The 57,671-nt window shown below is 32.7% G+C and carries 53 protein-coding genes (1 of these 53 running past the window's edge); 28 read left to right on the top strand and 25 right to left on the bottom strand.

Annotated features, from left to right (window positions below):
- The 6 genes from secA to M2326_RS10620 all read right to left on the bottom strand — a co-directional run.
- Window positions 1–1,914 carry the 5' portion of a preprotein translocase subunit SecA gene (gene secA, locus M2326_RS10645; RefSeq protein ID WP_264619543.1) on the bottom strand. It extends 1,434 nt beyond the left edge of the window, so the window shows 1,914 of its 3,348 coding nt (coding positions 1–1,914); its start codon is at window positions 1,912–1,914; its stop codon lies beyond the left edge, outside the window.
- 89 nt (window positions 1,915–2,003) lie between these two features.
- Window positions 2,004–2,225 carry a DUF2795 domain-containing protein gene (locus M2326_RS10640; protein ID WP_007138072.1) on the bottom strand — a complete coding sequence of 74 codons (222 nt, stop codon included), beginning with the start codon at window positions 2,223–2,225 and terminating at the stop codon, window positions 2,004–2,006.
- A 164-nt stretch (window positions 2,226–2,389) separates the two neighbouring features.
- Window positions 2,390–2,959, bottom strand: coding sequence for a cob(I)yrinic acid a,c-diamide adenosyltransferase (locus M2326_RS10635; protein ID WP_264619542.1), 570 nt, complete (start codon window positions 2,957–2,959; stop codon window positions 2,390–2,392).
- 93 nt (window positions 2,960–3,052) lie between these two features.
- Window positions 3,053–3,742, bottom strand: a complete 690-nt coding sequence (locus tag M2326_RS10630; RefSeq protein WP_264619541.1) for an ABC transporter ATP-binding protein — start codon at window positions 3,740–3,742, stop codon at window positions 3,053–3,055.
- A gap of 109 nt (window positions 3,743–3,851) precedes the next feature.
- Window positions 3,852–4,481: a carbonic anhydrase gene (locus tag M2326_RS10625; RefSeq protein WP_264619540.1), complete on the bottom strand. Its 630-nt coding sequence runs from the start codon at window positions 4,479–4,481 to the stop codon at window positions 3,852–3,854.
- Window positions 4,482–4,496: 15 nt separating this feature from the next.
- On the bottom strand, window positions 4,497–5,276 hold the full coding sequence (locus tag M2326_RS10620; protein WP_264619539.1) for an O-methyltransferase: 780 nt from the start codon (window positions 5,274–5,276) through the stop codon (window positions 4,497–4,499).
- Window positions 5,277–5,722: 446 nt separating this feature from the next.
- Between M2326_RS10620 and M2326_RS10615 the strand changes: the two genes are divergently transcribed.
- The 7 genes from M2326_RS10615 to M2326_RS10585 all read left to right on the top strand — a co-directional run bounded on the left by M2326_RS10615 (window position 5,723) and on the right by M2326_RS10585 (window position 14,214).
- Window positions 5,723–6,676, top strand: coding sequence for a hypothetical protein (locus M2326_RS10615; protein WP_264619538.1), 954 nt, complete (start codon window positions 5,723–5,725; stop codon window positions 6,674–6,676).
- Between the two features lie 45 nt (window positions 6,677–6,721).
- Window positions 6,722–7,456: a hypothetical protein gene (locus M2326_RS10610; protein WP_264619537.1), complete on the top strand. Its 735-nt coding sequence runs from the start codon at window positions 6,722–6,724 to the stop codon at window positions 7,454–7,456.
- A gap of 129 nt (window positions 7,457–7,585) precedes the next feature.
- Window positions 7,586–9,952, top strand: coding sequence for a beta strand repeat-containing protein (locus M2326_RS10605; RefSeq protein WP_264619536.1), 2,367 nt, complete (start codon window positions 7,586–7,588; stop codon window positions 9,950–9,952).
- 85 nt (window positions 9,953–10,037) lie between these two features.
- Entirely contained in the window at window positions 10,038–10,865 is an 828-nt protein-coding gene (locus M2326_RS10600; RefSeq protein ID WP_264619535.1) for a hypothetical protein, read from the top strand.
- A gap of 9 nt (window positions 10,866–10,874) precedes the next feature.
- On the top strand, window positions 10,875–12,026 hold the full coding sequence (locus M2326_RS10595) for a gliding motility-associated C-terminal domain-containing protein (RefSeq protein ID WP_264619534.1): 1,152 nt from the start codon (window positions 10,875–10,877) through the stop codon (window positions 12,024–12,026).
- 244 nt (window positions 12,027–12,270) lie between these two features.
- A complete protein-coding gene (locus M2326_RS10590) occupies window positions 12,271–13,824 on the top strand; it encodes an SDR family oxidoreductase (RefSeq protein ID WP_264619533.1) in 1,554 nt (517 codons plus the stop codon).
- Between the two features lie 162 nt (window positions 13,825–13,986).
- Window positions 13,987–14,214 (top strand): CDGSH iron-sulfur domain-containing protein, encoded by a 228-nt coding sequence (locus tag M2326_RS10585; RefSeq protein ID WP_108740696.1) that lies wholly within the window; start codon window positions 13,987–13,989, stop codon window positions 14,212–14,214.
- A 358-nt stretch (window positions 14,215–14,572) separates the two neighbouring features.
- On the opposite strand, the gene M2326_RS10580 is transcribed toward M2326_RS10585, so the two are convergent.
- On the bottom strand, window positions 14,573–16,435 hold the full coding sequence (locus M2326_RS10580) for an ABC-F family ATP-binding cassette domain-containing protein (RefSeq protein ID WP_264619532.1): 1,863 nt from the start codon (window positions 16,433–16,435) through the stop codon (window positions 14,573–14,575).
- Between the two features lie 125 nt (window positions 16,436–16,560).
- Window positions 16,561–17,520, bottom strand: coding sequence for a T9SS C-terminal target domain-containing protein (locus M2326_RS10575; RefSeq protein ID WP_264619531.1), 960 nt, complete (start codon window positions 17,518–17,520; stop codon window positions 16,561–16,563).
- 72 nt (window positions 17,521–17,592) lie between these two features.
- Here M2326_RS10575 and M2326_RS10570 point away from each other — a divergent pair, with 72 nt between their 5' ends.
- The 11 genes from M2326_RS10570 to M2326_RS10520 all read left to right on the top strand — a co-directional run bounded on the left by M2326_RS10570 (window position 17,593) and on the right by M2326_RS10520 (window position 27,577).
- Window positions 17,593–18,777, top strand: a complete 1,185-nt coding sequence (locus M2326_RS10570) for a glycosyltransferase family 2 protein (RefSeq protein ID WP_264619530.1) — start codon at window positions 17,593–17,595, stop codon at window positions 18,775–18,777.
- A gap of 64 nt (window positions 18,778–18,841) precedes the next feature.
- Window positions 18,842–20,152, top strand: a complete 1,311-nt coding sequence (locus M2326_RS10565) for a dihydrolipoamide acetyltransferase family protein (RefSeq protein WP_264619529.1) — start codon at window positions 18,842–18,844, stop codon at window positions 20,150–20,152.
- Between the two features lie 360 nt (window positions 20,153–20,512).
- Complete coding sequence (locus M2326_RS10560; RefSeq protein WP_264619528.1) at window positions 20,513–21,283, top strand: 3'-5' exonuclease; 771 nt, start codon at window positions 20,513–20,515, stop codon at window positions 21,281–21,283.
- A 229-nt stretch (window positions 21,284–21,512) separates the two neighbouring features.
- Window positions 21,513–22,124: a fumarylacetoacetate hydrolase family protein gene (locus tag M2326_RS10555; protein ID WP_264619527.1), complete on the top strand. Its 612-nt coding sequence runs from the start codon at window positions 21,513–21,515 to the stop codon at window positions 22,122–22,124.
- The gene (locus tag M2326_RS10550) at window positions 22,125–22,472 is read left to right on the top strand and encodes an Hpt domain-containing protein (RefSeq protein WP_264619526.1); all 348 of its coding nucleotides are present in this window, start codon (window positions 22,125–22,127) and stop codon (window positions 22,470–22,472) included.
- A 106-nt stretch (window positions 22,473–22,578) separates the two neighbouring features.
- A complete protein-coding gene (locus tag M2326_RS10545; protein ID WP_264619525.1) occupies window positions 22,579–23,829 on the top strand; it encodes a CinA family nicotinamide mononucleotide deamidase-related protein in 1,251 nt (416 codons plus the stop codon).
- Between the two features lie 75 nt (window positions 23,830–23,904).
- Entirely contained in the window at window positions 23,905–24,141 is a 237-nt protein-coding gene (rpmB, locus tag M2326_RS10540) for a 50S ribosomal protein L28 (RefSeq protein WP_108740706.1), read from the top strand.
- 29 nt (window positions 24,142–24,170) lie between these two features.
- Entirely contained in the window at window positions 24,171–24,353 is a 183-nt protein-coding gene (gene rpmG, locus M2326_RS10535) for a 50S ribosomal protein L33 (protein ID WP_108740707.1), read from the top strand.
- A 76-nt stretch (window positions 24,354–24,429) separates the two neighbouring features.
- Window positions 24,430–24,582, top strand: a complete 153-nt coding sequence (locus M2326_RS10530) for a DUF4295 domain-containing protein (RefSeq protein ID WP_108740708.1) — start codon at window positions 24,430–24,432, stop codon at window positions 24,580–24,582.
- 101 nt (window positions 24,583–24,683) lie between these two features.
- On the top strand, window positions 24,684–25,664 hold the full coding sequence (gene ftsY, locus M2326_RS10525) for a signal recognition particle-docking protein FtsY (RefSeq protein WP_264619524.1): 981 nt from the start codon (window positions 24,684–24,686) through the stop codon (window positions 25,662–25,664).
- Between the two features lie 803 nt (window positions 25,665–26,467).
- Window positions 26,468–27,577: a lactonase family protein gene (locus M2326_RS10520; RefSeq protein WP_264619523.1), complete on the top strand. Its 1,110-nt coding sequence runs from the start codon at window positions 26,468–26,470 to the stop codon at window positions 27,575–27,577.
- A 10-nt stretch (window positions 27,578–27,587) separates the two neighbouring features.
- Here M2326_RS10520 and M2326_RS10515 read toward each other — a convergent pair whose 3' ends face one another.
- Both M2326_RS10515 and msrA read right to left on the bottom strand, forming a co-directional pair.
- Window positions 27,588–27,866: a hypothetical protein gene (locus M2326_RS10515; protein WP_264619522.1), complete on the bottom strand. Its 279-nt coding sequence runs from the start codon at window positions 27,864–27,866 to the stop codon at window positions 27,588–27,590.
- Window positions 27,867–28,071: 205 nt separating this feature from the next.
- On the bottom strand, window positions 28,072–28,620 hold the full coding sequence (msrA, locus tag M2326_RS10510) for a peptide-methionine (S)-S-oxide reductase MsrA (RefSeq protein WP_264619521.1): 549 nt from the start codon (window positions 28,618–28,620) through the stop codon (window positions 28,072–28,074).
- Between the two features lie 193 nt (window positions 28,621–28,813).
- Between msrA and M2326_RS10505 the strand changes: the two genes are divergently transcribed.
- The 5 genes from M2326_RS10505 to M2326_RS10485 all read left to right on the top strand — a co-directional run bounded on the left by M2326_RS10505 (window position 28,814) and on the right by M2326_RS10485 (window position 33,966).
- On the top strand, window positions 28,814–29,476 hold the full coding sequence (locus tag M2326_RS10505; RefSeq protein WP_264619520.1) for an ABC transporter ATP-binding protein: 663 nt from the start codon (window positions 28,814–28,816) through the stop codon (window positions 29,474–29,476).
- A 278-nt stretch (window positions 29,477–29,754) separates the two neighbouring features.
- A complete protein-coding gene (locus tag M2326_RS10500; protein WP_264619519.1) occupies window positions 29,755–30,519 on the top strand; it encodes a TIGR02757 family protein in 765 nt (254 codons plus the stop codon).
- A 265-nt stretch (window positions 30,520–30,784) separates the two neighbouring features.
- Complete coding sequence (locus tag M2326_RS10495; protein WP_264619518.1) at window positions 30,785–31,153, top strand: response regulator; 369 nt, start codon at window positions 30,785–30,787, stop codon at window positions 31,151–31,153.
- A 118-nt stretch (window positions 31,154–31,271) separates the two neighbouring features.
- Complete coding sequence (locus M2326_RS10490) at window positions 31,272–31,757, top strand: hypothetical protein (RefSeq protein WP_264619517.1); 486 nt, start codon at window positions 31,272–31,274, stop codon at window positions 31,755–31,757.
- Between the two features lie 865 nt (window positions 31,758–32,622).
- Window positions 32,623–33,966 (top strand): DEAD/DEAH box helicase, encoded by a 1,344-nt coding sequence (locus M2326_RS10485; protein WP_264619516.1) that lies wholly within the window; start codon window positions 32,623–32,625, stop codon window positions 33,964–33,966.
- A 424-nt stretch (window positions 33,967–34,390) separates the two neighbouring features.
- On the opposite strand, the gene M2326_RS10480 is transcribed toward M2326_RS10485, so the two are convergent.
- The gene (locus M2326_RS10480; protein ID WP_264619515.1) at window positions 34,391–35,266 is read right to left on the bottom strand and encodes a DUF808 domain-containing protein; all 876 of its coding nucleotides are present in this window, start codon (window positions 35,264–35,266) and stop codon (window positions 34,391–34,393) included.
- Window positions 35,267–35,548: 282 nt separating this feature from the next.
- On the opposite strand from M2326_RS10480, the gene M2326_RS10475 reads away from it, so the two are divergent.
- Window positions 35,549–37,339: an alpha-amylase family protein gene (locus M2326_RS10475; protein ID WP_264619514.1), complete on the top strand. Its 1,791-nt coding sequence runs from the start codon at window positions 35,549–35,551 to the stop codon at window positions 37,337–37,339.
- A gap of 53 nt (window positions 37,340–37,392) precedes the next feature.
- Here the strand turns inward: M2326_RS10475 and M2326_RS10470 are convergent, their stop codons facing one another.
- From M2326_RS10470 to rsfS, 7 genes are all read right to left on the bottom strand, one after another.
- The gene (locus M2326_RS10470) at window positions 37,393–38,172 is read right to left on the bottom strand and encodes a superoxide dismutase (RefSeq protein WP_319800839.1); all 780 of its coding nucleotides are present in this window, start codon (window positions 38,170–38,172) and stop codon (window positions 37,393–37,395) included.
- Window positions 38,159–38,452 carry an acyl-CoA-binding protein gene (locus M2326_RS10465; protein WP_264619513.1) on the bottom strand — a complete coding sequence of 98 codons (294 nt, stop codon included), beginning with the start codon at window positions 38,450–38,452 and terminating at the stop codon, window positions 38,159–38,161. The genes M2326_RS10470 and M2326_RS10465 overlap by 14 nt, the downstream gene beginning before the upstream one ends.
- A 2-nt stretch (window positions 38,453–38,454) precedes the next feature.
- On the bottom strand, window positions 38,455–39,105 hold the full coding sequence (locus tag M2326_RS10460) for a phosphatidylserine decarboxylase family protein (RefSeq protein WP_264619512.1): 651 nt from the start codon (window positions 39,103–39,105) through the stop codon (window positions 38,455–38,457).
- Window positions 39,095–39,940, bottom strand: a complete 846-nt coding sequence (locus tag M2326_RS10455) for a phosphatidate cytidylyltransferase (RefSeq protein ID WP_264619511.1) — start codon at window positions 39,938–39,940, stop codon at window positions 39,095–39,097. The genes M2326_RS10460 and M2326_RS10455 overlap by 11 nt, the downstream gene beginning before the upstream one ends.
- 1 nt (window position 39,941) lies before the next feature.
- Window positions 39,942–40,544, bottom strand: a complete 603-nt coding sequence (locus M2326_RS10450; protein WP_264619510.1) for a lactate utilization protein — start codon at window positions 40,542–40,544, stop codon at window positions 39,942–39,944.
- Window positions 40,545–40,848: 304 nt separating this feature from the next.
- Entirely contained in the window at window positions 40,849–42,777 is a 1,929-nt protein-coding gene (gene ftsH / locus M2326_RS10445) for an ATP-dependent zinc metalloprotease FtsH (RefSeq protein ID WP_264619509.1), read from the bottom strand.
- A gap of 15 nt (window positions 42,778–42,792) precedes the next feature.
- The gene (gene rsfS, locus M2326_RS10440) at window positions 42,793–43,164 is read right to left on the bottom strand and encodes a ribosome silencing factor (protein ID WP_264619508.1); all 372 of its coding nucleotides are present in this window, start codon (window positions 43,162–43,164) and stop codon (window positions 42,793–42,795) included.
- Between the two features lie 100 nt (window positions 43,165–43,264).
- On the opposite strand from rsfS, the gene M2326_RS10435 reads away from it, so the two are divergent.
- Window positions 43,265–43,996, top strand: a complete 732-nt coding sequence (locus tag M2326_RS10435) for a biotin--[acetyl-CoA-carboxylase] ligase (protein WP_264619507.1) — start codon at window positions 43,265–43,267, stop codon at window positions 43,994–43,996.
- Window positions 43,997–44,133: 137 nt separating this feature from the next.
- Here M2326_RS10435 and M2326_RS10430 read toward each other — a convergent pair whose 3' ends face one another.
- Window positions 44,134–44,526 carry an SRPBCC family protein gene (locus M2326_RS10430; RefSeq protein ID WP_264619506.1) on the bottom strand — a complete coding sequence of 131 codons (393 nt, stop codon included), beginning with the start codon at window positions 44,524–44,526 and terminating at the stop codon, window positions 44,134–44,136.
- A 6-nt stretch (window positions 44,527–44,532) separates the two neighbouring features.
- Window positions 44,533–45,186 (bottom strand): orotate phosphoribosyltransferase, encoded by a 654-nt coding sequence (gene pyrE / locus M2326_RS10425; protein ID WP_264619505.1) that lies wholly within the window; start codon window positions 45,184–45,186, stop codon window positions 44,533–44,535.
- A gap of 7 nt (window positions 45,187–45,193) precedes the next feature.
- Between pyrE and M2326_RS10420 the strand changes: the two genes are divergently transcribed.
- Window positions 45,194–45,790 carry an NUDIX hydrolase gene (locus tag M2326_RS10420; protein ID WP_264619504.1) on the top strand — a complete coding sequence of 199 codons (597 nt, stop codon included), beginning with the start codon at window positions 45,194–45,196 and terminating at the stop codon, window positions 45,788–45,790.
- Between the two features lie 441 nt (window positions 45,791–46,231).
- Here M2326_RS10420 and M2326_RS10415 read toward each other — a convergent pair whose 3' ends face one another.
- The 3 genes from M2326_RS10415 to M2326_RS10405 form a co-directional block, all read right to left on the bottom strand.
- Window positions 46,232–47,995 carry a sensor histidine kinase gene (locus tag M2326_RS10415; RefSeq protein ID WP_264619503.1) on the bottom strand — a complete coding sequence of 588 codons (1,764 nt, stop codon included), beginning with the start codon at window positions 47,993–47,995 and terminating at the stop codon, window positions 46,232–46,234.
- 489 nt (window positions 47,996–48,484) lie between these two features.
- Window positions 48,485–49,987, bottom strand: a complete 1,503-nt coding sequence (locus M2326_RS10410; RefSeq protein ID WP_264619502.1) for an aldehyde dehydrogenase family protein — start codon at window positions 49,985–49,987, stop codon at window positions 48,485–48,487.
- A gap of 195 nt (window positions 49,988–50,182) precedes the next feature.
- Entirely contained in the window at window positions 50,183–51,022 is an 840-nt protein-coding gene (locus tag M2326_RS10405) for a helix-turn-helix domain-containing protein (protein WP_264619501.1), read from the bottom strand.
- Window positions 51,023–51,611: 589 nt separating this feature from the next.
- Between M2326_RS10405 and M2326_RS10400 the strand changes: the two genes are divergently transcribed.
- The gene (locus M2326_RS10400) at window positions 51,612–52,889 is read left to right on the top strand and encodes a sensor histidine kinase (protein WP_264619500.1); all 1,278 of its coding nucleotides are present in this window, start codon (window positions 51,612–51,614) and stop codon (window positions 52,887–52,889) included.
- 605 nt (window positions 52,890–53,494) lie between these two features.
- Here M2326_RS10400 and M2326_RS17550 read toward each other — a convergent pair.
- Both M2326_RS17550 and M2326_RS10390 read right to left on the bottom strand, forming a co-directional pair.
- Window positions 53,495–53,668: a hypothetical protein gene (locus M2326_RS17550; protein ID WP_319800838.1), complete on the bottom strand. Its 174-nt coding sequence runs from the start codon at window positions 53,666–53,668 to the stop codon at window positions 53,495–53,497.
- Between the two features lie 431 nt (window positions 53,669–54,099).
- On the bottom strand, window positions 54,100–54,675 hold the full coding sequence (locus M2326_RS10390; protein ID WP_264619499.1) for a DJ-1/PfpI family protein: 576 nt from the start codon (window positions 54,673–54,675) through the stop codon (window positions 54,100–54,102).
- Between the two features lie 438 nt (window positions 54,676–55,113).
- Between M2326_RS10390 and M2326_RS10385 the strand changes: the two genes are divergently transcribed.
- On the top strand, window positions 55,114–57,288 hold the full coding sequence (locus M2326_RS10385; protein ID WP_264619498.1) for a tetratricopeptide repeat-containing hybrid sensor histidine kinase/response regulator: 2,175 nt from the start codon (window positions 55,114–55,116) through the stop codon (window positions 57,286–57,288).
- The last annotated feature ends 383 nt before the right edge of the window (window positions 57,289–57,671 follow it).

The following is a 57,671-nucleotide window of genomic DNA, read 5'->3' as shown; positions in this document are numbered from 1 at the left end:
AGAGGTTGTTCCAATTAATACTGGACGACCTGCTTTTGATAATTCGGTTACATCCTCGATAACGGCGTTGAATTTCTCACGTGTCGTTTTGTAGATGAAATCTTCTTTATCGTGTCTTGCCATTGGTCTGTTTGTCGGAATTTCAACAACATCCAATTTATAGATTTCCCAAAGCTCTCCAGCTTCAGTCACCGCTGTTCCAGTCATACCACCTAATTTGTTGTACATTCTGAAATAGTTTTGCAAAGTTACCGTTGCAAAAGTTTGAGTAGCGGCTTCGATTTTTACGTTCTCTTTGGCTTCAATCGCTTGGTGTAATCCGTCAGAATAACGACGACCGTCCATGATACGACCTGTTTGCTCATCGACAATCATGATTTTGTTGTCCATGATTACGTATTCTACATCTTTTTCGAACAAAGAATACGCTTTTAACAATTGTGTTAAGGTATGAATACGCTCACTCTTAATGCTAAAATCTTGGAACAAATGTTCTTTTTCATCTGCTTCAGCATCTTTGTCTAGGTTTTTCTTTTCAATGCGGGCAATCTCTGTTCCAATATCTGGAAGTACAAAGAAATCTGCATCTGTATCTCCAGAAAGGTATTTGATACCGTTGTCTGTCAATTCAACTTGATTGTTTTTTTCTTCGATAACAAAGTACAATGCTTCATCAATCTTATGCATTTCACGGTTGTTGTCCTGCATGTAGCTATTTTCCGTTTTTTGAAGCAATTGTTTGATTCCTTCTTCACTTAAGAATTTAATCAAGGCTTTGTTTCTTGGCAAACTTCTGTAAGCTCTCAACAATAATACACCACCTTCTTTGGTGTTACCCTCTTTGATTAATTTTTTAGCTTCAGACAAAAAACCGTTTGCTAGTTGACGTTGTAAGGTCACTAGGTTTTCGATTTTTGGTTTCAATTCATTAAATTCATGACGGTCTCCTTGAGGAACTGGTCCAGAAATAATCAATGGTGTTCTAGCATCATCAATTAAAACAGAATCGACCTCATCGACAATCGCAAAATTATGTTTGCGTTGAACCAAATCATCTGGTGAATGGGTCATGTTGTCTCTTAGGTAGTCAAAACCAAATTCGTTATTGGTCCCATAAGTAATGTCTGCGTTGTAGGCTGCTTTTCTTCCGTCAGAGCTTGGTTGATGATTGTCAATACAATCCACAGTCATACCGTGAAATTCGAACAATGGTGCTTTCCAAGTACTATCACGTTTTGCCAAGTAATCATTCACAGTTACCAAGTGTACTCCGTTTCCTGTCAAGGCATTCAAGTACATTGGTAGGGTAGCCACTAATGTTTTTCCCTCTCCCGTTTGCATTTCGGCTACTTTACCTTGGTGCAATACCATACCACCAATCAACTGAACGTCGTAGTGAATCATATCCCAAGTGATAGCTTTACCAGCAGCATTCCATTGGTTTTGCCAAACCGATTTATCTCCTTCAATAGAAACGTAAGGTTTCAAGGCAGAGAAAACTCTATCTTGCTCTGTAGCCGTTACTGTAATTTGAGCATTGTCTTTGAAACGTCTTGCTGTTTCTTTTACAACTGCAAAAGCTTCTGGAAGAATTTCAAGCAATGTTTTTTCAGAAATCTCATAAGCTTCTTTTTCAAGCGCATCGATTTTTTCGTAAAGATCTTCTCTTTGATCAATGTCTTCAGTAGCTTCAACTTCTTCTTTTAACGAATTTATTTTATCGTCAATAGCAGTACGTGCTTCTTTGATTTGATTTTTGAAATAATATGTTCGGGCTCTTAAATCATCATGTGATAATGTGATTAAAGTGCTTTCAAACGATTTTATTTTCTTAAGATAAGGCTGTAATGCCTTAACATCTTTCTCGGATTTGTCTCCAACAAAGGCTTTTAGAATGCTGTTTATAAAACTCATAATAGTTTATATTGCTAAATTGTTTTTTTGTTCCTATGTTTAACCAAAAAAAAAGCCTCGGATTGAGACTTTTTTCTTTGCTTTATTTTCTAATATTCGTCCTCATTCCAAAGATAATCTTCGTCAGTTGGGTAATCAGGCCAAATTTCTTCCATTGATTCATATATCTCGCCTTCGTCTTCAATAGACTGAAGGTTTTCTACCACTTCTAACGGTGCTCCTGCACGTATAGCGTAGTCAATAAGTTCGTCTTTGTTAGCAGGCCATGGTGCATCACTTAGGTAGGATGCTAATTCTAATGTCCAATACATCTTTTTATTGATTTAGTTTTTGCAAAAATAAATTTTTTACTGAAAAATACAAGTAAAAAAAGTTTTTTTTATAATAAAATTAAGAACGTCGTTTTTGAGTTTTGAATTATAAGTTATAAATTATTGAAAAATTACACTCAAAACTCCTAATTTATAACTCCTAATTATTTTCTCGGTATCCATTTCACTTCTTCAGCGTTTAAGTCAAAACTCAACTTTCGTGCCAAGACAAAAAGGTAGTCAGAAAGTCGGTTTAGGTAGTGAATCGTCAGTTCTTCAATAGGTTCATCATGGTTTAAATGTACTGCTAGGCGTTCGGCTCTTCGACAAACACAGCGTGCTATATGACAATATGACACTGTAGTATGTCCACCCGGTAACACAAAATGCGTCATAGGAGGTAAAGTAAACTCCATTGTATCAATTTCATTTTCTAATAATTGAAGATCACTTTCAATGATACCAAGATTCTTTAATCGCGGTTGTCCATTTTTTAAAAGTTCCTTTTCGGGAGGAGTAGCCAAAATTGCGCCCACCGTAAAAAGGCGGTCCTGAATTTCGATCAATACTTCCTTATAATGTGTGTCTATATCTTGATCACGAATCAATCCTATATATGAATTTAACTCGTCTACAGTACCATAACTATCTATTCGTATGTGATCTTTAGGAACGCGAGTACCTCCAAAAAGTGCTGTGGTTCCACCGTCACCGGTTTTGGTATATATTTTCATTTTTTAACTATTTAGGATTTTGAAAAGGATTATAATTAGGTCTCACATACTCCAGCTTTTAACTCATAACTCATAAACTCTAATTTATAACTTCTAACTTTTGAGGGTATCGCTTTCGACTAACCCATCTCTTAATCGAATAATTCTATTGGCATGTTCTGCGATATCTTCCTCATGTGTTACTAGTATAACTGTATTACCGTTTGCATGAATTTCGTCAAAAAGCGCCATAATTTCAACAGACGTTTTACTATCAAGATTTCCTGTAGGCTCATCGGCAAGAATAATAGATGGTTTGTTAACCAATGCTCTCGCGATGGCAACTCTTTGCCTTTGCCCACCAGAAAGTTGGTTGGGTTGGTGGTCCATACGATCAGCAAGTCCTACTTGTGTTAATACTTCTTCGGCTCTTTTCTTTCGGTCTGATTTAACAAAACCTGCATAAATCATTGGTAGTGCAACATTGTCGATAGCATCCATGCGAGGTAGTAAGTTGAAGGTTTGAAATACAAAACCAATTTCTTTGTTTCGAATACCTGCCAACTCATCATCTTTCATTTTGCTAACATCTTTTCCATTTAAAACGTAATTCCCAGAGGTGGGTGTATCCAGACAACCCAAAAGATTCATTAAAGTCGATTTTCCTGAACCAGACGGCCCCATCAAAGCAACATATTCACCTTTGTTAATTTCCAAATCAATGCCTTTGAGCACGTAAACGGTTTCTTCACCCAAGGCAAAATTACGTTTGATATTTGATATTTTTATTAATGGGTTTGCCATTGCTGTCATCTGTTAATGAATTTATTTTTCTACTTTTTAAAAGTACAAAAGACTTTTTAATTATACGGAAATTGCTCGGAAATAGATTAGTAGATATAAAATAGAAAAACTAATCTGTAATTTTATAAATCGCCATAATATCCTTTAATATAGCATCAAAATCAATATTGAGGTCTATTAGATTTCCAGTATGAATGTCAAATATCCATCCGTATACTTTTAAACTTCGCTCTGTATTGGCTTTTTGAACCTCGGCAGTTTTTATGATGTTGATGCACTGCTCTTGAACATTTAGCTCTACCAATCTTTTGTATTTATCCTCTTCATTCGTTAAGACATCCAATTCTTTGCGGTGAATTCTGTATACATCACGAATATTTCTTAACCAAGGATTCAAAATTCCTAAATCAGATTGTTGCATGGCTGCATGTACACCACCACAACCATAGTGACCACATACTACAATATGGTTCACCTTGAGATGCATGACTGCGTAATTAATTACCGACATCGAATTGAGATCGGTATTGGGGACCATGTTTGCAATGTTTCGGTGAACGAATACATTTCCGGGTTGTAAACCCATCAATTCCTCAGCAGAAACACGACTATCGGAACAACCAATATATAAAAATTCTGGATTTTGTCCTTTGCCTAGTTCATCAAAATAATGTTCATTAGTTTGAAGTTGCTTGGCAACCCATTTTTTATTGTTTTCGAAAATTTGCTCAATATTCATAATGAAATTTTAAATTTAGGTTCTAATAATAAAATGCTCTTTGGGTTGTTCTCTTCGAAAGAAAACCAATCCCCATTGAAAAGTATCAATAGTAGCAGTTACCTTGGAATGTTGTTTAATAGTATTCCAAGCTTCTTCCATCTCTTTGGACCAATGAATGTCATCAAAAATCCAAACAGTGTCATTGGTAATCGTAGAGAGCAACTGTTCAAAATAGGCTAAAGTAGCTTTTTTTGAATGGTTACCGTCAAAATAAATAAGGTCAAAAGTTTCCTTTTCAATAGATAATTTCTCAAATGAAGCTTCAAACTCACCCACTACAGTTTGGATATTTTTCAAACCAAATTTTGTGAACTGTAATTGTGCTTGTGCGGCTGTTTGCGAACAACCCTCTAGTGTCGTTATAGTCGCTTTTGGATTTCCTATTGCCAAAGCAGAGGTAGCCAACCCTAATGAAGTTCCTAGTTCTAATATGTTTTTTGGTTCGAAATAACTACTAATGCGATATAATAATTCGGCTCTTTTAGATTTTATTCCAGCCGTCTTTGCTATTTGTGCTATAATGCGATGATTGGACTGAAAAACCTTCGAACCAGCTCCGAAATCAACAATTTCGATGCTTTTGGTGTTATCAAGTAGTTTTTTTCGAAATTGTTTTAGAGTGGTGTAATCACTTTTTGTCTTTGTATCATAAAAACATTTTGTAATCAAAGTGAAAACAAAAGGAGAATGAACTGCATGCTCATTTTTGGAATACCAAAAAAACTGGAGGTATGATTTTATTTGGAATAGCATAGCAAATAAGATATTTTTCAAAAAAGTCCGAAGGTAGTGATATTAAGTACAAAAATCAATTGGTAATCAAACCTGATAATTTACCTACTTCTTAAAAGGAAACATTAAAATTAGTATTGAATGTGTAGTTATGCAATATTCTCAAATGGATATTAAATTTAAGAGCAAACAAATTTTTGAAGCAAATTTGTAGTATTTTTTTAAATGAGTTTTAAATAATTAAGGTTTTTTACTATAAGATTTTTTTTATGTTTTTATAGTTTAACAAATTTGTTATGATTCATTATAATTTTACTGTATGTAGCTATTTTACTGTGTGTTTTAATTATTGGGGTTACTCAAATAAGGCAATTTTTACTTTTTTATTTATTTTTATTTTATAAAAAAAATAAAAAATATGCTTTTTGACGATAAATTATTACATTTGATCGATAATTAACTTGTAGATGACTTTAAATAAATCTAATGTTTTACTATTATTAACTCTAATTTCTTCCTGTGTAAGTGCACAAGTTAAGATAGGAGATAATCCATCTGTAATTAATGGTAATTCCTTATTAGAATTAGAAAGTACTAATAAGGTTTTGGTATTAAGTAGATTGACTTCAGCTCAGATGAATGCCATAATTCCTTTGCATGGAGCATTAATATATAATACAGACGAGAAATGTATTTTTATGTTTCAAGAAGTATCTTGGAAAAGTTTATGTGTTAATGGAACAGCTGTTACAACAGCAACGGTAGCTCCAACTATAAACAATATAGGTGATTTCTGGGTTAACAATTCAAAAGCTAGAGATATTATAAGTGTTTGGAATGGTAGTACTTGGATACCAATAAATTCAAATCCTAAAAGTGGCTTGGGAAATCCAAATTCTCAAGTAGATTTAAGTCCTAAAATTGGGGATATTTATATAGATGAAACCAATGGGGATATTTATATTTATAATGGAACAACTTGGGCTAATTATACAGCCAATTCTAAAGTTTCAGTAGCAAACGGTTTAACAATTGATGCGGGCAATACAATTCAACTAGGTGGTACTTTGACCAAAGAAACTACAATAACAACAAATGGCTCAAATACATTAGCGATTACTGGCTTGGAGGATACAATTGATATAGATGCAAATAATATCATTGTTGTTAATAAAGCAACAGGTACCTTAAAAAGAATTGAAGCTTCTGCATTATTAAGAGAAGAAGAAATTGTTATTACTGCAACCAATGGTCAAAGTCAGTTTTCTCCACCTTATCCAATAGCAAATCCAAAACAAATTGACGTGTATCGTAATGGCGTTCGAATTGCTTTTACGGTTGTGAATACTACTACTATAGAGCTAGAAGCAGAAGCAATTTGCTATCAAGGTGATAAAATTAGAATAGTTCAATTTTATTAAAAGAAAATAATAAAACCCAAATATATAAATTTAAATAAATCGAAAATGAAAAAAAGTTTACAAAACAAGTTGAAATTAGGATTGGTAGCAATATGTATGTTATCAGTTGGTGCGGTTAGTGCACAAAAAGTTACAGGGGATGTGACAAAAACAGAAGATGCAAGTAAATCTAAAGTACTTAATGGAACTATTAGAGTTGTTGACAACAAGGGAACTAAAAAGTTCTTGCAAGTTAAAAATGGTTTGACTTTGCTTACAGATGCAACTCCAGACGGAGGTATTGTATCAACTTGGCAACTTGGTGGTACTTTATCTGATAACACTTACATTGATGCAACAGGAAAGATATTTTCATTAGATGGTTTAAAATTAGTAGCACCTACTACAGCCGCTGCCACAGCTGCAACTACGCAATCTATTGGTTCTAATGGAACAACCATATCGGGTACTGGCACAGCTGCTACGGAAACTGGTTGGACAGTTTTGATTAGAGATGAAAAAACAGGTGAGATTCAAAAATTATTAGTTACAGATTTAGTAAAAGGTGGTCATTTAGAAGTAGCTGCAGCCGCTGATGCTACTCAACCAACACTTACAGATATTACTATACCATTGGCTTATGAAAAAGTGTGGGTATATAGAAATGGAGCAAAATTAAGAGCTAATGTAGATTATACAATCGCTACTGGTGGTGTTGTTACTTTAGATACAACTGCTTTAGCTCCAAATGACTGGGCTATTTATAAAGGTGACGTGTTTGAAGTACAATGGATTCAGTAATATAAATTACTTAAAAAAAATTATTTCTTGTTTGAATACATGAAGAGTTGATTATAAAAAATCAACTCTTCAAAACAAGGAAAACTAGATTATCCAATACCTTTTTTAGATTAATAATAATAAGTATAAATGTTTTATAAAAATATCAAGCAGTTTTTATTATTTTCCTTATGTTTGTTTTTTGTGCAAATAGCTATTGCACAAGAAGTTACTGTAATTAATCAAAAAGGAACAAAAATAAATGTTGTCAATAATAAAGTAACAACTTCAGCTACTGCACCATCCAACCCATTTGAGGGTGATGTTTGGTATGATAGCAGTACAACACCATCAACAGTAAAAATTTATGATGATGTAAGTGGTTGGCTTATTATGGAGCATAAAGGTACTACAGGTTCTGTGTTTTTTGCAGGTGCAAATGGTTTACCTACCGAAAATAATTCGCAATTATTTTGGGATAGTACGAATAATAGATTGGGCGTAGGAACAAACAGTCCTACTAATAAATTTGAAGTTAGTGGTGCAATTGGTGCTCAAGGAATACTGAATTCCGACGGAACAGAAAACGAACCTGCCTTCCGTTTTAAAGACGACACCAATACAGGGATGTACAGTCCCGCAGCAGATGAAATTGGATTTACTGTAGGGGGTGTAGAAGCGATGAAAATTGATGAACCTACTACCGGTAATACTGTTGTAATTGTTAACCAAACGCTAGAATTGCAAGGTAAATTGCTGGATAAAAGTAATTCTGCTGGTACTGCTGGTCAGGTGTTATCGTCAACTGCAACTGGAACAAGTTGGATTAATAGCGCTAATGGTTCTGAGACTAAAGTTACTGTGGCAGGAATCAATACAATTTCGGGAGCAGGGACAACCGCTTCACCTTATTTAATTACAGGAACAGAAGTTGACGGAAGTATAACAAATGAAATTAATACAAGTGTTGCCTCTTCTGTAAATACTTTAACAGTAACAGACTCAGGAGGTGCAAAATCTGCACCGATTGTTAATTCAAATACGCTGAGCATCACTTCTGGAGCTATCACAAGTACAGTAAACGGCGTGGCTTCTACAGCGATTACCTTACCAGTTGCTAATGGTTCTGAAACCAAAGTTACTGTGGCAGGAATCAATTCAATTTCTGGAGCAGGGACAACCGCTTCTCCTTATTTAATTACAGGAACAGAAGTTGACGGAAGTGTAACAAATGAAATTAATACAAGTGTTGCCTCTTCTGTAAATACTTTAACAGTAACAGACTCAGGAGGTGCAAAATCTGCACCGATTGTTAATTCAAATGCGCTTAGCATCACTTCTGGAGCTATCACAAGTACAGTAAACGGCGTGGCTTCTACAGCGATTACCTTACCAGTTGCTAATGGTTCTGAAACCAAAGTTACTGCAGCAGGAATCAATTCAATTTCGGGAGCAGGGACAACCGCTTCACCTTATTTAATTACAGGAACAGAAGTTGACGGAAGTGTAACAAATGAAATTAATACAAGTGTTGCCTCTTCTGTAAATACTTTAACAGTAACAGACTCAGGAGGTGCAAAATCTGCACCGATTGTTAATTCAAATGCGCTGAGCATCGCTTCTGGAGCTATCACAAGTACAGTAAACGGCGTGGCTTCTACAGCAATTGCCTTACCAATTGCAGATGGTTCTGAGACTAAAGTTACTGCAGCAGGAATTAATGCAATTTCTGGAGCAGGGACAACCGCTTCTCCTTATTTAATTACAGGAACAGAAGTTGACGGAAGTATAACAAATGAAATTAATACAAGTGTTGCCTCTTCTGTAAATACTTTAACAGTAACAGACTCAGGAGGTGCAAAATCTGCACCGATTGTTAATTCAAATGCGCTGAGCATCGCTTCTGGAGCTATCACAAGTACTGTCAACGGCGTGGCTTCTACAGCAATTGCCTTACCAATTGCAGATGGTTCTGAGACCAAAGTTACTGCAGCAGGAATTAATGCAATTTCGGGAGCAGGAACAACCGCTTCTCCTTATTTAATTACAGGAACAGAAATTGATGGAAGTGTCACTAATGAACTTCAAACGCTAAGCCAATCAATAGGGGCTTCAGCAACAGGAGATATCACATTAAGTAATAGTGGAGGTACTGCCAAAGTTGTAAGTGCCAACGCTAATAATCAAATAACAGCAGGTACTGATGGAGGTGCTTATTTATCCGCTGTAGTAATCGTCGTACCTAAAACAGCAAATTACACATTAGTAGCTGCAGATAACGGAAAAGTTTTTACTTTTAATAGTGCAGCAGCAGTTACCCTTACAGTACCAACAGGCTTGACCATTGGCTATAATGTAAGTATTTATCAAACAGGGATAGGGAACGTAACAATTGCAGGAGGAGCTACCATATTAAATAGATTATCACGTTTTAAGACTGCTGGTAAGGATGCTGGAGTAGGTCTTATAATTACTGCTACTAATACAGCTCATCTAACAGGAGACTTAAAAAAATAGTATGAAAAGCTTTATTCTAAATATACTTTTTTTATGTTCGTTATCTGGCTACAGTCAAATAGCAAACTACAATCAGTTTCCCACAATGAAACCACTACATATTCTCGATGAAAAATTAGATAATATTAGTTTTGCTTTTTCGATGCGAGTGTTAGAAAGTGACTATGAAGGTCCTTTAATTAGATTGAGAAAAGCTCGTATTGCTGGAGTTCTGATTGATGAGGAAAAAGATTTTGGTTGGGCAGATAATGACATTGTTGATGTTGCAGCTATTGATGCTTGGCGAGGTACAAGTGAAGTATATGTTACTATTTGGTATGATCAAAGTGGTTTAGGAAGAAATGCAGTTCAAACAAATATACTTTTCCAACCTGTATTTTACACAAATACTGTTCTACCCTATTTTCAAGGTGATGGAATAAATGATTTTTTAACTGTTTCAGGTGGTGGTATTCAAGTTGTAACTACTAATGGTGTTCAAGGTACTGTAATTGGAACAATGAGAGCAACAAACAGAAATCAACACTCCTTTGGTGTATTGACAGGTAGTGATCGTTGGTCTTCACATGTTAACTGGAGTGATGGAAGTCTCTATTTTGATCCCGGTTTTTGTTGTAATAATCCTCGATCTTTTAATAATAGCGGGAAAGCCGGTTTTTGGGATATCTATACTTTTATAAAAACAGCAACCAACGCGATTGTCCGTTCAACATTAGTAGAACGCTTTAACGGAACACATACATCAGGAAGATGTACTCGGACTGAAAATTTTGCAATTTGTTGGGCAGCAGGTGATGGTACTATTAATTATGCAACTACTGGTTTTAATGAATTAATAATGTATAAAACAGATATCGCCGCAACACAATATCAAGAAATTGAGAGTGATTCAAAAACTTTTTGGGGTATATAATTAAATAAAATGAAAAAATTATTGTTCCTTTTTTTGTTAATTGTTACGTTGCTTAATGTGAATGCACAATCTGCATTTTACAATAATGGTAATGTGCAAATACATGAAAATGGCCAAGTCGGTTTTCATACCAATTTAATAAATGATGGAGTCTTTGATAAAAATGAAGGATTAGTAGGTTTCTATAGCATAAAAGATTACTTAGTGGTTGCGGGGAAGAATGAAGCCATATTTAAAAATATAGAAATTGATGTATTTGACAACTTGTATTTAAATACTTCTATAGGGTTAACAAATGATTTGTTATTTATAAGTGGGAAAGTAGTAACTCCAAGAGATGATATAACAGTTAGTCTTGACTTTTTAAAACATCAGTTGTATGTAGGGGAAGGGAATGCTACCCATGTTGACGGCTATGCAAAAGTTATAAACGAAGGCGAGTTTGTTTTTCCAATTGGTGATGATCACTCTTTTAGACCCATGATTCTTCAAAATCAGGAAAAAAATAGTATTTATAAAGGAGCCTATTTTAGAGAAGATCCCAGTTCTCCTTCTACATTTAGTCCAGGGTTTAGCACTTCTAAAATGCAAAATGTTTTAAAAAGTATCAATACAGTTGAGTTTTGGGATTTAGACGGAGCAATAGAGACGTCGATTAAACTAACTTGGGATCGAGATAGTGATCTTAAAGCTTTTGCAGAAAATATGCAAAGCCTAAGAGTGGTTGGTTGGAGTAAAGAATTAAATGTATGGGTTGAATTAGGAAATAAAATTACTACTGGAAGCTTGGATGAAGGTACAATTGAATCCAATGTTTTCTTACCAGATAATTTTGAAGCTATTACTATCGGGAGTATTGCTGATATCAATAATGTAGTAAATCGTAATTATGGGATTTCTCCAAATGGTGACGGTGTGAATGATACGTTTGTAATCGAGGGAATTTCACTTAGTTCAAATAATACTTTATCTATTTATAATCGATGGGGTGTTTTAGTTTATTCTAAAAACGGATATGATAATTCATGGGGAGGTATTTCTCAAAATAAATTGACTATTAATGCTTCACAAGGTTTGCCTGAAGGAACTTATTTTTATGTGATCGAATTTCACGATAAAGGCAAGAGTTGGCAAGGTTATGTTTATATAAAACGCAAATAAATTTTTTACTATTCGAATATAATACTCTTTGTATGTACTTTCAAACGAATAGTTATCTAAATTGTTTTCAATTTAATTGTTTTTATAATAATGAGAATGGAGGTATTCAGCTCTTGATTATATAAATTCTGTACTAAATGATCAAAAATGATTAATAGTAAGTGAAAAACAAAATCTAAAAATCATAACAGTTTAAAAACTATCTTTGCAGCCTTGGATTTTCAGCCAAGATTGATCTTTTTTTATGATACACCAAGAAGAAATTGACGAAAATATAGTAATAAATACAGCTGAAATAGCTCGTTGTATTGCCCTCCTTTCACTACTTACAAACCATACCGATCAAATATTTGATATTCCAATAGAACAGCGTACGGCATTAATCAAAGCTGCAGGACAATTTGCAAGACCAGATCGAGACGAGCTTTCGCGCCGTAAAAAAGACGGAGCAAAAGCCGCCAAACGAAAAATGGAAAAGCGTGATCGTACGGCTAGAAAAGAAACGGGTATACGCTCTGCTCGCGAATCGGCTATTTTTATGGCGCCCAAATTATTGGCTGCGGCAGAATTAGAAAATAAAGAAACCTTGGAACTTGAAACCCCAAGACAATGCTATGTTTGTAAAACTGATTTCACCAAAATGCATCATTTTTATGACAGCATGTGTACAGATTGTGGAGATTACAACTATGCCAAACGTTTTCAAACTGCAGATGTCAAAGGGCAAATCGCAGTGGTGACTGGTTCACGATTAAAAATTGGGTACCATATTACCTTAATGTTATTGCGTGGTGGAGCTACGGTGGTGGCAACAACTCGTTTTCCGGTAGATTCGGCATTGCGTTTTGCGCAAGAGACTGATTTTAGCGAATGGGAACATCGCTTAAAAATTCATGGTTTGGACTTGCGCCACATTCCAAGTGTAGAGATTTTTTGCAATTATATCGAGCAACAATACGGGCGGTTGGATATTTTAATCAATAATGCAGCTCAAACAGTCCGACGTCCTTCAGGTTTTTATACTCATTTGATGAAAAATGAAGTGCGTCCAATCCAAACCTTACCTTCACAAGCTCAAACCTTACTGTCAGACCATACCCATTGTTTGGCCGAATTAAAAGTATTGACGGCAGGTGCTTCCTCCAATCAGAATATGCCTGTTACTTGGCATGGCCCAGAACCTGGAATCGGACTAAGAGCTTCGGCACAGTTATCCCAAATTCCCTACTCATTTGACAAAGCGCTAGTAACCAATGAAGTTTTTCCTGACGGAGAATTGGATGCCGATTTGCAACAGGTTGATTTACGAAAAACCAATAGTTGGAGATTAAAACTAGGACAAATTGAAACTACAGAAATGATCGAGGTACAGTTGGTTAATTCAGTAGCGCCATTTGTGCTCTGTAATCGTTTGTCTGAATTGATGAAAAAAGACAATACAGGACAAAAGCACATTATAAATGTGTCGGCTATGGAGGGTAAGTTTTACCGTGATTTTAAGGAAGATCGCCATCCACATACTAATATGGCCAAAGCTGCTTTAAACATGTTAACCCATACCGCTGCACGAACTCTGGCCAAAGACGGGATTTTTATGAATGCTGTGGATACTGGTTGGGTAACAGACGAAGACCCAGCCGAACTAGCCAAAAAGAAACAAGAACAGCAAGATTTTCAACCTCCGTTGGACATTGTTGATGGTGCCGCAAGAGTGATGGATCCATTGTTGGACGGTATAAATACAGGAAAACACTGGTGCGGAAAGTTTTTGAAAGACTATAATCCTATCGCTTGGTAAGAATAAAAAGATTTTAACTATGATATAATATCTATGTTTTGAGTGCTATTATTACTTTAGAACTTAAAAAAGAATGGGTATAAATTAGCGCCTTTCTTTTCGAAAAACAAAATAGAAAGATATTTTTTTATAACCTTTGAATTCAAAAAAAATCAAACAGTTATGAGCAAGACAAAATTGACAATCAACAACAATGGATCTATAAAAATCGAAGGAGATTTTGAAATCGTAGATGCATCAGGTAATGTATATGGGTTAGAAGGAAGAGCCGCTTTGGGACTTTGTCGTTGTGGACTATCAGCAAACAAACCATTTTGTGATGGATCACACCGCAACAGTTTTGAGCACGAATCAAAAGCATTTGATTTGCCTCCGATGAAAACTAAATAATATTTTTGATTTATAGAAAAAGCTGCATTTTTAAAGAATGCAGCTTTTTTTTGCTCAATATAATCTTGCGTAAGGGGTAGAAACGGGATTTTTATGTAGTATTAAAAGAAGTGAGACACGTACAAAATACAATTAGTATTCTAAACTCATGAGTAATCTGGGCGTGTCCCTCCGTAAAAACTTCGGGCCGGGCTATACATTACAAGTCCTCAACAAGTTTCGCTATCGCTACACTTGTTTGTGGGCTTTCCATTTCTATCCCTCACGCAAAAAAAAATTCGACTTACAAATGAATGCAAATCGATTTTTTAAAAGTACTATATTTTTATTTTTTTTTCCTCAAGGACGAGTAAGGATATTACCCCTCCATCTTAGCACTTAATTCGAACCAACGTTCTTCTTTGGCTTCCATTTTATTGATGAGGTTTTGCAATTCGTTTCCTTTCTTTTCGATATCTGCTTCGGCTACTTTTCCTTCTGAGAACAGTAACTCAATTTTACCTTTTTGCTCTTCGAGATCTTTGATCTCTTTTTCTATCTTCTGAAATTCTTTTTGCTCATTGAAAGTAAGATTTCCAGTTGGATTTTTTTGTTTCCATTCTTTCTTTTCGGCTTTGTTGTCTTCTTTTTGCGCTACTTCGGCACTGTCTTCATACGCTCTAAAATCAGAGTAGTTTCCGGGGAAGTTTTCGACTTCACCATTTCCTCTAAAAATAAATAAGTGATCAACAATTTTGTCCATAAAGTAACGGTCATGCGATACCACAAGCAAACAACCTGGGTAATCCAACAAGAAACTTTCAAGAACATTTAAGGTCACAATATCCAAATCGTTGGTTGGCTCATCGAGAATCAAGAAATTTGGATTCTGAATCAAAACCGTACACAAGTACAAACGTTTCAACTCACCACCACTCAATTTCTCTACATAATCGTATTGTTTTTTGGCATCAAATAAGAAACGTTCCAACAATTGGGAAGCCGAAATAATTCTACCTTTTGAAAGCGGAATAAATTCTCCGTATTCTTTAATAATGTCAATCACACGCTGACCCGGTTTCGGATTGATTCCGCTTTGGGTGTAGTATCCTATTTTGATGGTTTCACCCACTACAACTTTCCCACTGTCAAGTGGTAAAGTACCGGTAAGTAAGTTCAAGAAAGTTGATTTTCCAGTTCCGTTTTTACCAATGATTCCAATACGTTCTCCACGCTGAAAATCAAACGAAAAATTGTCTAGAATAACGTGGTCCTTGAATTTTTTTGATATTTTGTGTAGCTCGATGATCTTGCTACCCATGCGCTCCATGTTGATTTCGAGTTCTACTTTGTTCTCTTTTCTACGGCTTTGCGCTTTCTCTTTAATATCATAAAAGTCATCTTGACGCGATTTAGATTTGGTCGTTCTCGCTTTTGGTTGGCGGCGCATCCATTCTAATTCTTTTACAAAAAGATTTTGTGCTTTATCTACACTAGCGTTTTCAGAGGCAATTCGCTCTTCTTTTTTCTCTAGGTAGTAGGAGTAGTTTCCTTTGTACTGGTATATTTTTCCGTTATCCAATTCGATAATCTCATTGCACACACGCTCTAGGAAGAAACGGTCGTGCGTAACCATGAACAACGTAATGTTTTCTTTGGTGAAATAACTTTCTAACCATTCGATCATTTCTAAGTCCAAGTGATTGGTAGGCTCATCAAGAATCAATAAATCAGGTCTGTTGATTAGAATTATGGCCAATGACAAACGCTTTTTTTGTCCACCCGAAAGGTTTTTTACTTTCAGTTTGAAGTCTTCTAACTTCAATTTGAATAAAATTTGTTTGTATTGCGTCTCAAAATCCCAAGCATTGTGTTGGTCCATTCCGTCAAAAGCTTTTTGATAAGCATCTTCGTCTTCTGGGTTTTCCAATGCTTTTTCGTAAGCCTCAATTACTTTTAAGCTTTCGTTATCCGATGCAAAAATGCTTTCTTCAATCGTTAGCTCATCTTGTAGGTTGTTATCTTGCGACAAAAACGCCATTCGAATACTTTTTCTCAGTACAACCTGTCCCGTATCTGGCTCGTCAAAACCATTGATAATGTTCATTATGGTTGTTTTTCCAGAACCATTTTTGGCTATGAAAGCAATTTTTTGATCTTTGTTGATTCCAAAAGATACGTTGTCAAACAAGACGCGTTCACCAAAGGATTTCGAAATATTTTCTACAGATAAGTAATTCACAAGAGTAATTTTTTTGCAAAAGTAAGCTATTCAACTGTAAAAAGAGAATCGAATGTAATATGAAAGCGAGTTTACAAAGAAAACAGTATAGAAGTTGAGAAAATGGAGGTAAAAACTGCTATTCTTTACTGTTTTTTAAGCAGTAAAAATCGTAAATCAAGATGGTGCAATTGTTGAGCAGTATTAAATATAGGTTTTCGCACCGTTTTTTCATTAGTGATGTAATAGTCTAATCCGTTGGGAGTAGCAATTCCTTCTACTTGGTGAAACGGCAATTTGAGTTTTATTTTGCGTTTGTTACCAGAGAAGAAGTCTGCTTTTTTGAAATCTGATAATAAGTAAACAAATGGTTGTAGTAGTTTTGAATAACCTGTTAAGACAACTGTACAGTTCTCTTTGTTATAAGTAGCACCTGTAATTAATCCTTTTACGTTCTGTGTCTTTAGTGGTTTTGCACTGTAGTTTCCAGGTATTTTAGGTATCGTGTACAATGTGGTTTTTAAATCTGAATATCTTTTAGTAAATAAATAAATAGTTTCTTCTAGAACGATAAATGCTTCACAATCAAAATTGGTGGTATTTGGTTTTTGAATTTTAAAATCTATTTGGTCAGCGTAACCAAATGCAATAGTATCTATTTGAACATTAGGTGTATCTATTCCTTTTTTTGCTACCCTCAAAATACGTAAATCCTTGCGGTTTCCAACAGAGTTATTACCAAAATCGCCAATGTAAATATAATCATGGTCTTGGCTTATTTCTTCCCATTCTTTATTTTTTAAGCCTTTGATATTGATTTTTTTTTCAATTCTACCATAAGTATTCATCCCGTATAGTGTAGCGTCTGCATCATCGTTTGCGGTCCATAGTAGGGAATCAAAGTAAAGTAAACTGGAATTTTCGATCAGGGAATCACTGAGTTTAACCGAATAATCAGGTTTTATTTTGATATTTTTATAGCGACAACTGCCATCGTTTACTGTTGCTTTCGGATTGTAGTTCTTCGATAGAGGATCGGTACAACCCGAAACCTGACTCCAAGAACTAGTTATGCAAACAAGGAAAATAAATAAAAAACGTTTCAAATCATATAAATTTAATTTCAAAAGTACTTCAAAAATAGTTTACTAGATATTTTAACTCATTATATTTGCGTCATGCAATTATCCGTAATCATCCTCAATTATAATGTTCAGTATTTTTTAGAACTTTGCCTTTTAAGTGTGCAAAGTGCTATTGAAAATATTGAAGCAGAAATTATTGTTATTGACAATCATTCCCCCGATAATAGTTGTAATAGGGTCAGGCAACGTTTTCCAAACGTAAAATTGATTCAAAATAATGAAAATACAGGTTTTCCAAAAGGGAATAATATTGGTGTAGCTCAAGCCAAAGGCAAATACATTTGCATTCTCAATCCTGATACCGTTGTGGCCGAAGATACTTTTGTCAAAGTATTAGCTTTTGCTGAAAAACAAAAAAACCTCGGAATTATAGGTGTAAAACTCATCGATGGTGCTGGAAATTTTCTGCCCGAAAGCAAGCGCGGTATCCCAACACCTTGGGTCGCATTTACCAAAATAGCAGCCTTGTATAAATTATTTCCAAAAGTCAGTTGTTTTGGTAAATATTATGCAAATCATTTGAGCGAAAATCAAACAGGTCAAGTCGACATACTAGTGGGGGCTTTTATGGTCATGGAGCGACAGCTGTATCTCGATATTGGTGGTTTTGACGAAGATTGTTTCATGTATTCAGATGATATTGATTTGTCGTACATGGCGCTGAAAAACGGCAAAAATAATTTTTATTTTCACCAAACAACCGTTATTCACTACAAAGGGGAGAGTACTATTAAGGACGGAACCTACATGAAACGTTTTCAGGAAGCAATGAATTTTTTCTACAAAAAGCACTTCAAAGTGTCTATTTTATTTTCCCTGTTTATGAAAATTGGTATCCTATTTTTCTCTTTCATTAAAATGTTTCAAGGAAAAGGTAAAAGCCAAAAAGAGAAAGAGCATTTTATTTTTTTTTCGAAAAATAAAAATTGGGTAGAAAGCATTGAAACAGTAATTCGCAAAAAAGTAGATTTTTGCGATTTAAATTTGCATCCATTTACTTATTTGGAGCAAAAAAAAGATATTTCTACTACAGAGTTTATAATTGATAACCATTTTATTTCGTTCAAAGAAACGATAAGTTTTATGGAATTGTTAAAAAGTAGCCAGTTTACCTTTAAGATACTACCAAAAAATACCCATTACGTAATAGGAAGTGATAATTCTAATGAAAGAGGAAGGGTGTTAAAGATTGAGGATAAAATGCAGATTATGAAATGAATGTTTCAAAAAATCACTAAATTCGCAAACAGATAATAAAACGACACCTTTTTGGGTAAAAAATATGGCAAGATTTGAATTAAAACTTCCAAGAATGGGAGAAAGCGTCGCAGAAGCAACGATTACAAACTGGTTAAAATCCGTTGGTGATACCATTTATGCTGATGAAACCGTAGTGGAAGTTGCAACGGACAAAGTAGATAATGAAGTTCCTAGTGAAGTAGCAGGTATTTTGATCGAACAACTTTTTGATAAAGATGATTTGGTACAAGTAGGGCAGACCATTGCGATTATAGAAACCAGCGAAATTGACGATGATAGCGTTCCCCAGCAACAAGTGGATCCCGCTATTATTGCCGAGGTAGAAAAGGCTATTGAGGTAGCAAAAGAGTCCGTTTTGGCTCCGGTTGATTTTGGTAGTTCAGAAAAATTTTATTCTCCATTGGTCAAAAATATAGCCACTACGGAAGGGGTTTCTCTTCAAGAATTGGACGCAATAACAGGTACCGGAAAAGATAGCCGTGTCACCAAAGATGATATTTTGAATTATGTTCAAAGTCGTACTTCAAGTAATAAAAGTGTAGTCATTGCTGCTACTACACCAAAGGTAGTGCCAGTGTCAGTAACAAAAATAACGCCGAAAGCAGTACCTATTTCTGCCAATGGCGGAGACGAAATCGTAGAGATGGACCGCATGCGAAAATTGATCTCGGGCTATATGGTGGCATCCATCCAGACATCAGTTCACGTGCAGTCATTCATCGAGGTTGATGTTACCAATATTGTGAAATGGCGTGACAAACACAAAACGGCATTTGAAAAAAGAGAGGGAGAAAAGCTTACTTATACACCTATTTTCATGGAGGCCGTAGCTAAAGCCTTGAAAGATTACCCAGGAATGAATGTATCTGTGGATGGTGACTATGTCATCAAAAAGAAAAATATCAACCTCGGAATGGCAGCAGCTTTGCCCAACGGAAACTTAATTGTACCTGTAATCAAAAACGCAGATCAACTCAGTCTAGTAGGCATGGCCAAAGCGGTAAACGATCTTGGAAACCGAGCAAAACAAGGAAAATTAAAACCAGATGATACCAAAGGTGGAACATATACCGTCACCAACATCGGATCGTTTGGTAGTGTTTTCGGTACGCCAATCATCAATCAGCCCGAAGTTGGGATTCTAGCACTAGGTGCGATTCGCAAAGTTCCTGCTGTGATAGAAACACCCGAAGGCGATTTTATTGGTATTCGCCAAAAAATGTTCCTGACCCACAGTTACGACCATCGTGTAGTTGATGGCGCACTAGGAGGAATGTTTGTTAAACGCGTTGCCGAATACCTCGAAAATTTTGATACTACTCGAAATTTCTAAAAGTTGCCAAAAATAAGCCCTATAAACCCTCAAGTCAATTGTGATTTTGAGGGTTTTTTTGGTTCAAAACAATTCGCAATCAAAGTACAATTTTGGGCGTATCCCGCTGAAAAACGAGGGACCGGGCTGTACGCTATATCTTTTTTGGGGCAGAAGAAGCCCCAAAAAAGGATGCCGCTTCCATCCCTTACGCAAAACCAAATAATGACCTCGGTACAGAATAAAGATATAGGTAGTAAATATGTAGTGTAAAATTAAATTTGAAGATTATATCTTTTTAGAAAATTTATTAAACTACTCCTAAAGCATACTATTTTAAGCTTAAAAAAATTATATTTGTAGTTCATACAAAAAAATAAAATGGAATTAAAACTCAATAGACCAATTTGCTTTTTCGACCTTGAAACCACAGGAATTGACATAGGAAAAGATAGAATTGTAGAAATCTCAATCTTCAAAGTGTATCCAAACGGAAATAAAGAAAGCAAGACCTGGCTCGTTAATCCAACTATTCCAATTCCGGCAGTAACAACAGCAGTTCACGGTATCACTGATGAAAAAGTAGCCAACGAACCAACCTTCAACGAACTTGCAACACAAGTATATACCATGATTAAAGATAGCGATTTGGGTGGATTCAATTCCGATCGTTTTGATATTCCATTATTGGCTGAGGAATTGTTGCGTGCAGGAGTAGATTTTGATATGAAGAACCGAGTATCTGTAGATGTTCAAACTATTTTTCATAAAAAAGAAGAGCGTACGTTGAGTGCTGCCTACAAATTTTATTGCGGTCAAAGTTTAGAAAACGCCCATTCTGCAGAAGCGGATACCATGGCGACTTACGAAATCTTGAAAGCACAATTGGATCGTTACGAAGATTTAGAAAATGACACAAAAGCACTTTCAGAATTTTCGACAAGAAAAAAAATTGCCGATTTTGCTGGAATGATTGCTTTCGATAAAGATGGAGAAGAGATTTTTTCTTTCGGTAAACACAAAGGAGTTAAAGTAGATAAAATTTTGGAAACTGAACCAGGATATTTCAGTTGGATTCAAAATGCCGATTTTCCTTTATATACCAAAAAAGTTTTAACAGCAATAAAGCTTAGAAAGTTAAATACTAAATAAAGTTGCTGAGTCCTGGGTTTCTAAGTTGCTGAGTTTTGGCTCAAGACTTCTTAGAAACTCAGCAAGTAGAATACTCAATAAGTTACTGAGTTTTTACTCCAAATTACTTAGATGCTTATAGCTTTAGGAACTTAGAAGCTTTAAAAATAAAATTATGTTACTGTGTCCTGAGTTGTTGATTTTTAATCAAAACGTCTTAGGGACTCAGCAACTCAGCAACTTAAAAAAAATGAAAATAATCTGCATTGGTCGTAATTATACCAAACACATAGAGGAGCTTCAGAACGAGCGTCCAACCGAACCTGTTATTTTTATGAAACCAGATTCGGCAGTTTTATTGAAACAACATCCGTTTGTACTTCCTGAATTTTCAGACGATATTCACCACGAAATAGAATTGATTGTCAAAATTAATAAAGTAGGGAAGTATATTGATGCGAAGTTTGCTCATAAGTATTATGACGAAATTAGTGTCGGAATTGATTTTACGGCTAGAGATTTACAATCGAAGCTCAAAGAAAAAGGTTTGCCTTGGGAAATAGCCAAAAGCTTTGATGGTTCGGCAGTTATTGGAGAATTTTTACAAAAAAATCAATTTAGTTCACTAGAAAATATTACATTTGAATTAACTAATAATAATAGTTCTGTTCAAAAAGGAAATTCAGAATTTATGTTGTGGAAAATTGATGAAATCATAGCTTATGTTTCACAGTTTTTTACCTTAAAAATAGGAGATATTATTTTTACAGGAACACCAGAAGGAGTTGCTGCAGTAAAAACAGATGATGTTTTAGAAGGATTTTTAGAAGGACAGAAACTATTTAGAATACAAGTAAAATAAATGGCTTTACATTACAACCTTTCCAAAGTTTACGAACTCTCAGATAATGATCAAGATTTTGTAAAAGATATTTTAACACTGTTTGTAACAGAAGTTCCTGATGATTTAGCACAAATAAAAGAAGGAATTAAAAAGAAAGATCATAAACATGCATATGCTTATGCTCATAAAATCAAACCAACTTTAGATTTGTTAGGTTTAAATGTAGCTTTTGAAGAAATTCTTCAAGTGGAAGCATGGACCAAAACTGAAGGAAAGAAAAAAGATATTATAGACACTTTTAAAAGTGTTAGAAAACAAGTAGAAGATGCTATTAAGGAGATCAATAAGGATTTTGATTTGTCTTAAAAGTGGTAAACATACTACTGTGTAAATAAAAAAATTCAACATCTAGTTCTTAATTAGGTGTTGAATTTTCTGTATATATTAAAGTCAAAATTAAAATAAAGACAGCATGAAAGCGACTATAGTTACTATTGGAGACGAGATATTAATTGGTCAAATTGTGGATACAAATTCGGCTTTTATTTCCAAATCATTAGATAGAATTGGGGTAGAGACGCATGAGATGTTGTCTATAAGTGATGATAAGCAACATATTTTGGATACTTTTATTAAGCTTCAAAATAAAGTGGATTTGGTTATAATTACAGGAGGTTTAGGTCCGACAAAGGATGATGTAACTAAGAAGACGTTTTGTGATTATTTTGAAGATGAATTAGTGGTTGATGCAGCTGTTTTGGCTCATGTGACAGAGATGATAGAGGGTTTTTATAAGCGTCCAATTACACAGATTAATAAAGATCAAGCTTTAGTTCCTTCTCGCTGTACAGTACTTCATAATCAAGTGGGTACAGCGCCAGGGATGTGGATAAAAAAAGAAGACACAGTATTTATTTCGTTACCAGGAGTTCCTTATGAGATGAGATATTTAGTTGAAAACGAGATTATTCCAAAGGTAGTTAAGGAATACGAGCGCCCTTATATTTTGCATAAAACAATCCTTACGTATGGACAAGGAGAAAGTATGGTGGCGGAGCGTATTGAAACTTGGGAAGATGCTTTACCTGAATTTGTAAAACTTGCTTATTTACCAAGTCCAGGAAGGGTACGATTGCGATTAACTGCTAGAGGTGTTAATAAAGGGATTTTAGAATCTGAAATTGAAAAACAAGTAAGCTCGTTAACTGATATAATTAGCGATATTATTGTTGGTTATGATGAGGATGAAACTATAGAAGTAGTAGTAGGGAATTTATTGAAGAATAAAAAAGTAACTATTTCAACAGCAGAAAGTTGTACAGGAGGTTCTGTAGCCTCATTGTTGACTTCCGTTGCTGGGGCTTCGGCCTATTTTAAAGGAAGCGTAGTTTCTTATGCTGCCCAAGCCAAAATTGATGTCTTGTCGATTCCAAGTGCTTTAATCGAAGAGTTTTCGGTAGTAAGTACAGAGGTTGCTTTAGCTATGGCTTTGAGTGTTAAAAAGTTAATGAAAACAGACTACGCTATTGCTATCACTGGGAATGCGGGCCCGACAAAAGAGGATGGAAAGGCCGAAATAGGCTCTGTTTTTATTGCTTTGGCTACCCCAACAGGAGTCCTTGTTGAAGAGTTTAACTTTGGACAACCTCGTGAAAAAGTGATAGATAGGGCTGTCTATAAAAGTTTGGAAATACTTCAAAAAGAAATTATAAAATTTGTGTAGCAAAATTTTGTTTGATACGTTTATTTTTCTTTTCTTTGCAGCCTGAATTTGAATAACGATTAAAAGAGATATATAATGTCAAGAGTTTGTGACCTTACAGGTAAAAGAGCGATGGTAGGAAATAACGTTTCTCACGCTATGAATAAAACTAAGAGAAAATTTTCTGTAAACTTAGTTAAGAAGCGTTTTTATCTTCCAGAAGAAGATAGATGGATTACTCTTAGAGTAGCAGCATCTACGGTAAAAACAATTAATAAAAATGGAATTTCTGCTGTTTTGAAAAAAGCACAGGCACAAGGATTTATCAAATAATCTTTTTCCAATACTAAACATAGAACAAGATGGCAAAGAAAGGTAATAGAATTCAAGTAATATTAGAATGTACTGAACACAAAACAACAGGTGTTGCAGGAACTTCAAGATACATTACAACAAAGAACAAAAAAAACACTCCAGACAGATTAGAGATTAAGAAATTTAATCCAGTTTTGAAAAGAGTAACTGTTCACAAAGAAATTAAGTAATAATTAGAGATTTGTAAAATATTAAATGGTTTCCATTAGAGTTTTATAAAAATTTCAAATAAACAAATAATTAGACATGGCAAAGAAAACAGTAGCATCATTGCAAACAGCTTCTAAGAGATTATCAAAAGCCATCAAAATGGTGAAATCTCCAAAAACTGGCGCTTATACTTTCGTAGAAACTATTTTAGCTCCTGAGTTAGTTGATGAGTTCTTGAAAAAGAAATAATCAAAAACACATTATATAAAAAAGCTACTTTCTATCGGAAGTAGCTTTTTTATTTTTATCTTTATCCTATTATTACATACCAATTTAGTACAATTCCGATTATGAGTTTTTTTAAAAGAATTTTTTCATCTGATAAAAAAGACAAAAGTCTTACAGAGCAAGAAAAAGTGGTGTTAGACAAAGGGTTAGAGAAATCAAAGTCTTCTTTTTTTACAAAGTTAACAAAAGCTGTTGCTGGTAAATCAAAAGTAGATGATGATGTATTGGATAATTTGGAAGAGATATTAGTAGCTTCTGATGTTGGTGTAAATACCACATTGAAGATTATCACTCGTATCGAGAAAAGGGTCGCCGAAGATAAATATTTGGGTACTGACGAATTGAATCGCATCTTGCAAGAAGAAATTGGGGCTTTATTGTCTGAAACTAATTCTGGTGAAGCTACTGAATTTGTTATTCCAACTCAAACCAAACCATATGTTTTGATGGTGGTGGGAGTGAACGGAGTTGGTAAAACAACAACAATTGGTAAGCTTGCTTATCAATTTAAGAAATCAGGTTATAATGTTGTTTTAGGTGCAGCAGATACCTTTAGAGCAGCTGCCATTGATCAATTACAAATTTGGGCAGATAGAGTAGGAGTTCCTATTGTTCGTCAAGATATGGGAAGTGATCCAGCCTCTGTAGCTTTTGATACTTTGCAATCTGCAGTAGCTCAAAATGCTGATATTGTAATTATTGATACTGCGGGTCGTTTACACAACAAAGTGAATTTAATGAACGAACTCTCTAAAGTGAAACGTGTAATGCAAAAGGTAGTTACAGATGCGCCACATGATGTATTATTGGTTTTGGATGGTTCAACTGGCCAAAATGCTTTTGAGCAAGCCAAACAGTTTACAGCAGCTACAGAAGTTACTTCACTAGCCGTTACTAAATTGGATGGGACTGCAAAAGGTGGTGTTGTAATTGGAATTTCAGATCAATTTCAAATTCCGGTGAAGTATATTGGTGTGGGTGAAGGTATTGAAGATCTTCAAGTCTTCAATAAATATGAATTTGTTGATAGCTTCTTTAAATAATAGACATGGATTTTATAAAAAATTTAAGTTCGTTGCATCTCTATATGATTAGTGTACTTTGCTTTGTAGGTGCAAATTTAATGCGTTCAAAAAGCATAGAGTTGTATTATTGCTTATTACTTGTTGGTGTACTTGGTTTTGTTTTTGGCTTGACCAAAAGAATTAAAAAGCGCTAGCTTTCTTAATTGATAAAGAGTTGTAATAGTAGATTTGATTTCTTTTTTAAGGATTCAGTTCCTATTAAATTTAGCTTAACTGTAAGGTGTAGATATTTATTACTCCAATGTGTTCAAATAGTACAACTTTACAAAAGTTACAGGAACACATTAAGGGGTTATCTTGTTTTGTGATATTTATCTGTAATAATGAAACGTGAATTGATGTTGAATGTACACTTCGAAATACTTTTCATCATAGAATGTTCTTTATAATTTTCCCATTGTTGAACTTAAAATAGATTGTTTTTCTTTTGTGTGCTCTATTTTGCGGCTCTATTTATGATTTATGGGGAAATGGTTCTGTTAAAATAAATGTAAGCAATATGACAGAAGAATAAAAAAAGTAACTTATAAGACAATGAATGTGAAAACAGTCAAATTTTAGTTTCCCTTTTTTTATCTAGCTTTAATTTTAGATGCTGAGAATGGCATCCCTTAAATTATCTTGTAGCTATAAACTTTAGGGTAAGTACTGTATTATCTAGTCAAAAAGTTACTTCTGAAATTGCTAAATATTTGTATTTACTTTTTTTTAAGATAAAATAATTTTAGAAAACGTATTTTAGCTTTTCTAAAAATTTAAAAATGAAAAAGACCTTTTCCATAGCCTTACTTCTAGTGTGTACTTTTTTCTTGCAAGCACAATCAAGTTCCTACAATTTAATTATTGGAACCTTTAATGCTGATTGCAGTGATAAAGGTGTTTTTGTGTACCAATTCAATACGCAAACAGGTGATTTTAAATTTAGATCACAATCTGAAAGTGTTGCTAATCCTAGTTTTGTATCCGTATCAGAGGATAATAAGTTTGTGTACACTGTAAATTCTGATGGTGCAAACAGTTCTGTTTCAGCTTTTGGATATGATTCCAAAGCGGGAAAACTTAATTTGTTAAACCAACAAAAAACAAATAGTGAAGATCCTTGCAATATTACTAATAACGATAATTATGTCTTTACTGCTAATTATTCAGGTGGAAGTATCACTGCTTTTGGGAAGAATGAGGATGGTAGTTTGACAGCATTAAAACAATTAGAGCAACATACTGGAAAAGGACCGAATTCCAAACGTCAAGAAAAAGCACATCTACACATGGTACAATTTTCTCCTGACCATAAATATTTGTTAGGAACAGATTTGGGAAGCGACAAAATATATTCTTATGCAGTGAATAATACTGCCGATAAACCATTGGAGTTAAAAGTTACCAATGATATAAAAGCGGGGAGTGGTCCAAGACATTTCGTTTTTAGTAAAGACGGTAAGAAAATGTATTTATTGCAAGAGTTGGATGGTACACTGTCGGTTTTCAATTATAAAAAAGGAAAACTGAAATTATGTCAAGAACAAACTATTCTAGCACCCACTTTTAAAGGGAAGTTTACCGCTGCAGACATTCATATTTCTCCAGACGAAAAATTCTTGTATGCTACCAATAGAGGTGATTCAAATGACATAAGCTGTTTTAAAATTTTAAAAAATGGTAAATTAGAGTTTGTAGAAAGAGTTGCTACTTTAGGAAATGGTCCACGTAATTTTTCTATTGATCCTTCTGGTAATTTCTTATTAGTAGGGCATCAATATACCAATGATGTGATCATTTTTAAGCGAAATATAGAAACAGGTAAATTGACTGACACAGGTAAAAAGATTGAGTTATGCTCACCTGTTTGTTTGGTTTTTACCAAAATATAAACGGTCATTTTTATTTTGAAGTTTTATTTTTCTGAATGTAAAAAGTATAAATCCACGTCAATGTAAAGGTAGGAATGATATCGGTGAACGGGAATAATTCCTCTAGTGTGCCAAATATTCCAGCTATTTTCCCTACTCTTCCTTTGTACATTTTTAACATGATTAAACCAGATAATGGGGCCCAAACAACATCTGAAAATTCACCCAAAAATGGAATACTGAAGGAAAGCATTCCGATACCGTCAAATAAAAGACTTAGAAGAAGGTAATTAATTTTGTTAGGATGCATAGTAGGGCGGGATGTAATGTTGGCAATGTTTTTTGAAATGTGTTTATGAGAGATAAGTTTCTTAGCTTCAATATCACAAATAATAGACCAATCTTAGTTTTTTTTATCGAAAGGTAAAATAATAAAGGTTTTTTAAAACAAAAAAAACTACAACCAAACGGTAATACGTTTCAGGCTGTAGTTTTTTTATAGCTAAAAAAAGATATTATTTTTTCAATAAATCGGCATAAATTTTCTCAAACTTATTCACCTTTGGAGTGATTACCATGTTGCAATAACCTTGTTCTTTATTTCCATTATAATAATTATGGTGGTAATCTTCGGCTTGATAAAAAGTAGTAGCTTCAGAAATTTTTGTGATTATTTTGTTGTCGTGAATTTTCTCGGCAGTCAAGAAATCAATATAAGCTTCTGCGATCTTTCTTTGATCTTCATTTTTATAGAAAATTTCACTTCTATATTGCGTTCCAATGTCATTTCCTTGACGGTTTAAGGTAGTAGGATCATGTGTTGCAAAAAATATTTCCAACAATTTATCGTATGTTATTTCGTCAGGGTTAAATTCAATTTGAATCGCTTCAGCGTGGCCTGTTTCACCGGTGCATACTTCCTTGTAGGTAGGATTTGGATTGAGTCCGCCAATATATCCAGGTATGGCAGTTTGCACGCCTTTAAGTTGTAAAAATACGGCTTCGGTACACCAGAAACAACCTCCACCAAAAATTGCAATTTCGTTTTTTATGTTTTCGCTCATGATAGTTAGTGTTCTACAAACAAAAGGTATTTGTAGGAATGATTTGTTTAAAAAAAAAGAGAATTAAATATTATTCAAATTTAGTTTATTCTATGCTTTTTCTATGTTGTTTTTAACTAAAATTTATCTTTTAGGAAGTGAAAAAGGGTGCGAAATCTATAAAATCTTTGTTTCTTTGCTGAAACGGATTCAAATGATTCAAGCTAGAAATTTACATAAATATTACGATCAACTTCATGTTTTAAAGGGAGTAGATCTACACATTCAAAAAGGTGAAATTGTTTCTATCGTGGGGGCTTCTGGTGCTGGAAAAACAACACTTTTACAAATTTTAGGTACCTTAGATCATCCTGCTGCTCAAAAAGAGGCTGCATTGATCATCAATGGGGAATCTATTTTGGAAATGAATGATAAGACGCTATCCAAATTTCGTAATTTGAATTTAGGTTTTATTTTTCAATTCCACCAATTACTGCCAGAATTTACAGCGCTAGAAAATGTTTGTATTCCTGCTTTTATCGCCAATAAACCCAAAAAAGAAACCGAAACTGAAGCCAAAAGATTATTAGATTTTCTAGGACTTTCACATAGAATTAATCATAAACCAAATGAACTGTCGGGAGGAGAACAACAACGTGTTGCCGTAGCAAGAGCACTAATTAACAAGCCAGCTGTCATTTTTGCCGATGAACCCTCGGGAAATTTAGATACGGTTTCAGCTGAGAATTTACATCAATTGTTTTTTAAACTCCGTGATGAGTTTGGACAAACTTTTGTTATCGTAACCCACAATGAAGAGCTTGCTAACATGGCCGATAGAAAATTAATAATGTCTGATGGAGTGATTATTAGTTAACGATGTTCTTGGTCAATACAATTGTTAATCAATAACTCGAAGTTGCATTGAAGTGACACTTTTTCGATTTAAAATAGAGTTATTCTTCACGAATAATTAACCGAATGACTTTAAAGTGTAATACCTCAACCCAAATGGATTTGTTTTGGGGAATTAGTAACACTCTTTTTACCTACCACAAATAGTAATGAAATTTCTTATATTGAAAAATATTTTGGTTACTCTCGCAAATGTGAACCTAAAAATATAGCAAATGGATTTTACCTATAGAAACTCAGATGAACCAAATAGAACTCAAAGAATTCCTAGACGAAAAAGTCATTCAATACAATACACGTGATTTTATTGAAAGTGATCCAGTGCAAATCCCACATCTTTTTAGCCGAAAAGAAGATATTGAAATTGCAGGTTTTTTGAGCGCAACTATTGCTTGGGGTAACAGAACAATGATCATCAAAAATAGTCATCGAATGATGGATATGATGGGGAATACACCCTATGATTTTGTTATGTCGCATACAAATTCCGATTTGGAACGGCTTGAATCTTTCGTTCACCGTACCTTCAATAGTCAAGATTTTACTTTTTTTATTCAAAGTCTTCAAAATATCTACCAAAAGCATGATGGTATTGAAGCAGTTTTTTCTAAGCATCAAGAACCTCATTCGATGCAAAGAAGTATATCCGAATTTAAAAAAACCTTCTTTGAAATTCCACATTTAATTAGAACAGAAAAACATGTTTCTGACCCACTCAAAGGTTCTGCGGCCAAGCGGTTGCACATGTACCTTCGATGGATGTGCCGTCAAGATAGCAAAGGAGTAGATCTAGGAATTTGGAAAACTGTTTCTATGGCAGCGTTATCCTGTCCGCTAGATGTACATTCTGGTAATGTAGCTCGTAAGCTAGGATTGCTGACGCGGAAACAAAATGATGCCAAAGCTTTAGCAGAATTAGATGCTAAGCTACGAGAACTAGATCCCAATGATCCTTCTAAGTATGACTTTGCCCTATTTGGTTTGGGTGTTTTTGAGGGTTTTTAAATACCAACAGATCAATTATATCCTTCGTTTATTTCGCATTTTCCTTCCTAGGTTTAGATATTACTAGGAATTGATTTGCTATTATTTCCTTCTAAATAAATTTTTCCAGAATAATTGCATTTTGTTTTGTGTAAGATAAAAGTGTTTTTATTATTTTTTAATTGTATTTTATCGATGTTTTGTGTTTTATACCGATTATCTATGTTGATTTTATTTATATTTGAATTATGTAAAGATCAAATCTAAATTTAATAAAGAAATAGATATGAATACAGCAAAAAAAATTGTTCTAGCAGAAGACAACTCGATTTTTTCCTTGTTGTTAAAATTTAAATTAGAGAAAGAAGGATATAAACTTTTGATTGCAGTAAATGGTAAGGAAGCTATAGAACTTATTGAAGAACACAATCCAGATATGATTCTGACAGATATTATGATGCCGTTTGTAAGTGGTCTAGAAGTAATTAATCACGTGCGCAATAAGCTTTCTTCAAGTACTCCAATTGTTGTTTTTTCATCTGCAGGCCAAGAGGAGATGATATTAAATGCATTCAACTTAGGGGCGACAGATTTTATGAATAAACCTTTTACCCCAAATGAATTAATTATGAGGACGAAAAGATTGTTTTGTTAACCTTGAAAATTATTGATTATCGTAATAAAAAATTGAATAACAGAAATGACTCATAAAGAAATATAATAAAAGCCTACAATTCTCCCAATACTACCTCCATCATTTAACCCCTTAAATCATGAAAAAAAGCCTACAAAATTGTATTAAATCTACATTTATTACACTCGCAATTTCTTTAATCGCAACCCTTTGGATTATAAGTTTATTTGAAATCACAATAAAACTACTCTCAGGTATGACGGTTTCCAATGTTATCATGGCAATTGGTTATAGATTGCTTACAGATCTTGGATCCGTACTGCTTATTGCAATCCTACTTTATCCATTGTATTTTATATTCGGATATTTTGAGAAAACTATCGCTCAGATGGCAATCCATGTCATTTTTTCACTGTTAGTTATTGTACAGTTTGCGATGGCGAAATATAATTTGTCTACATTAGTTAATTTTAGCGTTGATCTTTTTGGTTTTTCGTTTAAGGATATGTTTAGCAATGTAAATGTTATAGATTCACCATCAATATTCTATTTTATACCATTTATGTTTTTTCCTATTTTCTTTTTACTTATTGAAAAATTCCTCTTCAAATTAAGTATAAAATAATAGTAACAACTGATTTTTTTCGAATATTAAAACTACCATTAAAATCAAATAAGTAATAATGCAATAAAAACTATCTCACATAATCATTGGTGCTATAATTTTCAATTATTACTTGAATGGACTCTGTTAATAGTAACTACTTATATCACTTTTTCATACTTAATACACCTCTTTATAAGTATACTCAAGAATTCCTGAATATATATTAGTGATAGAGGTGTTTTGGTCTAAAAACACTAATGCTCTTAAGTTTGAGTAACTCCAATTGATCATTTGGTCAATTTATAAGCACTATTTTTAGCATACTTACAGGCTATATACTCACGGAATTATAGTCTATGAGTTTTTTAACTTTTTTTGAATTTGTTTTAATAATCAATTTCGAGCTAGAAAATTGTTTTGAATATAACTATGTACCGTTTTGGGAATAATAAACCCAAATAGGAACAGAATAATAATTATTATTTGGGCGTGTCCTTTCGTAAAAACTACAGGTCGGGCTATACATTGCAAGTCCTCAACAAGTTCCGCTATCGCTACACTTGTTTGTGGGCTTTTCATTTCTATCCCTCACGCAAACTGGTATAGTGTCTCTTTTTTATTTAAGAGAATTTCTATTTCAAAATGGTTTTCAACTCCAATTTTGATTACAGTTTGTAACTTTATATAGCTATTGTTTTAATATGACTTAGTATGTTACAATTAGCTTTACACCAATTTTTATATTAAAAGTGTAACATCTTCATAAATCTTTAAGGTGTTTTCTTTCTTTTTAAAATGCTTAGAGTACGATTTTCCCCTTTAGAATTAACCTAGCTCTACGAACTAGTTATTTTAGTGTATCTTTGCACAAAATATACGTTTTATGAGCACTTTTGAGCAATTTAATCTTCCAAAATCAGTACAAAAAGCAATTGATGATTTGGGATTTGTAACTCCAACTCCTATTCAGGAAAAGTCATTTTCAGTAATCATGTCCGGTCGTGATATGATGGGAATTGCACAAACAGGAACGGGTAAAACCTTTGCTTATTTATTGCCGTTGTTAAAACTGTATAAATTCAACGTTACTCATACACCAAAACTAGTAATACTTGTTCCAACTCGTGAGCTAGTAGTACAAGTAGTTGATGAAATTGAAAAATTAACCAAATACATGTCTGTTCGTACCATCGGAATTTTTGGTGGTGTGAATATTAACACACAAAAAACAAATGTGTACATGGGAACTGATATTCTGGTAGGAACACCTGGTAGAACCATGGATTTAGCACTAGATAATGTCATTCGTTTTGAAGAAACACAAAAATTAGTGATTGATGAATTTGACGAAATGTTGAATTTGGGTTTCAGAACTCAATTAACAGCTTTACTAGCTATGATGCCTGTAAAACGTCAAAATATTTTATTCTCTGCCACCATGACAGATGAAGTTGATGCTGTTTTGAATGACTTCTTTGACTATCCAGAGGAAGTTACACTTTCAGCTTCAGGAACACCACTAGAGAATATTAAACAGATTACCTATAATGTTCCTAACTTCAATACCAAGATCAATTTACTTAAACATTTATTGGCTACTAATGAAGATATGAGTAGAGTTTTGGTATTTGTGAACAATAAGAAAATTTCTGATATGGTTTTCGAACGTATCGAAGAAGATTTTGAAGGAGAATTTGGAGTAATTCACTCAAATAAATCACAAAATTACCGTTTGACCACCATGGCAGAATTCCAAGCAGGAAATCTACGTGGATTGATTACAACTGATATTATGGCCAGAGGTTTGGACATCTCAAACATCACCCATGTAATTAACTTCGAAATGCCAGAAGCAGGTGAGTTGTATATGCACCGTATAGGGCGTACTGGTCGTGCAGATAAAACTGGTACTGCAATAAGTTTTGTTACTCCAAGAGAGGAAGAATCCAAAGTAGAAGTAGAGGTTTTGATGAATATGGAACTTGATATTGAAGACTTTCCTGAAGAGGTAGAGATTTCAATGAAATTAATCGAACCAGAAAAGGACCGCCAAGTAATTAAGTTTGTTCGCAAGAAAAAACCAGATGGTGAAGGAGCTTTTCATGACAAAGCAAAGAAAAACACCAAAGTAAATTTAGGTGGCCCTTCAAAAACAAAAAAGAAAACACATGGTTCTGTAAATCGTAACATGTTGAAAATTAGAGCAGCAAAGAAAAAGAAGAAGTAGTTTTTTGGAGTTTTTATCACTAATTAATAATTCTTAAATAAAAAACCATTAAGAAATTAGTAGCATTAAGTCAAATGCAATTAATTTTTTAATGGTTTTTTTATAAAACTGAATCTATAACAAATTGATTATCTAAAAAAGGGCTATAATAATATTTGTTCCAATTTGTATAATGTAACCCAAATAATAATGAATAAAATTGTTATTTCAACAAAAAACTCCAAGACTACTTTTAAACAGTCCAAAAAATGCATGATTAGGAACTGTTATAGTAATTTCTATTTCAGAGATATATTGAAAAAAAAAGATGTTTGAAAATACTGCTACTGTATTTTATTCTTACAGATTAACCAAGTACAAATCGTAAAAGTTAAGTAGTATTAGTTCGTTTTTTTACTAATTTGTACTGTTTACATTTAATCTCCTATTCTTTCTTAGTAACAAATTTTTTCCAAAACCATTGTACGCTACTTACCACAAAAAATGCGATAATACCGATTGCTAACCCTAGTGTAAACTCGCTCACAAGGGCAGGAAAAGACTCCAAAAAATGATGGAAATACGGAATATTATGTTTGAATATTCCACCAGAGACAAGCAATAGAGCGATTGTTCCAATAAATGCTAATGATTTTATAACCAATGGAAGCGCTTTGATCAATATATTTCCGATTGATTGAATGAGGGTATTCGATTTTTTACTTAAAAAAATACCAAAATCATCCATTCTTACAATCAAAGCGACGATACCATACACACCTACAGTAGCAAGTACAGCGATAAAAGTGACTACCATAATTTGAGTAGCAATCGTTTTTTCAAGAACAGTTCCCAAGGCAATAATGACAATTTCGATAGAAAGAATAAAATCTGTGATAACTGCTGATTTTATTTTATCTTTTTCCATAGCCAAAATAGCTTCCTCAGTTAAATTTTCGGTTTTAACAGTAGTATCAGCTTGATGATGAGGAACAAAGTATTCATATATTTTTTCGGCGCCTTCATAGGCCAAATAAACAGCCCCCAAAGAGAGAATAACCGTGATAGAAGTTGGTAGGAAGTAACTCAAAATAAAAGCAAATGGTAAAATAATAGCCTTATTTAAAAGCGAACCTTTGGTAATTGCCCATAAAACAGGAATTTCTCGTGAAGAAACAAAACCAGAAGCTTTCTCCGCATTTACTGCTAAATCATCGCCCAAAATTCCAGCGGTTTTTTTTGTAGCAATTTTACTCATTAGTACTACGTCATCCATAAGTGCCGCAATATCATCCAATAATAAAAAAATCCCTGATGCCATACGTTATTTATTATATCTGTTACTTCTTATTAATCTTAATTTGAATTCAAATTTAGTACAACAAAAGGATTAATGAAACATATTTTAAATTTTACTTTGTGTAAAGTTTTTTTAACTAATAAAATAGGTTAAGTTTTTAAGTTTTTTGCTTTTTTTAGAAAAATAAAAATGTGTGTATAGAAAGATAGTTTTTATAAAATAGTATATTTATAAAATTGAATGCAATGCTATTATTCTTTTGTTGAATGACAACTGATATAAATGGCACTTAATTAACCTGATATGAAAAAAGGAAAAGATAATACAGCCGATACCAAAAAAGTAGTCTATCACGTTTTTACACGACTTTTTGGAAATACTAATACGACCAACAAACCTTGGGGAACAATTGAAGAAAATGGAGTAGGGAAATTCAATGATTTTACACCAAAAGCATTACGTGAAATAAAAAAATTGGGTGTTACACATATTTGGTACACAGGAGTACCCCATCATGCATTGATAAACGATTATACCAATATCGGAATTTCAAATGACCATCCCTCTGTAGTAAAGGGGAGAGCAGGTTCACCGTATGCTGTTAAGGATTATTATAATGTAAACCCTGATTTAGCAGTTAATCCCGAAAACCGATTACAAGAATTTGAAGATTTGATCGCTCGTACTCATAAAGCTGGTATGAAAGTGATTATTGATATTGTTCCCAATCATGTAGCACGAAAATATGAAGGCAAAACAAATCCAAAAGGAGTAAATGATTTTGGAGCAAAAGATGATACTTCAGTCGAATACCACAAGGATAACAACTTTTATTACATCCCGAATTCTCAATTTGAGATACCCGATATAGTACCTCCATTGGGAGGAGAAAAGAATCCTTTATTAGAGCAACCCTTTGTTGAGATTCCTGCCAAATGGACAGGAAATGGTTCTAGAATGGCTCGTCCTGATAAAAATGATTGGTATGAAACGGCTAAAATAAATTATGGTGTACGTCCGGATGGAGAAGTCGATTTTCCGTATTTGCCTTGGGGTTATGATACCGAATCGTATGAAAAGCATTTTGAATTTTGGCAAGATAAAGTTGTTCCCAATTCATGGCATAAGTTTAGAGATATCGCCTTGTATTGGACTAATAAGGGAGTAGATGGTTTTCGTTATGATATGGCAGAGTTGGTTCCATTTGAATTTTGGAGTTTTATGAATTCTTCTATAAAAATGAAAAATCCAGATGCTTTTTTATTGGCGGAAGTCTATAATCCCAATTCGTATTACAATTATATCAAAATGGGAAAAATGGATTATTTGTATGATAAAGTAGGAACTTATGATAAGTTAAAAGACATTATTCAAGGGCGTTCTTGGCCAGATGAGCTAACACAAATTCAGTACGATATGTGGAATGTAAGGCATCATATGTTGAAGTTTCTGGATAATCATGATGAACAACGTGTTGCAAGTCCAGAATTTGCAGGATCAGGAGAGAAAGGGAAACCAATGATGGTTGTTTCGGCAACAATTAGCGCTGCTCCAGTAATGATTTATTTCGGACAGGAAGTAGGGGAACCAGCAAATGAAAATGGTGGTTTTGGAACGCATTCTCGTACTTCGATTTTTGATTATGTAGGAGTGCCCTCGCACCAACGCTGGATCAATAACGGTAAATTTGATGGAGGACAACTTACGGTTGCAGAAGCTTCATTAAGAAATTTCTATAAACGATTACTCAATTTTACACTTGAAAGTTCTGCCTTGATGGGAGAGTTTCAAGAAATTCAATTTGCAAACAGATATCATACAGATGGTTATGATACGGGTATTTACAGTTACACACGTTGGTCTGATACTCAAAAATTAATTGTAGTGAGTAATTTTTCAAATGAGGTAACAAGCTCGTTTACGTTAAAAGTTCCACAACTCGTAATCGAAAAATGGGGACTACATGATGAAAATTATAAAGTGATTGATCAATTGTATAAAAAGGTGAAATTAAATTTCACAGTTGTAAATGGAGAAGGATTTGTAAATATAAAATTAGAGCCACTTGAATCTTATATTTTGGAACTACAATAAAAGCAAAAACTTTTAACAAAAAACGGATAGCTCAAGCTACCCGTTTTTTGTTATTAATAATATTTTCTACGCCTACTTGAGAGGTATGCTTCATTTATTTTTTTCCAGTTTAACACATTATAAAAAGATTCAATGTAAGTTCTTCTTCTGTACTGGTAACCCAAATAGTAAGCGTGTTCCCAAAGATCCAATGCAATAATTGGGGTTCCTTTTACAGCTGCATTGCGCATCAATGGATTATCTTGATTTTGACTACTAGTAATTAGTAATTTTCCAGATTTATCAGCGACTAACCATACCCAAGAAGATCCAAATTGCTTACTTGCTTCTGCCGAGAAAGCAGCTTTAAAATTACTGAAAGATCCAAAATCTCTATTTATAACAGAGGCTATTGTATCAGTTGGAGCACCTCCAGAATTTGGTGCCATTGATTTCCAGTATAAACCATGATTATAATAGCCGCCAGCATTATTTCGTAATTCGGTATTATTTAGATCTAATTTACCCAAAACCTCTTCGATGGTAAGGTTTTCAAGTCCTGTTCCTACCACTGCTTTGTTGAAGTTGTTGGTATAAGTAAGGTAATGTTTGGAATAATGTGTTTCTAATGTAAGCGGAGATACGGTAGGAGCTAGAGCATCATATGCATAAGGTAATTTGTCCATTAAGAAGGAACCTTCTTCAGCAGAGACATCCTCGGGCATACCAATAGTTATTTTTTCTTGTGCAGTTGGTAATGGTACTTCGACTACTTCAGTATATTTTTTTTTGTTGCAGGAAAGCAATAAAAGTAGAAAAGCAGTACTTACTATAAAAAATTTATTCATTTTCATCAGAATGGTTATTTTTTAAGAGTGAGTTGATAATTTTGATATAGCCTAACTTAGCATCATCTGCTGAAATATGGCTTATTTGCATCCAAGCATTAGTTTTGAAAGCATCTCTTAGATGAAAAGTATTATTCACTTGACTTGGGTCTAAGGTGCCAAAAGTAGCTTGTTTATAATAAGCATATAAACGCAGTTGAACATCTTGAGGTAAAGAAGATTGAGTCATTTCTAAAGCTACCAATAGTGCTTCTTGAAATTGAGTTTCCAGATCTTTTGTACTCATTGTTATTTTTTTGCAATAATGGTTGTACCACCAATAGCTTTTTGGTTCAAAACTACATTGATAGGAGTACCAATAGGTAAAAAGATATCTACTCTTGATCCAAATTTTATAAATCCTGCATCTGTTCCTTGAACCACTTGAGTTCCCTCTTTTGCATAATTGACAATTCGTCGTGCCAATGCACCAGCAATTTGACGGTACAAGACAGCTCCAAATGTATTGTTTTCAACTACAATAGTTGTTCTTTCATTTTCTTCACTAGCTTTTGGATGCCAAGCAACCAAAAACTTACCAGGATGGTATTTACTGAATTTTATTAGTCCGCTCATTGGGTAACGTGTTACGTGTACGTTGATGGGTGACATGAAAATAGAAACTTGTAGACGTTTGTCTTTGAAGAATTCTCCTTCGTATACTTCTTCAATAACCACAACTTTACCATCTACAGGAGCTAAAATATGATTTTCATTGATTAAAGCAATTCTTTTGGGGTTTCTGAAAAATTGCAAGATGATTATTAAAATCAAAAATGCACTAATCTGAATTAATTTTTGTACCCATATAATAGCCACAAAGTAATCTGAAATCAATAATGCAGCAACAGTAAAAATAATTCCTAATAAAATAGTCTTGGCTCCTTCTTTATGAAACATAATTTAAAATTTGATAAAATAAAAATACAATTGGTGCTACAAATATAACACTATCTAGACGATCTAGCACGCCCCCATGTCCTGGCATTATTTTTCCGCTGTCTTTTACTTCAGCAATTCGTTTGAATTTGGATTCGATTAAATCTCCGATCGTTCCAAAAACACCTACAATTAAAGCTATTATAAGCCAAATAAATATTTTTGCTTCTGCAATCTGAATGTAATATATAGCAATAATGTAACTGGCAATTACTGCGAAAAAAACACCTCCCAAAAATCCTTCAATAGTTTTTTTTGGGGATATACGTTCAAAAAGTTTATGTTTCCCAATTGATTTCCCTACAATGTAAGCAAAAGAATCATTAGTCCAAATAAGTATAAAAATACTTATAAGTATTTTTGGATTATAACCCGCGATTCCAAATGGGATTTTAGTAAGAATGATGAATGGTAAAATAACATAACCAATTAGGTAAACGTATTTTGAGAAAGCATCAATTTTAATAGTTTTAGTTTCAAATAGCAAGTGAATACATTTGACAGAAACAAAAAGAGTTATAAATAAGACTGATAAATCAAAAGTATTGTTGAATTTTAATAAAAGTAATGGTCCTTCAGTTGCAAATGTAATTGCATAAAAAAAGCCATAGGTTAAGGTAGCAATGACTAGAGGAATGATTTTATTAATGCGTACCAGTGTACAAAATTCATGAGTTGCTACTATAAGAAAAGCACCAAAAAGTATAAAAAAACTTTCGGTAGAATATAGGAGGCACGTTATCAATAAAATAACGTATACAGCACCTGATATAGATCTCTTAAGGGTTTCATTCATATTAAAGATCTTCTAGAAGCAATAAATAAAGATTCTTCGCAGAACTTCCATACTGAGTAAAATCTTCTTCTTTTGCTTTTTCAAAATATTTTATAGCAGTAATGTTGGTGGGATAGTCGCCCTCATATTTCTTTTTGATTGCACTTAGTCCATCTGTTTTAAAACCAAGGATTTGACTCGTTTTAGCCAATATAACAATATTAGTTGGTAATTCGTATGGTTTGTGTTGTTTGATTTGCTTTGAAGAAAATAATACAGAACCTTCCTCTGCAATCAAATTTTCACAAGTTGAAAATAGAAATTTAGGATCAGAGATCTTATTGAAGACAAGTTTATTGTCCTCAAGAATATCAAATAGGGATGTTTCGTAGCATAACACTTCGCTCTCATACCAATCGTTTTCTTGAAGTATGTTTTCAAACTGTTCTTTGACCTCACTTGAGTTTTCACAGTATAAAAATTTCCCTCCGTTTTTTTTGAAATTATTGATAAATTGTTCGTCTATCGATATATTTTTTTCTGGTAAAGATGTTTTGCTTTCTTTATTATTGTCTTCTTCCGAAGCGGCACTACTAGAACCAAAAAGTTTGCTGAAAATGCTCATATGTTGAATAGGGACTTTATTTGTTATCTCAAAAACGTTCAAAGATAAAAAAATCTTAATTCAAAAATGATTTTTTGAATTAAGATTTTAAAATAAAAATGTTAGTAACTTTTATTAGTTTTTAATGAATGCCTTGTAAAAGTGTACAAGGAAGTCAATTATAAAAATTACTAATATAAATAGAATTATATATTGTGTGGTACTGAGACCTTTTAATCGTTTTTTTCTTCTGCTATCGATGATGTTGAAATACCATGTTCCGAAAATACAGAAAACTAAAGCGTCAAATCCCATGTGAAATTATTTACGAAACTACTGGGTCAAGGTTCTTGTCAAAAGTTCTTTTTCCGAAAATTGTTTCCAAATCATCTTTGAAAATTACTTCTTTCTCAATCAAGATATCGGCCAGTTGGTTTAATTTATCTTTATTTTCTTCTAATATAGAAATTGCTCTTTGGTATTGACTTTCGATTAGAATAGATATTTCGCTATCAATGATTCTAGCAGTATCTTCAGAATATGGTTTTGAAAAACTATATTCTCCTTGTCCTGTTGAGTCATAATAAGTAACATTACCTATTTTGTCGTTCAATCCATAAACAGTAACCATGGCGCGAGCTTGTTTCGTTACTTTTTCTAAGTCACTTAACGCTCCGGTAGAGATGCGATTGAAAATTACTTTTTCTGCTGCTCTACCACCCATTGTAGCACACATTTCATCTAGCATTTGATCTGGGCGTACAATCTGGCGTTCTTCAGGTAAATACCAAGCTGCTCCCAAACTTTGACCTCTAGGGACAATTGTTACTTTAATAAGTGGTGCAGCATGCTCTAGCATCCAACTTACTGTTGCGTGTCCTGCTTCGTGAATAGCAATGGCTTTCTTTTCTTCAGGAGTTACAATTTTGTTTTTCTTTTCTAGACCACCTACAATACGATCGACTGCATCTAGGAAATCCTGTTTGTCTACAGCTGTTTTATTGTAACGTGCAGCGATTAAAGCTGCTTCATTACATACATTGGCAATATCTGCTCCAGAGAAACCAGGTGTTTGTTTTGCTAAAAAGTCTAAATCAAGACCTTCTACTTTTTTCAAAGGTGCTAAATGTACTTTGAAAATTTCAGCACGTTCACGTATATCTGGTAAATCAACAAAAATTTGTCTGTCAAAACGTCCGGCACGCATTAAGGCTTTGTCAAGGACGTCAGCTCTATTTGTTGCGGCCAATACAATTACATTCGAATCGCTTCCAAAACCATCCATTTCAGTTAATAATTGGTTCAGTGTATTCTCACGTTCGTCATTTCCACCTGACATATTGTTTTTTCCTCTCGCTCTACCAACAGCATCAATTTCATCAATAAAAATGATAGAAGGAGATTTTTCTTTCGCTTGTTTGAAAAGGTCTCGCACTCGTGAAGCACCTACACCTACAAACATTTCTACAAAATCGGAACCTGATAATGAGAAAAACGGTACTTGAGCTTCACCTGCAACAGCTTTGGCTAATAATGTTTTACCTGTTCCCGGAGAACCAACCAATAAGGCTCCTTTTGGTATTTTTCCACCTAAGTCTGTGTATTTACTAGGGTTTTTCAAGAATTCTACAATTTCTTGTATTTCTTCTTTTGCACCTTCTAGTCCAGCAACATCTTTAAATGTGGTTTTTACATCTGTTTTTTCATCAAAAAGTTTTGCTTTAGATTTTCCGATATTGAAGATTTGACCTCCGCCACCGCCACCGCCACCAGACATTTTGCGCATGATGAATAACCATACTCCAATGATAATGATGATAGGTAACAAACTAATAATGATATCAGACCAATTGCTTTTTGCTAGGAAATTGAAATCTTTCAATTTTCCATCTGCAACCGCTTTTTCTAGTTTAGTTTGAAAAATTTGATCATTACCAATTTCAAAAGTGTATTGAGGTCCCTTTGTGTTTGGTCTGTCAAATAAGTCTTTTGAAACTTTTTTATGTTCAGGAAGTTTCAAAGCATCTGCTTTTAAGAAAACTTCAGCTTCCGATTTGTTATAAACAATTACTTTTTCAATTTGTCCTTTTTCTAAAAATACATTAAATTTAGAAGAAGTCAATTGTGCAGGCTCTTGCATGTTAGAACCTCCAGTTACGAAACTAATAAATAGAAAAATAAGCAATATGGCAGTATAAACTAACCAAGGACTTATTTTAAATTTATTTGGATTTGGATTATTACTTTTTGCCATTATATTGTGTAGTCTTTAGTAGTTGTTTTCTATTGTGGTAATTTTTGCATCACCCCATAAGCTTTCAATATTGTAGTATTCTCTGATGTGTTTCTGGAAAACATGCACCACGATATTAACGTAATCCATCAATACCCATTCGGCATTATCAGTTCCTTCGATATGCCATGGCTTATCTTTTAATTCTTTAGAAACTGTTTTTTGGATGGAATTTACAATGGCGTTTACCTGAGTGTTTGAATTTCCGTTGCAGATAATGAAATAATCACAAACTGAAGTGTCAATATCTCTTAAATCAAGAATGTTAATATCATTTCCTTTTACTTCTTCTATTCCTTTAATGATGTTTGCCAAAAGGGCATCATTATTTACTGTTTTTTTCGCCATGAACTATTTTGTATGTATAAGTTTGTAAAGTTATCATTTTTTGTGATTATTTTTGAACCTTAACATAATATTAAGTTCGCATTTTCAAAAAAATAACTGAATGAAACTAATCAAACTCAATGCCATAGATTCTACTAATGTCTTTTTAAAAGAATTAGCAGTCAAAGAAGATTTAGATAATTACACAGTAGTTACTGCTCAAATTCAAACTAATGGAAAAGGACAAATGGGGGCAGTATGGCATACAGAAGCAGGTAAGAACCTTATAATGAGTGTTTTTGTTAAGAAAAGCGTTAGAGACGTCGAAAGTATTTTTAACTTAAATGTCGCTGTGGCAGTCTCGATTGTACAAGCATTAGAAACATTTGGTATTCCAAATTTAAATATAAAGTGGCCAAACGACATTATGTCATGCAATTTTAAAATAGGTGGCATTTTGATCGAAAACAATCTCAAAGTCAATAACACTATCAATTCTGTTATAGGTCTTGGGTTAAATGTCAATCAAATTGATTTTGGAGAAATGCCTAAAGCCTCTTCATTAAAATTAATTTCTAAAATAGACTTTGATCGTGATGCAATTTTGATCGCTATTGTTTCCTATTTGGAAATAAATATAGCTTTAGTACAAAATGATTCAAAAGTAATTTGGGAAAAATATTTAGATTTACTTTTCAAAAAAGGAATTCCAATGGCTTTTAAGAATACAAAAACCAATCAGAATTTTATGGGAATTATACAAACGGTCAGTACACATGGTCACTTGGAGGTGTTATTAGAGGACGACTCTTTGCAATATTTTGAATTAAAAGAAATTCAGATGCTGTATTAGTATATGGGTATTGTCTTCTACTCACGATAACCAATCAAGTTATAATTAGTAGGTATAGATAAATGAAATAATATACAAAAAAATCCCTTTTGAACTTTAATTTCAAAAGGGATTTTTTTATATAAGGTTCAGAACGCTTACAATTTGTTTGTATTGGTTGCCAATGTTTCAATCAACTTGCTAATTGGTCCTTTGACCATCATTGCCATCATTGCATTAAACTCACCTTCAAAATCAAATTTGATACTGCTTGAAGAGTCAGAAAGGCTATTTATGTTGGCAATTAAGGTGAATGGTAGTTTGTCACTTGCTGCGCCTAGAATTACTTTATTTGGTACGATTTTTTCTTTTATTCTCAATTTGATTTCAGGCATGCCTTTTAAACCAAAAATAAAGGAATCTTCACCTGTTACTTCAAATTTAGCAATGTTATCAGGCATTAACTTTTCAAAGTTTTGTACATCAGACAAAGAATCAAAAAGATCTTGTGCAGATTTTTGAACAGTAATGGTATGGCTTTCTAAATTCATTTGGTATTATTTATCGTTTCCATTATTCCAAGTAGAAGGAGTTATACTCCATTCTCTTAATGTTTGTTCTTCTTTTTCTGTAACGTATTTTTTGGCTACTGCAAGGTTCAATAAATTTTGGTAGTTACTCAAAGTGTACAAATCGATTTTAGCTGATTTAAAGTTTGCATCAGCAACATCAAAACCATAAGTAAAGATTGCTGCCATTCCTTTTATATTTGCGCCAGCAGCTCTAAGAGCTTCTACTGCCATCAAACTACTATTTCCTGTACTGATTAGATCTTCAACAACCACAACGTTTTGTCCTTTTTGTAAAAAGCCTTCAACTTGGTTTTGACGACCATGTTTCTTAGGCTCTGGTCGAACGTACACAAAAGGTAGTCCCATGCTTTCTGCAACGAGAATTCCAATACCAATGGCACCGGTTGCTACTCCTGCAATTACATCTGGCTTCCCAAATTGTTTTTCAATGTTTTTAGAAAATTCATCTCTTACATAATTTCTTATGGGTGGAAAAGAGAGAATTAATCGGTTATCGCAATAAATAGGCGATTTCCATCCCGAAGCCCATGTAAAAGGATTTCCTGGATTCAATTTAATTGCATTTATTTGTAAAAGCAATTCGGCTGTTTTTTCGGCTGTTTCTTTATTAAAAATCATAGTACAAATGTATAAAGTTTTTGTGAACGACAAACCACTTTTTTTGACAAATAAAATATCAAAAGAAACCGATTTTCAATTATTTCTTCTTGAAAGTATTGATATCGAGCAACTTATTGTAAAAATATTTCAAAATAAAATTCAGAAAGCCTATCTCTATCATCCAGATGAGGGTGAGATTTTGAAAACTTTGAAGACAAAAATCCCTGTAAACAAGGCTGGAGGAGGCTTGGTGTACAATAAAAAGGGAGAAGTACTCTTTATTTTTAGGAACGGAAAGTGGGATTTACCCAAAGGAGGGACAGAAAAAGGTGAAGATATTGAAGAAACGGCTATGCGTGAAGTCGAGGAAGAGACAGGTGTAAACCTATTACGTGTAACTAAAAAGCTTCAAAAAACGTATCATGTTTTTAAACGTAACGGCGTTTATAAGTTAAAGATTACACACTGGTTTGAAATGCAATCTGATTTTGTAGGTATTCCGGTGGGTCAATTAGACGAAGGAATCGAAAAAGTAGCTTGGTTTGGTCCAAATGAGATACCAGATGTATTGAAAAATTCCTACGAGAATATTAAATTACTATTTGAAGAAGAAAAAATATAAAAAAAAAGTGGTCAGTTTTTGATCACTTTTTTTTAGTTTTTATTTTTTTTTATATAAGTATAAGTTTACAATAATGTTTTTTTTTGTTTTTAAATAATATTTTAAACTGTATTTTTTGGTAGCATTGGAATTAAAATTATTTCTAAAAACTGTAAATAGATCGTCTTTACTCTATCTTAAAAAATTGGTTTTTGCTAAAAAAAAATACAAGTTGGATATGATTTTTAATAACAATGATATTTGACTAAATAATGAAAAAAAAATTTCTTATATTTTACAAGTGTAATAGCCAGTTAAGATTTTAAATAGATTTAAGGTCTTCTTAAGAAATGTATTTAGCTTTATTTTTAGCATTTTCTTCTTTCTAGCTCTATTTGCTTAATATTTTAAACATTAAATAAAATTGATATTAGTTTCAATTGCTTTTTTATTAGGATTAAATTATTCTATTATAGTGGTTTTAGGAATAGAAAAATAAAAAGTACTACCAATACCAAATTCACTTTTAATCCAGATTTTTCCTTTATGATATTCGATAAAGTCTTTGCATAGTATGAGTCCTAGACCAGTACCTAGCTCGTTATTTGTTCCTTGAGTAGAGTAGGAAGTATCTATGTTAAAAAGCTTTTGAAGTTTGCTATGGTCAATACCAATGCCGTTATCATTGATAGAAATGATGTGATCCCTTTCTGTTTCAGTTGCTGTAATCAGGATGTTTCCCTGGATGGGTGTAAATTTAATAGCATTCGAAATAATATTTCGTAAAATTGTACCAATCATTGCTTGATCTGCCAATATGATAAGTTCTGTAGGCATGTTTAGTTTAATATCAATAGATTTCTGTTCTGAAGAGGTTTTTAATAATTGATGTGTTTTTTTTATCAGTAGAACTATGTCCATATACTCTGGCATAAACTTCATCGATCCTGTTTGTGATCGTGCCCACTCCATCAAATTGGATAATAAATCCATGGCATGATGAGACGAGTTGTTGATGATTTCTGCATATTCTTGGATTCCATCATAATTGTTTATTTTTACTTCCTCCTTTAGTATTTCGCTAAAACCTATAATTCCATTAAAAGGGCTTCGTAAATCATGCGCAATAATTGAAAAAAACGTGTCTTTGGTAGCATTTATTTCTCTCAAAGTAGTTTCACTATTTCTAAGATTATGTTCTGTTTTTTTTATTTGTGTTATATCATGTATAACCGAAAGTATGCACTTTTCATTGTTGATAGAAATAATTTCAGCCGTAATTAAGCCTGAAAAACTTTGTCCTGATTTTTTTCGAAAGACATATTCTTTTTCGAAAACAATCCCTTTTTCTTTTAAAGTTTTTTGAAAAATGAGACGCTCTTCTTCGTGTTGCCATAAATTAAGGTCAGCTATTTTATAGCCAATTAAATCAGCTGGGTTATAACCACAAATTGAGGTTATGCCGTTGTTTGCTTCAAAAATCTCACCATCTTTTAATTTAGATAATAGGATTATAAAAGGTGTAGCATGAAAAGCTTTTGAAAACTTTTCTTCTTGTGCATTAACATCTATAATAAGGCGTGTGTTATACATCAAGGTAATGCTATAGGCTAGGAATATAATAACGATTTCCCATGTTAATAGAAATAGAGATTCAGTCGAATTCGATGAAAAAAAATCTGTATTCGATTGGTGGCTTTGTTTAATATAAAAGACACGAATTAGCTGTATAAAAAATACGGCTAGAAATACGTAACCCACTTGTCGTGTAATCTTTCGCATTGTGATTGGAGTCCGCTTAAGCATAAGGTAGACAATTTGTATGCTAAACAGAGAATAAATGACAGCGAGGTTCATATTTCTGGCTTGTAAATCAGGTTTTACAAAAGTAAAATAGGAATGTATAAATAGAAAAATAGCGATTAGAATGTAATTTTGGATATGAGGTCCTCTTTTCTTGACAAATTTTTCAAATGCAATTAGCATTATAAAGAATGATAACATAATCAATAAATTGGCAAGTAGGATTGAGATCCAATCAGGAATAACATGACGCAAAAAGATTAAAATATTCCCTATTGCACTCATGAAAAAACTAACTAAAATTAAAAAGGTTCCTGGAAATCTCTTTTTAATTTGAATGTATAGTGAACTAATTAATATTGCATTAATAATATTAATAATAACGACACTTAAGTAAATGGTGCGAATATCTATTGGAAACATTGAGCTATTTCGTTTGGGGAAATTATGATATTATAATTTCAAATTTTTGTAATAGGCTTTTTAACGTTCTAATCTATTAAAATTAAGATAATGTTTTAAGATAATGAAGTTATAACATGAACTTTTATTTCATCTTTTTTAGGATTATCTGTATTTTATATTTTTATTGAAACAATTAAAATAAGTTTAATAGGTTTGGGTCATAAACAAATATAAAGTATTAGTTGTAAAAAGGACTGTGTTTTATAATAAAACAACTACTTTTTTCTGTTTTTTTAACAATTTTAGTTAATTATTATTGTTAGAAAAAAGGAATGAATTGCAATTTGTCAAATAGGATAGATTTTACTTACTATTAATAAATGAATTTTTTCTAATTAAAGTTTTTGTTTAGCATCAATTTTTTTGGAGAGGATATTTACTTTGATTGTTAAATGACAAAACCCCAGCAAGGCTGGGGTTTTGTTATAGATTATTATTATTATTCAATTAAAAGAATCCCATTGGTTTCTTATCATATGAGATTAACATGTTTTTTACAACACGATAATGGTCCAAAGCCATTTTATGATTTTCACGACCAAATCCAGATTCTTTAACACCACCAAAAGGGGCATGTGCTGGATAGGTATGGTATTGATTTACCCAAACTCTACCTGCTTGAATGGCGCGTGGAACTTGAAATAATTCGTGTGCATCACGAGACCATACTCCTGCACCTAGTCCGTAAGGTGTATCATTGGCAATTGAAATTGCTTCTTCGGTAGTACTAAAGGTGGTTAATGCTACAACCGGTCCAAAAATCTCTTCTTGAAAAATACGCATATTATTTTTTCCTTTTAAAACAGTGGGTTGTATGTAGTACCCTTCAGAAAGTTCTCCTTCATAATTACCTGCTTCTCCACCAGCTAAAACAGTTGCGCCTTCTTCTTTTCCTATATTTATGTAATTAAGGATTTTATCATATTGAGGTTTTGAGACTTGAGAACCAATCATTGTTTCTGGATCGAGTGGATTTCCTGTTTTAATAGCTTTTAAACGAACTTGCATTCTTTCGATAAAAAGATCAGCAATGTCTTCATGAACTAAAATTCGTGTAGGAGCAGTACAAATTTCCCCTTGATTTAATGCAAACATCAATGCCCCTTCAATAGCTTTGCTAAAAAAATCATCATCATGACTCGCTACAGATGGGAAGAAAATATTTGGTGATTTTCCTCCTAATTCCATTGTCACTGGAATAAGATTTTCGGCTGCATTATGTGATACCTTACGACCAGTTTCGGTTGATCCTGTGAATGATAATTTAGCGATACGATTAGAAGTTGCCAAAGCTTGTCCAGCTTCTGCACCAAAACCAGTTACGATGTTTAGTACACCTGGAGGTAATATATCTCCAATTAACTCCATCAACATAATAACACTTGTAGGAGTTTGTTCGGCTGGTTTTACAACGGCTGTACATCCAGCTGCCAAAGCTGGAGCTATTTTCCAAGCTAACATTAACATAGGGAAATTCCAAGGAATGATTTCACCTACAACTCCAATAGGTTCATGTAGAACGATACTTACGGTGTTTTTATCATGTTCTGAAATAGTTCCTTCATCTGCACGGATTACACCTGCAAAATAGCGAAAGTGATCAATACAATAAGGGATGTCTGCTGCACGAGATTCACGAATTGGTTTTCCATTATCGATTGTTTCTAGAGTAGCCAAGTATTCGAAGTTATCTTCCATTACTTGTGCTATTTTTAATAATGAATTACTACGTTCAGTTGCAGAAGAGGTACTCCAAGATGGGAACGCTTCATGTGCAGCGTCTAAAGCTAAATCTACATCTTCTTTTGTTGAACGTGCAGCTTGCGTAAATACTTTACCATCTACCGGTGATATATTATCGAAATACTCCCCTTTTACTGGAGCTACGAATTTTCCACCGATAAAATTCCCATATCTTTCTTTGAATACAGGTTTTGTTACATTTGCCATAATTATAATTTTTTAGAATAGTATTTGCCAATACAGGCATTTTTTCATTTGTATACAAAGGTAAAATGAAGGAGTATTTATCTATTTATTAATATGGTTCATTAACTTATGAAAACAGTTCAAGTTTATGTTTTCAGGTTTTGGTTTTTTATTTATCCTTGTTATTTGTTAGATAGTCAGTTTGTTACTGTTGGATTAGTCGGATATATCTTTTGGGTTAATTCCGAATTTGTTTTTAAAAGCTGTACTAAAGTTTGATAGATTATTGTAACCAACCTCAAAATAAATATCTGATGCCTTTAATGTACCACTTTCTAATAATTCTTTAGCCTTTTGTAATCTTTTGTCTTGGAACCACTTTCCTGGGGGCTCTTTATATTCTAAAATGAAATGACGTTTGAAAGTTGATAGACTCATGTTGCATAGAAAAGCAATTTCCTCCAATTTTAAGTTTGAGGATACATTACATTCTACTATTTTTTTGAAAGGCGAAATTTCTTTTGAAATTAAAGAATGTAAATAATTTTCGAAAGGGAGTCCATACTTATTAAGTAAATAAAGCATAATCTCTTCTAGCTTTAAAAGTAATAATGCTTCGCTAAAATGATGATTTATGAAAGTTTTTGAAGATAGTGAGTGGATAAAAGAGATGATGTAATCATCATTTTCTATTACAAAATAGGGCTCTTTTTCATTGAAAGGAATAGCATTATTGGTATACTTATTTAAAAATTGGGTAAGAGTCTTTTCAGAAAAGAAGAGTAGTTTACAGTAATATATTGATTCAGTATCTAATAATTCAGTCCAGAGCCAGTTTCCTTTTTTTAATAATAGGGATTGTTGACTGTTTACTGCTATGGCATTATTGGCAAAATGAACTTGTTTTCTACCTACTTGCAAGAAACTAAACATATTCATGCTTAGATTGACCTTACTTTTGACAACATCATTAATCATCTTAAAGTCATATACAAATACGTCAAGAGGTAATTCTTTTTGAAGTATATAAATTTCAGGTATGTTTTCAATTGGCATAAAAATATTTTTTGATTGTAGTAGACTACAAAAGATATGCAAGTTTATGTGTTTTTTTGGATTTTTAGAATACTCTTCTCTTAATTTTGTTTTTTTTGTGATTTGGTTACGTTTATAATTCGGCTGTCATAGGTAGAGTTAAGTACTAATATTGATTATTTTGAATCTATAATAATCGCTTGTTATTGATACATTAAGAAAAGAAACTTTTCAGACTTAACTTACTTTATTTCAATTAATTGAGAAACTAAATAACGAGATTGGTTAATGTGATTTTATTGTCATATTTAGCTTTGTTCTAGTATATTCATGATCGCGAAGTACAAGTTAATAGAGGTAGAAATTTAAAAGTTGTAGCGTGTAATTTTTGTATTATACTGTAATGTCTTATTATTTAAATAACAAAACAATATATTTGTTTCAAAAAATAAGGGATCATCATCTTAATTAAAATGATGTTAATAAGGATTGATTATATTTATATAAATAGACATTGTGATTTTTTTTTAGTATTATTTTAAATAATATTGTTTTTTTTTTAACTTTTTAGGTCTTTATTTTGTAATTTACAGTAAATAAAAAATTCAGAATGTTTGGATTAAAATGGAAAGATTTAATTGGTCAGCAGGAATATTTTTCTCTTGAGAGAAGAGTATTTCATGCAGTATGTTTAATAACCTCATTAATAATTTTAATCTCATTACCTTCCAATTTTTTAATAAATCTTGATGTTTTTGCGTGTGTACTTTTAGTATTACTAGTTTTTTTGCTTGTTTTATATTACTACTCACGTTATCAACGTCAGTCGAGACTTTCTGTCGGGATTTATATTGGTTTTATGTACTTCGTACTCTTTTTTGGGTATCTCTACAATTGCGGTATTGATGGTCCGATGACACTTATTTTCGGAATGACTTTTTTGATACAAGCAGTAATTGTCAAAGAGAGACACTTGCTATTTTACTTAGGTATTCATTTATCGATAGGTATTTTATTGCTTTACCTTGAGTATGAATTTCCAGAAATAATAGCAGTTAAATATGAGAGAAGATCTTATCGTTTTATTGATATAGCTTTAACTCTAGGATTTTTATTGCTAAGTATTTATTTGACGATTCGTTATCTCAAAAAGAATTATAAGGAAAAGCAACAGTTGTCCAATAAAAAAAATGAGGAACTTTTAAAAGCAAATGCTACTAAAGATAAGTTGTTCTCTATTATTTCTCATGATCTAAGAACCCCTTTTAATGCTTTAATTGGTTTAAGCCAAATGCTGAAAGAGAATGGAGACGAACTTGATGCAGCTGAAAAAGTAGAGTTTGTTGATGCCATTTATGAAACATCAAAGAAAACATACTCGCTTCTAGAAAATCTACTTGAATGGTCACTTGCACAAACGAATCAAATACAGTTTTTGCCAGAAAACATCAATTTGAGTGAATTGGTAAATCATTCATTATTGACCTCACTTGAAGCCGCTAGAAGTAAAGGAATCGAAATAAAAATGAATATTTCAGAGGATCTAACAATCATTGTTGATCGAAATATGATGGAAACAGTTTTTCGTAATTTAGTTTCGAATGCGATTAAATTCACAGACTCAAAAGGATTAATTGTAATTTCGGCTCATGAGGATTATAGAGGTATTACTATTTTAATTACTGATAATGGTATAGGGATGAGCAAAGCTACTTTGCAAAGTTTGTTTGAACAAAAAGTAACAGATAGTTCTGATGCTGTAAAAGGAAGAGGTATGGGGTTGGGGTTGATACTTTGTAAAGACTTTGTGCAAAGACAAGGTGGGGAAATATGGGCAGAAAGTGAGAATGGAAAAGGGAGTAAGTTTTTTGTTCTTATAAAAAAGTGATTTTGTAGTAATTTATTTTTTTATATTATTATTTATGTCGAAATTAATTTCTTCCACGCTTAATGGTTTTCTGTAATACTGGATACCACTTTTTGAGTCGAGTAATACTGGTATTTTGGGTATTACTTTATAGCCTGTTAATAAAAAAAAATATCAGATTAGTATATTTTAGATTTGTAATATTTATAAATTCTATACTATTCATTTTAGGCATTGATAAATCAGTTGATACTGTTTTGGGTCATGGTTTTTGTAGTAATTTTAAATATTAAAAAATTATCAAGACTTCAGTATATTCGGTTTTTTGGATATCTGAGTTTTTATTTCGATAATTTTTCTAGTTTTCTGTCTTCTGAGTGTTGTTAGTAAGAACAAGACTTTAGTTTATTCTTGTTTTTTTTGCTAGATATTTACCATCATATTGTTATTGTAATACTCAGATTAGCTACATTTTCTAATAAAAGTATTGTTTGTTCTACTCAAATATAAATAGAAAAGTATTGGAATAATAGTAGAAGATATTCGAGATTGATCTGTTACGTTTTTTTCGTTATTTTATTGGATAACAAGAAATAGTAGTTAGTAAGTATGGATCTTATGTTTTTTTAATATTTTTCTGTAGTAATATTAAACGGCGTTTTTTCTTTTTTTACTTTGGTAATGTAATACCTTGTTTCTCCCCACCATGGGAATGTTCTGTAGCGTTCAATATATACGACTTTAATATACTTTCCTTCTAATTCTTTTAATTCGGTTATTACATTTATATCTGAGTCCATAACGGAAAAAGAAAAAATATTAGACCCAGAAAATCCCTGACTTACTTCTCCTTCCCAAGTTTTGAAAACGTAACCTTTACGACTGAATTTTATTAATTCTCCTGAGCGAACTCCTTCGCTGTAGGTCGCATTATAAAGAAATGTAAAGTAACCAACTACTGATAAGATAACGATAGAAATCGTTAGGTATATAAATTTTTCATTTTTATTTTTTAACGATTAATAAAGCTCTTTTTGTACCAACTATAAACTGTGTAAAATTTTTTATATTCTAAATAAATATTGCAGTATAGTAATTAAAAGTATTAAAAAAAGAGGGTTTCAAATCTATTGAAAGCCTCTTCTTTCAGCGTTTTATTTCTTTTTTTGAATCAAATTTTTGCTAATTCCTATGATAGAACTTTGAATAAATAGTACGTAGTAGAAAATTTTTAGAGTTGAATGGTAGCTCCCATTATTTTTAAAAATTCTCGAATAAATCTAGGGTGTCCAGGCCAAGCAGGTGACGTTACAAGGTTGCCATCTACATAGGCAGCATCTGCAGCTATGGATTGAAACTCTCCACCCGCCAAAGTTACTTCTGGACCTACAGCGGGATAAGCAGTTAATTTTCGACCTTTTACAACATCTGCTGCAGTTAAAATTTGGATACCATGGCATATTGCAGCTACAGGCTTATTCGTTAAGAAAAAGTATTTTACAATATCAAGGATTTTTTTGTTGAGCCTTAAATATTCTGGAGCTCTACCACCAGCAATTACTAAACCATCATAATCTTCTACTTTCACTTCATCAAAACTATAATTCAATACAAAATTATGTCCTGGTTTTTCAGAGTAGGTTTGGTCACCTTCAAAATCATGGATAGCCGTTTTAATAGTATCTCCCTTTTTTTTATTGGGACATACAGTATGAACTTCATAACCTACCATTTCAAGCATTTGAAATGGAACCATTGTTTCGTAATCTTCGGTATAATCTCCTGTTAAGAATAGTACTTTTTTCATTATATATTTCTTTAGCTTTTAACTGTTTTCCATTACTAATATTAATGTAAGTACTTTGAAAAACAGTTTTTTGTTACTATCAAATATAAGTAAATTATGATTGAAAAAGAAGCTATATTTTTATATTTAACACAAAATCAATATGTATAAAGAAGGTTTGGATTATACCATTTCTTAAATTTAAAATTTCTCTTTTATAGAAAAATACAACCTGTATTTGTTATTGTATTAAGGTATTGTCATAAATAGATAAATTGTTGCAATTAATAAAATGGTAGAGAATTCTTTTCTCTTTTCTTTATCATAATTACGGACAAAAATGTTCTTTTTTTGGTCTCAATAAGTTGATGTTGTTGTTTGGTAGTTGGAGTAATATTCGATTAACAAATTTATATTCTATATCTTTATCGATAATTATTAAATATAACTAAGTGGAAAATGAAATATATTCTATTTTTTCTTATTATAGTAAGTCCCTATTTATTTTCTCAAGATGGTACATCAATCGAGAAATTAGATAGTATTCGTTTTTATAGTAAACAGAGCGAAGATGCAACTCCGAAAAACAATTACAAAGAAGCTTTGTATTACACCCAAAAGGCTATTAATTTTAGTAAAAACAATGGTAGTGTAATTGATGAAGCGATACAAAATTATAAACTAGGTAGGATTTATTATGATGTAAAAAAATATGAGGATGCTATAAAATCTTTCAATACAAGCATCTCTCTATTTAGTAAACAAAAAAGATCTCCTATTTATGCTTCTGCCTATTATCATCTGGGTTTATGTTATATGAAGAAAAAGTATATTCCTAGAGCAAAAATTAGTTTTGATCAAGCCCAATCTTTATATGATAGTTTGAAAATTTCCAAGAATAATAATTTACTTAAATTTCAAAGAGGACTTATTTACAAGTTAGAAGGGAAATTTGACTTAGCTTCTACTATTTTTAATACGATCATAGTTAAAAGCGAAAATATTGATATTTTAGATACGACCAAGGCAGCATCACTATATCAAATAGGAACTATTGAAATGATCCAAGGCAGGAATAATCTGGCGTTAAGTTATTTTAATAAATCATTGATTTTAAATGATAAAAATAAAAATTTAGATCAAAAATCAAATATTTTACTCGCTTTAAGTAGGGTTTACGATAAAATGTTAGATGAAAAGAGTGCTTATAACTATTTGAAACAACACACTAATTTGAAAGAAAGTATTTCTATTTCTGATAATGAAAAACTGGGAGTTGATGATTATGAGAATTTTAAAGAAACGGAGCGTTTAAAGGTAGTTTCAAAATTAAATAAAGAAAAACAACAACAGGAAAAGACGGCAAAATTTATTAAACTTATTAATATTCTAGCAATTGCTTTAATCATAATCTTATCTTTATTATCCATTGTTTTATATAAAAATAATATTATAAGAACTCGATCCAATCTATTATTAGAAGAAAAAAATAAAGAACTGACCAAAGCTAAAGAAAAAGTTGAGAAAGCATCTAATGCCAGAAGTGATTTTCTATCAACCGTTAGCCATGAACTTCGTACGCCTTTAAATGCTATAAATGGAATTGCTTATTTATTATTACAAGAGAATCCCAAAAAATCACAACGTCAGTATTTAGAATCTTTGAAATTTTCTGGAGAATATTTAACGACTTTTATTAATGATATATTGGAGATCAATAAAATTGAATCTAACAAAATAGAGTTAGAAAATATTAGTTTTAACCTCAAAGAATTATTAAAAAATATTAAAAACTCGCTTATTGAAGTGGCAGTTGTTAATAATAACAAATTTACTATCGAATTAGACTCAAGAATTCCTGAAAAATTGATTGGTGACCCTACTAAATTATCACAAATATTTTTGAATTTAATCAATAATTCTTTAAAATTTACTGCAAATGGTCAAGTTGATGTAACAGCAAGGCTTATCGAATTAAAAGATCATAATGCAACTGTGTATTTTGAAGTTAAAGATACTGGAATAGGAATTAAAAAAGAAAAACTTGAAACGGTTTTTGATAGTTTCTCTCAAGGTTCTGTTGAAATAAATAGAAAATTTGGTGGAACGGGTCTAGGATTGACAATTGTTAAAAAATTGGTCAATCTCTTAGGTGGTAGGATAAAAGTCGAAAGTGTTATCAAGGAAGGTTCTACTTTTTTATTCCAATTACAATTTGGTGTAGATACAAATGAGTTGGTTGTAGAGAAAATAAAAAAATATGATGAAAGTGTTTTAAAAAATAAAAGAATATTGATTGTTGAAGATAATAAAATAAACCAATTGGTTTCTAGAAAAATCCTTGAAAGCAAGGGGGTCATCTGTGAAATAATTGATAATGGGGAGGATGCCATAGAAACGGTCAGAAATAGTAATTTTGACATGGTTTTGATGGATGTACATTTACCAGGGATAAATGGAACAATTGCAACAAAAGAAATTAGAACATTTGACTCGAAAACTCCTATTATTGCACTCACAGCAATCTCACTTAATGAAAACAAAGAGGATTTGTTATCTTTTGGAATGAATGATGTTATCACCAAACCATTTGTTCCGGATGAATTTTACGCTATAGTTACCAAATTTCTTTAAAATACCTATCCTTTATAGATGATACTTAATTTTTAATAAATATAAAGACATCCGTGTTAGTTTCACAACTTGACGGATGTTTATTTTATTGAGATTAATTAGACTAAAGTAATAAATATTTCAGGATAATAAACAGATGAAATTGAGCTGTATTTGAAACTTAATTTCGGTAATTTCAATAATACTGTAACTATTTCTCTTGATTTAAAAACGAGGTCATTTGAACGATGAAGCTGGCTTTCTAGAATTGCATTTTCATAAAGAGAGTAGATCGCATACTACAAATTAATACTTAGATTCAATTAATAAATACAACATTTGGAAGTTGCGGTTTTGATGATTTTTTTTAGAAAAGAGAAAAGAAAATTAATTCTTTTCCTCTT

The organism is Flavobacterium psychraerolatum (genome assembly GCF_025960985.1).
GTDB lineage: Bacteria > Bacteroidota > Bacteroidia > Flavobacteriales > Flavobacteriaceae > Flavobacterium.
Note: the sequence above shows the minus strand (reverse complement) of the source record. Positions and strands in the feature narration are given on the sequence as shown.

Coding starts and splice junctions, on each gene's coding strand:
- M2326_RS10640 (WP_007138072.1), bottom strand. CDS start 2,225: ATGTATTGGACATTAGAATTAGCATCCTACCTAAGTGATGCACCATGG.
- M2326_RS10635 (WP_264619542.1), bottom strand. CDS start 2,959: ATGAAAATATATACCAAAACCGGTGACGGTGGAACCACAGCACTTTTT.
- M2326_RS10630 (WP_264619541.1), bottom strand. CDS start 3,742: ATGGCAAACCCATTAATAAAAATATCAAATATCAAACGTAATTTTGCC.
- M2326_RS10625 (WP_264619540.1), bottom strand. CDS start 4,481: ATGAATATTGAGCAAATTTTCGAAAACAATAAAAAATGGGTTGCCAAG.
- M2326_RS10620 (WP_264619539.1), bottom strand. CDS start 5,276: ATGCTATTCCAAATAAAATCATACCTCCAGTTTTTTTGGTATTCCAAA.
- M2326_RS10615 (WP_264619538.1), top strand. CDS start 5,723: ATGACTTTAAATAAATCTAATGTTTTACTATTATTAACTCTAATTTCT.
- M2326_RS10610 (WP_264619537.1), top strand. CDS start 6,722: ATGAAAAAAAGTTTACAAAACAAGTTGAAATTAGGATTGGTAGCAATA.
- M2326_RS10605 (WP_264619536.1), top strand. CDS start 7,586: ATGTTTTATAAAAATATCAAGCAGTTTTTATTATTTTCCTTATGTTTG.
- M2326_RS10600 (WP_264619535.1), top strand. CDS start 10,038: ATGAAACCACTACATATTCTCGATGAAAAATTAGATAATATTAGTTTT.
- M2326_RS10595 (WP_264619534.1), top strand. CDS start 10,875: ATGAAAAAATTATTGTTCCTTTTTTTGTTAATTGTTACGTTGCTTAAT.
- M2326_RS10590 (WP_264619533.1), top strand. CDS start 12,271: ATGATACACCAAGAAGAAATTGACGAAAATATAGTAATAAATACAGCT.
- M2326_RS10585 (WP_108740696.1), top strand. CDS start 13,987: ATGAGCAAGACAAAATTGACAATCAACAACAATGGATCTATAAAAATC.
- M2326_RS10570 (WP_264619530.1), top strand. CDS start 17,593: ATGCAATTATCCGTAATCATCCTCAATTATAATGTTCAGTATTTTTTA.
- M2326_RS10565 (WP_264619529.1), top strand. CDS start 18,842: ATGGCAAGATTTGAATTAAAACTTCCAAGAATGGGAGAAAGCGTCGCA.
- M2326_RS10560 (WP_264619528.1), top strand. CDS start 20,513: ATGGAATTAAAACTCAATAGACCAATTTGCTTTTTCGACCTTGAAACC.
- M2326_RS10555 (WP_264619527.1), top strand. CDS start 21,513: ATGAAAATAATCTGCATTGGTCGTAATTATACCAAACACATAGAGGAG.
- M2326_RS10550 (WP_264619526.1), top strand. CDS start 22,125: ATGGCTTTACATTACAACCTTTCCAAAGTTTACGAACTCTCAGATAAT.
- M2326_RS10545 (WP_264619525.1), top strand. CDS start 22,579: ATGAAAGCGACTATAGTTACTATTGGAGACGAGATATTAATTGGTCAA.
- rpmB (WP_108740706.1), top strand. CDS start 23,905: ATGTCAAGAGTTTGTGACCTTACAGGTAAAAGAGCGATGGTAGGAAAT.
- rpmG (WP_108740707.1), top strand. CDS start 24,171: ATGGCAAAGAAAGGTAATAGAATTCAAGTAATATTAGAATGTACTGAA.
- M2326_RS10530 (WP_108740708.1), top strand. CDS start 24,430: ATGGCAAAGAAAACAGTAGCATCATTGCAAACAGCTTCTAAGAGATTA.
- ftsY (WP_264619524.1), top strand. CDS start 24,684: ATGAGTTTTTTTAAAAGAATTTTTTCATCTGATAAAAAAGACAAAAGT.
- M2326_RS10520 (WP_264619523.1), top strand. CDS start 26,468: ATGAAAAAGACCTTTTCCATAGCCTTACTTCTAGTGTGTACTTTTTTC.
- M2326_RS10515 (WP_264619522.1), bottom strand. CDS start 27,866: ATGCATCCTAACAAAATTAATTACCTTCTTCTAAGTCTTTTATTTGAC.
- msrA (WP_264619521.1), bottom strand. CDS start 28,620: ATGAGCGAAAACATAAAAAACGAAATTGCAATTTTTGGTGGAGGTTGT.
- M2326_RS10505 (WP_264619520.1), top strand. CDS start 28,814: ATGATTCAAGCTAGAAATTTACATAAATATTACGATCAACTTCATGTT.
- M2326_RS10500 (WP_264619519.1), top strand. CDS start 29,755: ATGAACCAAATAGAACTCAAAGAATTCCTAGACGAAAAAGTCATTCAA.
- M2326_RS10495 (WP_264619518.1), top strand. CDS start 30,785: ATGAATACAGCAAAAAAAATTGTTCTAGCAGAAGACAACTCGATTTTT.
- M2326_RS10490 (WP_264619517.1), top strand. CDS start 31,272: ATGAAAAAAAGCCTACAAAATTGTATTAAATCTACATTTATTACACTC.
- M2326_RS10485 (WP_264619516.1), top strand. CDS start 32,623: ATGAGCACTTTTGAGCAATTTAATCTTCCAAAATCAGTACAAAAAGCA.
- M2326_RS10480 (WP_264619515.1), bottom strand. CDS start 35,266: ATGGCATCAGGGATTTTTTTATTATTGGATGATATTGCGGCACTTATG.
- M2326_RS10475 (WP_264619514.1), top strand. CDS start 35,549: ATGAAAAAAGGAAAAGATAATACAGCCGATACCAAAAAAGTAGTCTAT.
- M2326_RS10470 (WP_319800839.1), bottom strand. CDS start 38,172: ATGAAAATGAATAAATTTTTTATAGTAAGTACTGCTTTTCTACTTTTA.
- M2326_RS10465 (WP_264619513.1), bottom strand. CDS start 38,452: ATGAGTACAAAAGATCTGGAAACTCAATTTCAAGAAGCACTATTGGTA.
- M2326_RS10460 (WP_264619512.1), bottom strand. CDS start 39,105: ATGTTTCATAAAGAAGGAGCCAAGACTATTTTATTAGGAATTATTTTT.
- M2326_RS10455 (WP_264619511.1), bottom strand. CDS start 39,940: ATGAATGAAACCCTTAAGAGATCTATATCAGGTGCTGTATACGTTATT.
- M2326_RS10450 (WP_264619510.1), bottom strand. CDS start 40,544: ATGAGCATTTTCAGCAAACTTTTTGGTTCTAGTAGTGCCGCTTCGGAA.
- ftsH (WP_264619509.1), bottom strand. CDS start 42,777: ATGGCAAAAAGTAATAATCCAAATCCAAATAAATTTAAAATAAGTCCT.
- rsfS (WP_264619508.1), bottom strand. CDS start 43,164: ATGGCGAAAAAAACAGTAAATAATGATGCCCTTTTGGCAAACATCATT.
- M2326_RS10435 (WP_264619507.1), top strand. CDS start 43,265: ATGAAACTAATCAAACTCAATGCCATAGATTCTACTAATGTCTTTTTA.
- M2326_RS10430 (WP_264619506.1), bottom strand. CDS start 44,526: ATGAATTTAGAAAGCCATACCATTACTGTTCAAAAATCTGCACAAGAT.
- pyrE (WP_264619505.1), bottom strand. CDS start 45,186: ATGATTTTTAATAAAGAAACAGCCGAAAAAACAGCCGAATTGCTTTTA.
- M2326_RS10420 (WP_264619504.1), top strand. CDS start 45,194: ATGTATAAAGTTTTTGTGAACGACAAACCACTTTTTTTGACAAATAAA.
- M2326_RS10415 (WP_264619503.1), bottom strand. CDS start 47,995: ATGTTTCCAATAGATATTCGCACCATTTACTTAAGTGTCGTTATTATT.
- M2326_RS10410 (WP_264619502.1), bottom strand. CDS start 49,987: ATGGCAAATGTAACAAAACCTGTATTCAAAGAAAGATATGGGAATTTT.
- M2326_RS10405 (WP_264619501.1), bottom strand. CDS start 51,022: ATGCCAATTGAAAACATACCTGAAATTTATATACTTCAAAAAGAATTA.
- M2326_RS10400 (WP_264619500.1), top strand. CDS start 51,612: ATGTTTGGATTAAAATGGAAAGATTTAATTGGTCAGCAGGAATATTTT.
- M2326_RS17550 (WP_319800838.1), bottom strand. CDS start 53,668: ATGGACTCAGATATAAATGTAATAACCGAATTAAAAGAATTAGAAGGA.
- M2326_RS10390 (WP_264619499.1), bottom strand. CDS start 54,675: ATGAAAAAAGTACTATTCTTAACAGGAGATTATACCGAAGATTACGAA.
- M2326_RS10385 (WP_264619498.1), top strand. CDS start 55,114: ATGAAATATATTCTATTTTTTCTTATTATAGTAAGTCCCTATTTATTT.